Below are 55,316 nucleotides of genomic sequence, written 5' to 3' on the forward strand. Positions count from 1 at the left end.
CAGGGCCGATGCGTTCTCGGCTGATGGGACGCTCGCGGCGCGTTGAGGCCGGGCGGTTGAGGGGGCACCCCGGGGTATAGATGGCAAACGCGACCCCTGATGATCGTTGGGTGTCTACGCCAGTCGATCAAGAACAGGGGCCGCGTTCGCGTGCCATCATCCCCGATCGACGTGCTCGCCCGCCACCTGGAGCACGTCACCATCGCCGACCCACCGGGCGACCTGCCCGATCTGCCGACCCTGGCCCAGGTCCTGGACGCCATCCCCGACCCGCGCAGCCGTCGCGGACGCCGCTACCGGCTCGGCCCACTGCTGGCGTTATCCCTGCTGGCCGTCCTCAGCGGAGCGACCTCCCTCGTCAAGATCACCCGGTTCATCGCCGGGTATGACCCCGCGCTACGCCAACGAGCCGGTCTGCCCGGCACCGTACGGCTGGCCGCCAGCACCCTGGGTCGCCTGCTCGCCCGCCTGGACGGCGACGACTTCGACACCGCCACCTGCGCCTACCTGGCCATGCTCGCCGCCGACGCATCACCCACCACCAGCCCGCCCTCAGCCCGGACTCCGCTCACCGGCCTGGCCGTGGACGGCAAGACCCTGCGCGGCAGCCGCACTGCCGGCGGCACCACGGTCCATCTGCTGGCGGCCACTCGCCATGACACCCAGACCGTCGTGGCCCAACGCCAGATCGACGCCAAGAGCAACGAGATTCCCGCCTTCACGCCCCTGCTGTCCGGGCTGGACCTCACCCACATGGTGATCACCGCCGACGCCCTGCACACCCAGCACGAACACGCCCGCCACATCATCGCCGCCGGCGGCCACTACCTGTTCATCGTCAAGGGCAACCAGCCCACCCTGCACCGCCGGCTCAAGGCCCTGCCCTGGCGGGAAGCCGTGTTGAACGACCGTACCGACGAGCAAGGCCATGGCCGCCGCGAGATCCGTCGCATGAAGATCTGCACCGTCCGCCCCAACCTGCCCTTCCCCCACGCCGCCCAGGCCATCCAGGTCAAACGCCGCCGCACCGACCACCGAACCGGCAAGACCACCATCGTGACGATCTACGCCATCACCAGCCTCCCACCCGGACGAGTCACCCACCCCCAGCTCGCCGCGCTGATCCGCGGGCACTGGAGCGTCGAGGTCCTGCACCACACCCGTGACGTCACCTACCGCGAAGACGCCTCCCGCGTCCGCACCGGCACTGCACCCCGGATCATGGCCAGCCTCCGCAACCTGGCCATCGGCCTGGCCCGCCTGATCGGCTGGACCAACATCGCCGCCGCCACCGACCACTACCGCAGCCACCCCGCCGACGGCCTTCAACTACTCGGTCTTACGACATGAGAACGCTTCGGCCCTGCCGTACGGGGAGGTTGGAGTCTTGGAAGAACGCGGACACGGCGGGGAAGAGCGTGGGACGAAGGGCCCGGATTTCTGTGAATTCCGGGTATTTCTCCGGCAGGCGGCCCAAGCGTACCAACACCGCTTCGGCATCGTTGCTGACTTCGTCGGTAATGGATCCCAGCCACTCCAGCAGTTCCTGACGTAAGGGATACCGCTGGCCATCCTCGCGACTTGGCACCAAGGTATCGGTCCGCGGATCGCTGAGGAACGCGGCGACGCAGAAGGCTGCCGGGCCTGTCGCGGAGTAGAGAGTATTTTGATGGTGCACCCGGCCGTTGAGGTGACGGACGGCTTCGGCCTGGGCCTCTGGAGTGCCAAGGAGGAGGTCGGCCAGCGCGGCAGGGGTGTCCTCGGCCGTACCCCCAGCGTGTTCGAGCGAAGCCCAGTCGGTCTGCCAGATCAGCGCAAGTGGATCTGACGGAGACTCCGTCACATTATTGATCGCCATGTTGCAGTATGGCTCGTTGCGTGCACGGAGATTGCGTACAGCAGTCGATACAGCAATACCGCCTTACAGGATCACCCTCCACCGATCCGCGACCACCATCTGAGCAGGGCGAGATCCCGCTGACGAGGTAGCCACCCTTCCCTTGTAAACAGAAGGTCAGGGGTTCGATTCCCCTCGTCGGCTCTGCAACAGGAAGCCTCTGAACAGGCGATACGCCGTCAGGGGCCTTTCCGATATTCAACCGGTGTCTTCGGTGTCTTCGGTGTCTTCGGGAGGCACCTTGGGAGCCACCGGGGGCTGTTCCCCAGGAGAGCGGTGGAGATGGCCCCAGTTGCCGTCACTCCAGTGCATCTCTCATGCCCTGGGCACCCTGCTCCACGTCGTGTCCGAGGTCCTCGGCCATGCCAGCATCGCCATCACCAAGGACGTCTACGGTCACCTACTCGAAGGCGACCGGCGCGCGAAGCTCGTGCGGGTGCCAGTGGCCAAGACGGCGGCGACGCGCCGCCGCGCGGGCCGAGCTTGCGCGCGCTGTTCGTGCGGCTTGGGGGCCGTTCTCGCGCGCGGCCCGTCGCTCCGGCCGCGTTCGAACTGTTCCATGGCAGACTCGTCCCCTACGCTCAGCCCATGGAGAAGCACCCCTTAATCAGAGTCTTCATGGCCTTAGGAGTTACGGTTCTTGCCGTGGCGGCCTATCAAGCTGTTGCCTACTCGGGAAACTGGGTTTGGTACCCCGGACGCCCGATCACCTTGGCCCTGGTCGGCATGGGGTTCATCTTTGCCGCCGGAGTGCTGGTCCTGAACGAACGCAAAGATCGCTAATAGCTCCCATCCAGCTTCCAACATTGAACAAGCCTTCGGCGGGGGCACTCCGGCTCCGGGATGACCGCCGAGGTACGCGCGGAGCCGTAGGTGGCTGAGGTGGAAGCCTGATCATCCCGCTCGCCATCGACCCGGGACAAGCCGCTTCCCCTTCGGGCGGGTCGACGGCAGACGGGATCAGGCAGGCGATGTGCGCGCGTCGCGCAAGAAACACCAGGTCGCGGGCTGATCACCGGGCCATTGCCGGGCCATTAAGGGAGTAACGGAGGGGTCAACAACGGTCACTCAGGGCTGAGCTTCCGCCCAGCTCAGCGCCCCAGCGGGTCGTGATCGATGTAGTTCCATGCTGACAGCGCGGGTTCGATTCCCGTTACCCGCACTCATTATGAAACGCCAGGTCAGGGATGGGTTCCCGACCTGGCTTCGATCGTTTTCGGGGCTGTTTTCGATCTTCCGTGCCCGTTATGTGCCTTCACCCTGGCTCACCGGGCAGCGTGATAAACCATGGGTCGTCTCCGGGGCTGCTCAATGGGACATCTTTGGGATACACCTGCTGGGGTTGTTTCCTTGGGATAGGAGGATGGCTGTACCAGTCGTATCCGTTGGCCCACCCATCAAACCACTCGGCCAAGGACGGCGCCGTGATCACGATCCCAACCTCGGGCGACTGCTCTTCGGGAAAGTCCCACGCGTCGCCATCCCAAAGGCAGACGGGGTTACCGGGCTGAGTGAGCGACACGTACCAGTACATGGAGCACCCGGCACCTACGAGAGGGAACCCCAGCACCTTGCTGAGATCGGGATCTTCTTCGAAGAGTGTCAGCGCGTCTTGATGCTCCCGGGGAACAGAATGTTCCTTGGACGGTAAGTGAAGAAGATCGTAGGCGGGGCCGAAACCGCCGTTGCTCACCTCGGTGTAGACCCTTCGGAGAAGCTCCGGCAGTTTGTGGCCGATGCGTTCTTCGCAGGCAAGAAGGTCCGCATGAGAGATCGGGGGGCATGGGGGCTCATGCGGGGTGTTGCTGAAGTACTTGACGGCTTCGGAGGCACCGGATTCCAAGGCGGCGTCCATGAGATGGTCTTGAGGTTCTGACCCCCAGTACAGCCCGGTCATGCTGTCGCCTTCATCGGACAACTGGCGCATCCGATAGCTACTGATGCGGCTTGTGACGCTCTCCCCGTATTCGCTTTTGAGCCAGTCCAGGGGGACGAAAACCTCGTCGTGTCGGCGGGCAGGGTCCCAGGCCCGCCGTCGAATACGCTCGATCAGATCATCGTGTGACATGGACGACAGAATGCCAGCGCAGGTCCATTTAATGTCCTGCCGTGTGCGGTAACGAGCGGGTGGAACTGGCGCAGGTCGGACGCCTTCGCCGGCGCCGCTGCGACAGTCCTCAGGCGACGCTCAAGGTTGTCGACGCGGTCGTTCAGGCTGCGCAGCACCTCGGCCACATGCCGCAGTTCGGCGGACGTCATCCGCGACCTCGACAGTCTCTGCACGGCAGGGCGCCGCGCGAGGCGGTCAAGCTGACACAAGGCGGGACGTCGGCCGGGGCCCGGTGGTTTCGGCCAGGAATGCCTCTTCGCCATTGAGCTATCCCCGACGGGCCGGCGGTCGCTCTCGAGGGCAGGGCCCTCGGCTCGCCGGACGCGCTCGTGGGGCGGATCCTGCTGGTGGACTCAGGGGTGAGCGGCCTGCCCGCACCGGCCCTCACAGGTGGACGGGTGGGTCGTCGGGGCCGCGGCTGGGCGGTTGTGGCGCGTACGCGAGTGACGGAGGCACAGAGGTAGACCTGGCTCACAGCTGCGGCGGCGGTTCTGGCCTGGAGTGTGGGTCCGTACCCGGGTGGCGCCGGGTACGGACCCACGAGGCTAGTTGATGGTGAACTGGGTGCCGGGCTGGCGGACGATGTCGCCGTCGGCCGAGTTGGTGATTGTCACGTTCGTCAGCGTCGCGCTGCCTCTGGCTCCGCTCATTGCCAGGATGCCGGCGCCGTTGTTGGACTTGTCGATGCGGACGTTGGTGATCTGGACGCCCGGTACGTTGCCGCCGCCCGTCTTGAACTGGATCCCGTCGTAGGTCGAGTCATGGATCTCGGTGTCGCGGATGACGACGCCGGGGATGTCCCGCCCCTGCGCGAAGATCGTGATGGCGCCGAACTCCTGCTGCTCGCCCCAGAACACGCCGCCGGTGCGGTGGAGCGCGTTGTTGGCGATGAGGGTCTGGCCGGAGAACGGCAGCGGGTCGTGGTCGGTCGCCAGCATGATGCCGGGGTAGTTCATGGTGTCGTAGATCAGGTTGTTCTCGATGCTGTTGCCGTAGCCGCCGTAGATCGCGATGCCGTTGGCCCGCCAGGGCAGTTGGATGGTGTTGTTGATGAAACGGTTGTCGTGGCCGATGTCCACCGAGGTGTCCTTGACGTACTGGTTGGCCCAGACCGCCAGGGAGTCGTCGCCGGTGTTGCGGAAGGAGGAGTTGAACACCCGCGAGTTCCGCGTGCCGTTGGTGAAATTGATTCCATCGGCGTAGGTGTTGCGGATGCGCATGCCGGTGAACTCCAGCCCGTCACCCGGATTCCACAGCTCGGGGATGTTGCTGTAGTCGCGGCCGACCCAGACACCGACGTTGGCGTGTTCGATCCAGACGTTGCTGATCCGGGTGTTCTTGCCGAAGCGACCGTTGAGCCCGACGCCGCCCTCGGCGCCGCCTGCGCCGCCGCGGATCCGGCCGGAACCGAAGATCGCGATGTCAGAAATTTGCACGTTTTCGTCGATGTCAAAACCGAAGTTGCCCTCATGCGGGTGGTTGATGCCGCCCTGCACCAGGTGTGGCTCGGTCAGCGTGTACAGCTGGGAGTGCCACATGCCCGCGCCGCGAATGGTGACGTTGCGGATGCCCACCTGGTTGTGGCTGCCCCGGTTGAGCGGGTCGTCGGTGAGGATCTTCTGCTCCTGGCGCCACTGGCCCGCCGGGATCCAGACGCAGCCGATCACGCCGTTCTGGTCGTCGGTCACCGCGCGCTGGATCGCGGCGGTGTCGTCGACACCGTCATTGGGCACCGCGCCGTACTGGGTGATCGACACGCAGCCGGAGGGCTGACTGGCGGGCGGCGCCACCTGCTCCAGGTCGATCAGGTCGATGATGTAGAAGGAGGCGGTGTCGCCCGCGTCGCGCTGCAGCCTGAACTTGGTGCCGGGCGGGTAACTCTGCGCCAGCAGCGCGTGCGACTCGTCGAACAGCCGGCGCGCGTTGGCCTGCGGCGTCTGCGTCAGCCCCTCGGGATCGTCGGTCGTGCCGTACAGCCAACTGTGCTTGCTGGTCAGGTTGAGCTTCTGGGCGAATGCGCCGTTGATGTAGAGGCTGATCGTGGTGTCGATGCCGCCGCCGCCCGGGGCGTCGGGGATCGAGTTGCGTACCACGATCGAGTTGGCCTGGTTGGCCGAGGTGAACTCGACGTACTGGCCGGTGCTGTTGAGCCGCACCGACTTGCGTCCCGACGACTCGGTGGCGAAGTTGGTGTGCCCGAAGGTCCGCTTGGCGTCGGTCTCCAGCAGGGTGCCGTTGTGGCTGGCCGTCTCCGCCTCGTAGGAGGTGTACGGCACCGCCGCGCCGCGCCCGACGACGATCGACTGGGTACGGGTGTTGTTGCCCTCATTGGTCTCGGCCACGACGTTCGTGGCATCCGCTGTGGCCAGGATGGTGGCGCCGCCGCTGGTGGCGGTCCAGGTGCCGGTGATGGCGACGTTGGCGGTGGCGCCCGCGGCGATCGTGGCGGTGTTGCCGTTCAGCGTGGTGCCGCCCACGCTCACGCGGGTCACGGAGGCCGCCGCCGCGCTGGTGCCGCGGTTGTTGACCGCGACGGTGAAGCTGACCGGGGCGCCGACCGCAGGGTTGGCCGGACTGGTGGTGATGCCGGTGACCTGCAGGTCGGGTCCGGGCGCCTGGCTGACCGTCAGGGTGGCGCTCGCGGCGTTGTTGCTCTCGCTCTGCTCGATGAGCGTGTTGTCGGGGTCGGCGGTCGCGGTCACCTGGTGGGTGCCTTGGCCGCGAGTGCCGATGCTCTGCGTGACCGTGGTGGAAGCACCGGCGGCCAGCGCGGGTACGGCGACCGTGCCGGCGGGCGTGCCGCCGACCGAGAAGGTCAGGTTGTCGGCCGGGGCCGCGGCGCTGCCCGCGTTCCTGACCGTCGCCGACAAGGTGATCGCCTGGGTCTCGCTGGGCGTGGCCGGGGACCACGCCACCTCGGTGACCGTCAAGTCGGGATTGGGCGCCATCGTGCCGAACACCTGGAACTCCGCGACCTGCCCGCCGGGCGCGCCGGTGTTGGAGGTGAACCTGAGCTGCACGTCGGCGACGGTTCCCGAGACCGGGATCGTCACGCTGTTGCCGCTGGCGGGGGCGAAGCTGTAGTTGGTGGCCGAGGTCAGGTTGCTGTAGCCGGTGGCGCTCTGCTCGCGGCCCAGGACCTGGATGTTCTGGGTACGGGGGCCCCAACTCGGATCGGGGTTGAGCTTGACGACGACCGACGTGACGTTGGCGTTGGCGCCCAGCTTGACGGTCAGCGTGTTCGGGAAGGCGCCGGAGTTGGCCTCCCAGTAGGTGGCGAGGTTGTTGTCGTTGGCGTTGGCGGCGACGAAGGAGTGTACGTGGCCTGACTCGACCATCTCCTTGCCGATTGCCAGGTTCGTACCGGGATCGCCGGTGCCCTGCCTGGTCACCGAGTTGCTGTTGGGCGACTCGTTGCCCGCCGCGTCCCTGGCACGTACGAAGTAGGTGACGGTGGCGTTGGTGGGCTGGGTGTCGGTGTAGGTCAGCACGTTGCCGGCGACGCCGGCTTTGAACTGGTTGTTGGCGTAGATGTCGTAGCCGGTTACGCCGACGTTGTCGGTGGAGGCCGACCAGGTCAGCCGGATCTGCCCGGCGGCCGGCTGGGTGTAGGCCAGGTTGCCGGGTGCGGTCGGGTCCTGGGTGTCGCCTCCGGTGGCGGTGCCGTAGATCTCGAACTCGGAGATCTGGCCGGCCGGCCAGCCGGTGTTGGCGGTGATGAGGGCCCGCCAGTAGCGGTGGGTCGCGGCGGGGAAGTCGATCGTCACCGTGTTCCCCGAGGCCGGGTTGAAGGTGTAGCCCGCCGCAGCCTTGACGGTGCTGAAGGTCGTGCCGTTACCGCCCTGGATGGTGATCGTCTGGGTGCGGGTCTGCCACGCCGCCGGGGCGGGCACCTTCAGCACGATCTGGTCGACGCTGGTCGGGGTGCCGAGGTCGACCTGGGCCCACTGCGGGAAGCTGTTGTTCGCGCTCTCCCAGTAGGTGGCCTGGTTGCCGTCGTTCATGTTCGACACCGGGTATTCGGGCTGCGAGGTGCTGGCTTGGGTCGCCTTGCCGGGCGACAGGTTGGGCCCGGCCGCGGCCTGGGCCGGTAAGGCCCAGGCGAGCAGGAGCAGGACGGTGGAGAGGGCGATCGCGGCCGATCGTAACGGCTTGCTCATGCGCTTTCTTCTCTCGTCGAGTGCCTTGGGAGGTGGTCGGCAGGTGCACCGGTTGAGAATTGCGAGAAATTGCCATTGAACTAGCGCGGGGCTGTTAGATTCTTGCGTAACGTTGGCCGAATGTTACATAGGGGCTACGGGCGCGTCAACGGTTCGAAAAGTCTGCTTGTCAGGGCTGCGGGGCGGACCGGTGAGGCTGCGACAACCCGGTGCGGTCCCTGAGCCGGTGCCGAAGACCGCCGCCGCGTTCGCTGGAGGCACGCCCCCGCTCGTCACATGCCGAAGCCGTCGTCGGCGAGTCCATGCGGCGGAGCAGCGCACTTGATCCAGGGCCGGCCTTTTCCAGGAGCGGTTCGGGTGCATGGCGTACCGCGCCGCCTTAACGTCAGCCGCCTGCCCCTGGTCGCGCCGCCGACCCATGCAGCACGACGATCGCCACGGGGTGGCCGAGGCCTGACGTGGCCAAGGGCGATCGAAGATTCAGCGTTCGTTCCTCACCCTGGCTCACCGGGGAACGTGGCTAATCACCGCACGGGCTGACAAGGTCACGAAAGTCTCTCCACGCCCATGGTGCAGCTCACAGAAAAGGGAACCCCCATGGCAGTCCTTCGCGCGAGTGCCCTCGATAGCCTGCGCATCTACTGCAGCTCCTGCTTTCTCATCACAGAGGTGAAGGACGGTGTGCCCATGGGCAGCCCCTCGCCAGGTGATGGCACGAGGCATACGCTTCCCAGGATCGGGGCAGGTCCCAACGGGGTCAGCATCACCAGTGCAGTTACCCCTGGGGCAAGAGACTCCCGAGGTGGCCCGATCTACGTCCGCTATGAACTCTGGGATGCCGAGCCCGCTCCGCTCCCCTCCTGGGATCGCATGTGGGAAGGCCAACTGCACCTGCGCACCGGCCTGATCGGCATCGTGGAAGACTCCGGGGACCCGTACATACCTGACGAGTACCTCGAATTCGACACGGGCAAGCGGGGCGGTATCTGGTCGGCTCGGGTACTGACCAGACTCCTGTCCAACACCGAGGAACCCGACTTCCCTGTCGGCATCGTCGAGGTCGATCTCTACCGGATGCAGCTCTGGCCGCCCCAGCCGGCATAGCGCCGCCTGCCTTCGGCGGGCTCTCCACTTTTGGCCCCTGACTTGGCACGCGCCCCGAAGGGTGTTTGCTAACGGGCTACTGCGAGCGACTCCGGTGTCAGGCGACGTCAGCCAGGGCGGCCAGGAGATCGACGGCTTCGCGGATGTAGCGCCAGGCCGTGGTGGTGCCGATGGCGAAGCCGCCGGCCAGACGCGCGTAGGTGTCGCCATTACGCAGGTGGGCCAGGACCAGCAGGGCTTGCCGGGCCGGGTCTAACCTCCGCCACCGGGAGCGGCGTTCGGCGCGCCGGGTGCGGATGAGTTCGGCCAGGCGGGTCAGGGTGCGGTTGGACAGCGGAATGGAGGCACGGTAAGACAGCAACGAGGCTCCCGGTTGGGGCATCGGATCTTGGTCGACTGCTGTCTTATCGGGAGCCTCCTCTCATCCGCCACCGCTCCCCGCAAACCCATCCTGACCAGTGCCGTCACGATGAAAAGAGCTCAGTGCTCTAGGTTGGCTCGGGTGCAGGATGGGCGGCGGAGCTATCGGTACGTTGGACCGGCCGACGTGAAGGCGGCGATCCGCCCTGGTGGCGAAGGTTGTCCGATTCGTTCGAGGGTTGACTTCGACCGCTGGGTCGTGGAGCGATCTGGGGCGGAACTGGTCGAACCGTTCACCTTCGTCATCGACACGGACGGCGGCTTGCGGCTGGCACCCCGGCGCAGCGAACATGTCGCATGTGCTGGCGGCCGGCCGGTCCTGAGCGCAGGTGAGATCGGGTTCGGCCGTGAGGAAGGCCGGTGGGTGGTCGCCGAGGTCAGCAACCACTCGACCGGATACTGCCCGGACACCAGCTCATGGCCGACGGTCGCCGAAGCTCTGCGTCGGGCCGGTCTGGGGCATCCGCCCGGATTCACCGATGAGGTGGTGTTCCGGCGATGCCCTACCTGCCAGGAGCACAACATCGTGCGAGAGGACGACTTCATCTGCGTCTTCTGCGGGAGTGCCCTGCCTGCGCTGTGGAACGTGGACCCCTTCGGCCAATGCCCGTGAACAAGCTGGTCGTCAGGCGCTTCGCCAGGCGTCGGTGACGCAGGACTCCTCGAAGTGCCACCAGCCGTCTGCTTGGCCTCGCGTCAGCAGCGCCTTGATCTGCCTGAGGTCCGCGTCAGCCGGTACGGTGAAGGCGACCAGCGGAAGCTTCGCGCTGAAGGATTCCCCGCCCAGGCCGAACCGGGCAAATTGCTCGTGTGCGGCCTGCGCGCTTGGCCCCAACGGTCCACCGGGCACCGGCAGGCCCCTGACCGTGCAATTGCCCGAGGCTTCCGCCCGCTCACAGGCCCAGTGAAGACCCTCGTCATCGGTGACGGCATATCTACGCCCTCCGTCCGCTGACGCAGGCGGTGGTCATCACGCTGAACGCCGATCTTCTCCTGGCGGACCTCGCCGACGATCTTGCGGCAGCCCGGTATCCGTTAGTTGCCGGCTGATGAAGCGCGACTCCTCCTGACGTGAACCCGGGGCGGACGCGCTGAAGCGAGTTGGCATCTGATCTTGTCTCACCCGTCTGCGAGGATCTTGCACTCCATGCACCTGAAGTGACGGAGTTACATGACATGGGCGATGAGCGGCCTGAGGGCTCAGAGGTGTATCGCTACTACCAGCGGTTGCTTAAGGGGAACTGGCTGGAGACCGGGATTTGCTGGACCGTTGTCGTTCCGGATGACGGGAAGCCGCTCACGCTCGCCGAGGTCGGCGAACGGGTGAGTGGCGGCGTGAGTCACGAAGTTCACGAGGTGGCGCGCTTCGAGGAGGACTACTCCGACGGGGGCGGCTGGGCAGTGTTGGTGGGTCGGTCCGGTTCGGTGACCGAATTGTTCGAGTACAACGGGTTCCACAGTGTCCATTCCCCGGTGCTTCCGCGGCTCAGTGCCGGTGCCCGCGCTTACAGCGTCTACTGGAACGTGAACGCCAACAACCGCATCGGCTTCGCCGCCGACGGGGAGATGCTTCTCATGGTCGATGCCATGTACCCGGAGAGGTGGGTACATGAGCCGAATCTCGGGCTCTGGCCAGAGCTGATGACCATGGCGCCGCACTTCAGGTGGAGGAGAGGCAAGAGCTGGCGAGCGGCTGCGCTGGCGACGATCGAGTTGACCACGGGAGCTCGGTTGAGCCTGGAGTGGCTTGAGCAGGAGCGTCCGTATCTCACGTGTCAGGACCCCGTGGTGGGCTGAGGCTGTGGAACCTGGTGTCGGCTGACACTCTTTCACTATTCGAATAGTGAAAGGGCGTTTTGGTTGATCGAGTTCAGCCTGGACCGCGGTTCGGGGGTCTCGACGTACCTGCAGCTTGTGCACCAGGTCAGGCAGGCGTTGCGGCTTGGTACGTTGCGGCCCGGTGATCAGTTGCCGACCGCTCGGGAGGTGGTCGAGAGCCTGGCCATCAATCCCAACACCGTGCTCAAGGCGTACCGGGAGTTGGAGCGGGACGGGCTGGTCGAGGGGCGGCCGGGCATGGGGACGTTCGTTCGGCAGGGGGTCGCGGGGGCGACGCTCGCCGAGCACACGCGGCTGCGGCGCGGTCTGGAGGCGTGGGTGCGCGAGGCCCGCGCGGCCGGGCTTGGTCAGGAGGATCTGCGGGCGCTGTTCACCGTGGTGCTGGCCGACACCGGCAAGGAGGGCGTGGCATGAGGCCCGCGGTGGAGGCGACCGGGCTGGGGGTCCGGTATCGCCGTACGTGGGCGTTGCGGGACTGTTCGCTGGCCGTGCCCGCAGGACGTGTGGCGGCGCTCGTCGGGTGGCTGTACTCGTTCGCGCTCGGCACCGCGGCCGGCACCCTGTTCCGTCGGACGTTGTACTACCACCCGCCGTCCCGGTTCTGGGGCTTCCAGTGGACCGAGGCGGGGATTCTGGGGCTCGCGTCGTTGGTCCTCGGCGGTCTGGCCGTGCGCCGTGTTCTCCGCAGCCCCGGCTGACAGGGCGATGAGTTCGGGGTCGGGGGCAGGTCTATGTACGTGCCCGGCGCGGAGCCGGAACGCCAAGGAGGACACCGTGGGCATGATTCACATCGACCTGTTCGCGACGCTCGACCTGGTCGGCCAGGCGCCGGGTGATCCGGAGGAGGACCCGGACGGCTTCGAGTTCGGGGGATGGCAGGCGCCCCTGTTCGACGAGACGGTCGGGCAGCATGTCGGTGCCGGGATGGAGGGCATGGACGCCCTGCTGCTGGGGCGCAGGACGTACGACATCTTCGCCGCGTTCTGGCCGAACCAGGTCGACGGCGTGGACGGCGGGATCGCCACGCTGTTCAACGGCATCCCGAAGTACGTCGCCTCGCGCGGCAACCCGGACCTCGGCTGGGCGGGCTCGACGCGGCTGGGACCCGACCTGGCGAGCGCCGTGCGCGAGGTGCGTGACAAACATGAGCACGTCCACGTGATCGGCAGCCTGAACCTGGTGCAGACCCTCCTACGCGAGCGCCTCTTCGACCGGCTGAACCTGTGGATCTTCCCCATCGTGCTCGGCGTCGGCAAGAAGGTGTTCGACGGTGGCGCCGTGCCCGCCAACCTGGAACTCCTCGAACCGGCCGTCACCTCGGCCAAGGGCGCCGTGCTCCTGCGTTACGGCCTGGGCGCGGGGACTCCCGGCACCGGGGACATGCGACGCGAAGACCGCGGCGTTGGTTCGAGGTGAGTTGCACGGACGCCAGCGCGCGCAGGACGGCCTCGGTGCGTAGGTGAGGTCGACGGGCATGCCGTTCAGCGTTCTTACGCCGGCGTGTCGCCGCGTACGCGCCGTACGAGGTCGGCGGCGGCCTCCGGCCACCGGGGATGGGCGAAGGCGAAGCCTGCTTCGAGCAGGCGGCCGGGGACGACCCTGCGGCTTTTCAGCAGGAGTTCGGTGTCGGAGCGCAGCACGAACGCGCCGGCCTCGGCCATCCACTTCGTCGCGGGCAGTCCCACCGGAGCACCCCACGCGGCACGCAGCACGCGCATGAAGGAGCGCTGGGGGAGGGGGTCGGGGGCGGCGAGGTTCACCGGGCCGGTGAGGTCGTCCCGATCGGCCAGGAACTCGACGGCGGCGACGAGATCGTGGTCGTGGATCCAGGACATGTACTGGGCGCCGCCCGCGACCGGGCCGCCGAGGCCGAGCCGCACCATGCGCAGCAGGGCGTCGAAGACGCCGCCGCGATCGGGGCTCATCACCATGGCGGTGCGCAGGCTGACCTTGCGCGTGTGCGGGGTGTCGGCTTCCTCCTGGGTTCGCTCCCACGCCCTGGCGATGTCGATGCTGTAGGCCCAGTAGCCAGGAACGCCGGGTTCGGTGCCGCCGAGCACGCCGGTCGCCTCGTCGTTGGGCGCGTCGAAGCGGTGGGAGTAGATGGTGGCGGTGCTCATCTGCAGCCAGGCCCGGGGCGGCCGCGCGGCGGCGGCGATCGCCTCACCCACGACCCGGGTGGAGCGCACCCGGGAATCCATCATGGCCCGCAGATTGGCCGGGGTGTAACGGCAGTTGACGCTGCGCCCGGCCAGGTTGACCACGACGTCGCTGCCGTCGATCTCCTCCGCCCACGGCCCCAGGGTCTCGCCGTCCCAGCGGACCTCCCGGTCGCGCGTCGGCCTCCTGGTCAGGATCACGACCTCATGGCCCGCGGTGGTCAGAGCCTGCCTGAGGATCGTCCCCACCTGCCCGGTGCCCCCGGGTATCACTATCTTCATCAGGTCCCCCAGGTCTCGGGACCAGCCTACCCGCCGTGTTGAACACGTTCAAAGGAATCACCCAGCGAGGGCGCCTGCCAGGATGGGCAGGTTGAAGATGGCGTGCGCGCCGGCGCACAGCAGCAGGTCGCGGAACATCCAGTAGAGGCCGACCAGCAGCAGCGATCCCACGGCGACCATGGTCAGCGTGGTGGCCCAGCCCGAGCCGGGCACGTGCCCGCCGACGAACAGCACGTACGACACGAGCGCCGCCGCCCAGGGCCGCCCGGTGAGGTCGATGATCCGCTCCATGAGCAGGCCGCGGTAGAAGAGCTCCTCGACGACGGCCGCGTTGGCGATCAGGTGGAGGCTCCCGGCGATCGACAGGCCCGCCATGATCTGCCCCGACTGGGAGCCCTGGTCCGGGCCCGCGCCCACGACGAACCCGTACAGGACGACACCGACCACCAGCGCCAGGACGGACAGTCCGACGGTGACCAGGACGTCCCGTACGCGAGGGATGCGCACGCCCACCGACGACAGCGGCCGCCGTTCCACGGTCAGGACGAAGGCCAGCAGCAGCGCGGCGGCGAACCAGCGTGCCGGCAGGACGACGTCGAAGTTCAGCCCGCGATCGCCCGGCAGCCTCGCCAGGCGTTCCACGAGCGTGGGCACGTACCACAGCAGCACGCCCACGGCCAGCGTCACGAGAGGCGGTACGCGGACGGCGGTCTTCATCGCGCCCTCACGACCTTGGTCTCGGTCAGGCGGTCGAGCACCCGCCGCCGGTCGCCCCACACCACGGGCGCCCAGTCCAGCCAGGCGAACGGCCCCACGAGCAGGCTGAGCCGCCGTACGACACCGGTGACCGGATGGATGCGCAGCCCGGCCTCGGTCACGACGTGGAGTTTCATCAGGCGCTTGCCCGGGGTCGCGCCGGTCGCCGCCTCCAGCAGCCCCAGCCCGACGATCGACCACAGGAGGGCGAGCGGAACGCCCAGGCTGTAGAGCGGTCCGGCGTCGTCGTAGGGGGCGTTGTCGCACTGCCAGGGCACGAGGGACACGCACCCGTCGCCGATCTCGACGTACACGTGGGGCGGGAAGGCCAGCCCGAAGCCGGTCCCCAGCTCCGCGATCCGCAGGATGCCCTGGACGAGCAGCGCGAGCGTGACGCCGACGAGCGGCAGGTTGTCGATCACGACCGCGGCGAACCGCGCGTCCATAGGAGCGGGCGGCGCGGTCCGCAGCTCGGCGAACGTGGCCGCCGCCTCCTCCGGGGAGCCGAGGCGGCTCAGGGCGTGGGATAACTCGCCCGCCTCCGCCGCGTCCGACAGGTGCTCGCCGAGCTCCGCCTTGGCCCTGGCCCGGGACGGGCCCGTCAGGTGGCGCCCGACCCTTTCCGTGTAGTCGTCGATGATCTGCTGGTCATTGCTCATTCCTGCACCTCACCAAGCGTGTCGAGCAGCTGTCGCATCCCGTCGACCAGGCCGCTCCACTCCGTGCGCAGCATGGCGAGGTAGGTGCGACCGTCCGGCGTGATGACGTAGTACTTGCGCGGCCTGGAGCGTCCTTCCGCCTCCCAGGTCGCGAGGATGTGGCCGGAGTCCTCCAGCCGGTGCAGCAGCGGATAGAGCGTGCCCTCCTTGACCTCCAGGACCCCCTCGCCCGCCTGCCGCAGGACTTTCAGCAGCTCGTAGCCGTATCGGCGGCGAACGCTGAGGACCGACAGCACGGCCAGCTCGGTCGTGCCGCGGGCGAGCTCACGACGCAGACGTGCGATGGTCGCCGACCCCGGTGCCGCCTCGGTGTGCTCAGCCATGAGAGCACAGTACGACCCGATACCTTATGTGACAAGGTATCGGGTCGTACGAGGACGTACCGGTGTAATGTACGTTGCGAGGTGTGCCGAAGCGGATCCCCAGACAGGCGGCCAGGGTCGCGGTGCTGGATCCCGCCGGAGCGGTCTTCATGTTCCGGTACGACAACGAGGAGGTCGGCGTCCACTGGGCGATGCCCGGCGGCGGGATGGAGCCGGGCGAGAGCCCGCTGGCGGCCGTCGAGCGCGAGGTCCGCGAGGAGACCGGCTGGACCGACGTCGAGATCGGCGCCCTGCTATGCCTGTGGGAGCACGACTTCACGAGGAAGGGCGTCCCCGTCCGGCAGCACGAGCGCATCTACCTGGCGCGGGCCCCTCGCCGCGAACCGGTCGGCGAGCTCGCCGCCGCCCACGCCGAGGACAAGATCCAGAGCTGGCGATGGTGGACACCGGACGAGCTGTCCGGTGACACCGAGCCGCTGTGGCCGCCGCAGCTGCCGGAGTTGCTGGCCGGCGTGCGGCGGGACGGTCCTCCCTGGCGGCCGATCGACCTCGGGTTCGTCCCGAACGGCGGTGTCGTTTCTGTACAAGACCCGTAGAGTTGCGCCCGCCTAATCTGCCACTCGCAGTCAGTAATCACCGACGACATCGAGGAGCAGGGCAACATGGGCAAGATCGTTTCTAACTTCTTCATCTCGCTGGACGGCGTGGTGGAGTCCCCGGACCAGTGGCACTTCCCGTACTGGAACGACGAGATGGGCGCCGTGGTCGAGGAGGGCCTGCAGAGCGCGGCGGCGATGCTGATGGGCCGCACGCTGTACGACGAGTGGTCCTCGTACTGGACGAGCACGGACACCGACCCGGAGGTGGCCAAGTCGCTCAACGACGCCCGCAAGTACGTCGTGTCGAGCACCCTTGAGCGGGCGGACTGGAGCAACACCACCGTCATCCGCGGTGACGTCGCGGCCGAGCTGCGCGAGCTCAAGCGGCAGCTCGATGGCGACATCCAGATGTCGGGCTCCGCGACGACCGTGCGCTGGCTGCTCGCCAACGGGCTGCTGGACGAGTTGAAGCTGCTCGTCCACCCGATCGCGGTCGGCCATGGCAAGCGGCTGTTCGAGGACACCCCGACCCACCCGCTCAAGCTGGTCAAGTCCGAGACGTTCGAGACCGGCGTGCTCAACCTGACCTACGTCCCGGCCGCCGAGTGACCGAAGCCGGCGGGCGATGCCGGCCTTTCCCGGGAATAGCGGCTCGCCGCCTGCGCCCGACCCCCACGGCGCTGCCCGCCATGGTGATCGGAGAGCTGCTCGGCATCCCCGAGAGCGACTGGCGGGGGTCAGGCCCGCGCGGCGAGTGGGCGCGAAGGACGGCCCCGTACGGCGCACAGCAGGCGGTCGTCACCGCGCTGCCACAGCGTGCCGATCTCGGTGAAGCCCGCCTCCCGCAGCGCCTCGACGTGCTCTGACATGAGGCGCGACTCGGACCCGTGGTGGGCGGCCCCGGCGGTGGTGCGCTCCTCGCTCGCCTCGGCGAAGGCGGGGTCCGCCGTGATCGCCTCCCACCAGCTCCGCCAGTCCTCCGGCGGGTTCGCCCCGAACGCCCGCTCTGTCTGGCGCTCGTGCACGGCACGCTCCAGCCGGGAGAGCGTGGGCGTGACGTCGTCGGTGGCCATGTGGTCCGCGTTGAGCAGCACTCCGCCGGGACGCAGCACGGAGGCCAGCTCCGTGAACACCGCCTTCAGCTCGGGCCCGGAGATCCAGTGCAGCGCCGTCGTGCTGACCGCCGCGTCCACCGGCCGGTCCAGCCCGAGCAGTTTCGTCCAGCCACTCGTACGCAGGTCGGCCGGAACGAACGTGAGCTCCGGATAGGCCGCCCGGCCCAGCATGATCAGCAACGGGTCGGCGTCCACCGAGATCACCGTGGCCGCGGGCAGCCGCCGCAGCAGCCGGGCGGACAACGAGCCGGGACCGCACCCGAGATCGATGACCAGCGGGTCGGGGCGTCCCAGTGCCTCCACGGCGTCGATCAGGGCGGTGAACCGCTCCTCGCGCTCCGGTATGTACCCCTCCTGCTGGCGGTCCCAGCGCGCGATCCACTCCGTTGCGGCATCGTGTGTGAGCACGGACATCTCCTTGTAACTGTCTTTTAGACTTTGGACAGTCACAACATAGAACGCGAATGGGTAACTGGTCAATTGGACTTCAACAGTCACACGGATGGGGTCGTCAGGGTCGCGGTGGCACTGGTCAACGCGTTGACCCCGGGCGAGGAGCGGGGACGTCCCTTTCCCGGGCCCGTTTCCGCGGGTGAGGCCGCCACCCGGGCCCTGCGTACGGTCTATCCGTCCTACGCCGGGACCACCGAGCCGGACGGCGCCGCGCTGGCCGAGGTCGCCGCCCGCCTGCGTACGGTCTTCGCCGCCGTCGCCGCGGGCGACATCGACACCGCGGCCACGCAGGTGAACACGCTGCTGGTGGAGAGCGACGCCAGGCCGATGCTCGAAAGGCACGACGGCGAGCCGTGGCACCTGCACTTCCACGGCAGCGGCGGGACCGTGGCCGGGGACTGGGCGGCGAGCTGCGCCACCGGGCTGGCGATCGTGCTGGGCGGCGAGTTCCACGACCGCCTCGGAGTATGTACGGCGCCGCACTGCGACCGCGTCTACGTGGACGTGTCCCGCAACGGCACCCGCCGGTTCTGCTCCACGGCCTGCCAGAACCGCGTCAAGACGGCGGCCTTCCGCGCCAGGAACAGGTGAGGGACGCTTACGTCAGCAGGCGGATGGGGGCCTGGTCCAGGAACGCGTCGATGTCCTGCACGGCCTCGCGGAAATAGGTCCCGTAGTTGAGCTCGCTCACGTATCCCAGGTGCGGCGTGGCCAGCACGTTCGGCAGCGTACGGAACGGGTGGCCGGCGGGCAGCGGCTCGATGTCGAACACGTCCAGCCCGGCCCCCGCGATCCGCCCCGCCGCCAGGGCCGACACCAGCGCGTCCTGATCCACGATCGCCGCCCGCGCCGTGTTGACCAGGTAGGCGGTGGGCCGCATCAACGCCAGCTCGCGCTCCCCGATCAGCCCTCGCGTCCGCTCGCTCAGCACGAGATGCACGGACACGATGTCGGACTCGGACAGCAGCGCCTCCTTCGTGGGGGCCGGCCGCGCGCCCACGGCCGCGGTGCGCTCCTCGGTGAGGTGACGGCTCCAGGCCACCACGTCCATGCCGAACGCCCGCCCGACCTCCGCCACCCGGGAGCCGATCTTGCCCAGTCCGAGCAGCCCGAGCGTGCGGCCGTGCAGGTCGGTGCCGAGCGTGCTCTGCCACGGCCCGCCGGAGCGCAGCGCGCCGGCCTCGGTGAGCAGGTGACGGGTCAGGCCGAGGATCAGCGCCCAGGTCAACTCGACCGGCGGGGTGGAACTGCTGGCCGTGCCGCACACCGTGACCCCGTGGGCCCGGGCGGCGGCCAGGTCGACGGCGGCGTTGCGCATCCCCGAGGTGATCAGCAGCCGCAGGTTGGGCAGCCGCGCGAACACCTCGGCGGGGAACGGCGTGCGCTCCCGCATGATGACCACGACCTCGTAGTCGAGCAGGGCGGCCACCAGCGCGTCCTGGTCGGCGAAACGCTCGCGGAAGCTGGTGGCCCGCACCCTGGACCAGTCGGCCAGGCCGAGAGCGACCCCCTGATAGTCATCCAGAACGGCACATCGCAGCATGATCAGGCATCTTACGCCGCACCAACGGCCCTCTTGCCGGGCCGGTGGCCACGATCAGGCCGGCCCCCCTGCTCCAGCTCCCCGGTACGGCCGGGGAGCTGGAGCCCGTTCATTCGGCTGCCAGCCGTTCCGCCTCTTCGTGCAGTGCCAGGATCAGCGCCAGTTCGAGCCGGAGCTCGTCGAGACCGAGCACAGCGAGACCGTCTAGGGCGTGCATGGTAGGCCTCCCTGACCATGAGACGCCCCAGCAGCATCAGAGGTTTACTACGTCTCACTCCTGAAACGTTCCCAGGCCGATTGTCGTGTCATGCCGAGCGCTCCGCCGATGCGCTCCCAGCTCACGTCCCGGGTGCGCAGGGCGCCGACCCAGTCGCGCAGGTTGTCGTCGACCTGTGCCTGCACGGCGGCGATTTTCGGAAGATGGTCGAGAATCTGCTGATCCGTCATGCTCTCCCACGTCGGTAGCCGTGGATCGGTGGTGGCGGCGCGCCGTTCTTGTTCCAGGATTTCGTTGCACAGCCCGATGCACTCATCGCAAATGTGTACGCCGGGACCGGCAATCAGCTTGTTCACCTCGCCGCTCTTCTTGTGACAAAAGGAGCAATGGAGGTTTTCCTTCCAGTCAGGCATGGCCTGACGGTATCGCGTCAGGCGGCGCCTGACAACCCCGATCGGCGGCCCAGCTCGACCTGTGCCCGCAGGATGGCCCGCCGCTCGTCGGTGATCCTGTCGCAGAGCGTCGCGTAGGCGACGAGGATCTTGTGGTAGGCCGCCCGCGCCTGTTCGAGCTGATCGCGTACGTGCAGGACACGCTCCACGTCGCCGTCCCGCTCGGCCTCGGCCAGCAGCGCGTGGGCCTCGTCCACGATCTCCCCCGCCCGCGCCCTGGTCCGGCTGAGCAGGGCGGAGCATTCGTACAACTCTCCCAGCCGGGCCGAGGAGACGATGAACTCGGCCGTGTGCACGGCCGACTCGTCCGCCGTCCGCCCACGGAGATCCGATCCCATTTCGCGCCACCTCCCCTTCAAGGTTGCCTAACTGTAGACGCGCGACCCCGCCGTGGGGATCACCGGGAACCTCGCGGTGGAACCTAGCGATCCCGGCGCGGAGGTTTCTATGCCCGGGAGGAAAATCCTTTTCCCCGAGGCCCATTTGGTGCGAGCCAAATATGGTATTTGGCGGCCTTGTTGAGAGTGTCGGTGAAATGCCATGAATCGCCGTGGTCAGCAAAAGCCGGGGACGAAGACGTCCGATCGGCCCCCATGAGGACGCGTGCTCGTCACATACTGAAACGGAATGACAGCGCAACGTGACCTTGAGGCGGCGGTGGTGGCGATCTCAACGACGGGAGACGGTGACGACGCGGTGGACGTCAGCGTCGTCGTCCCCGCGCACAACTGCCGGGCCTATCTGGACCGATGCCTGACCTCGGCACTGGTGCAGCGGGTGAAGAAGCAGATCGTGGTCGTCGACGACGGCTCCACGGACGGCAGCGGCGAGCTGCTCGACCTCTACGCCGCCTACCACCCGGCCGTCGTCAAGGTCGTCCACATCGGGGCCAGCGGCGGCGCGGGCCGGCCGCGCAACGTCGGCATCGAGCACGCCACCGGCCGCTACGTCTTCTTCTGCGACGCCGACGACTACCTCGGCCCCGAGGCACTGGAGCGCATGGTCGCGATGGCCGACAGGAACGGCTCCGACATCGTGCTGGGCAAGGTCGTGGGGCACGGCAGGCGGGCCCCGGCGTCGATGTTCCAGCACGGCGCCGACCGGGCCGAGCTCGGTGACAGCACCGTCTACAACAGCCTGAGCTGCTTCAAGCTCTTCCGCAGGGAGCTGCTCGAACGCCACCGCATCAGGTTCGGCGAGGGACTGCTGGTCGGCGAGGACATCCTGTTCACCGTGCACGCCTACTGCCACGCCGAGGCGATCTCCGTGGTGGCCGACTACGACTGCTACCACCTGGTGTCCAGGCCCGACGGCACCAGCATCATGCAGCAGCCCGGCAGCCGGGACCCGCTCGCCTGGCTGGCCATGATCCGGGGGCCGATCCGGCTCATGGCCGCGCACGTCGAGCCCGGCCCGCTCCGCGACCACCTGCTGCGCAGGCATTTCAGGCTGGACATCTTCGCCCAGCTCGGGACCGTGTTCCTGGAGAGCGGCGATGTGCGGCGCAAGGACATCGCGCGGGAGGTGGCGGCGCTGTGCGACGAGTGGTACACACCCGGCGTGCACGAGCGGCTCAACAGCATCGACCGGCAGCGGGCGACCGCGCTGGACGACATCGACCGGCTCATGCGCCTGGCCCGCATCGAGAACGCCGCCGTGCGGCGCCGCCTGACCGCGCTGCGCTGGGAGGGCGACCACCTGGTGGTGGCGGGCGCCGCCCGGCTCGACGGCATCAGCAGGGACGACGGCCTCGCCGTGGTGCTGCGCTCCCGGTACGACCCGGCCGCCGAGGTGGTGGTCGCGGCCGAGCGGTCGGGCGGCGAGTTCACCGCCCGGGTCGACGTGGCCGCGCTCGGCCCCGGGATCTGGGACCTGCGGGTGGCGGTCGAGATCGAGGGGGTGGTACGGCTGGGCAGGCTCGGCGCGGATCGCGACAGCGGCGTCACCCGCCCGCCACCCCGGCTGATCGGCGGCGTCGTGACCCTGCCGTACTTCACCCGGGACAACGGCAACCTGAGCATCGACGTCGGCGGGCACGTGGTGGCGGTGCCCGGCTCGGCCAGGCTCGTCAGGACCCGGTGGGGGCTCGGGCAACGGCTGCTCATCGACGGGGAGATCGAGGTCGCCGGCACCACTCCGGCGAGTTCGGCGCTCAGGCGGGTGGTCTGGCGTGAGCGGCACACCGGCCGCGAGCGGCCGGAGGGGGTGCTGGCGCTGCCGGAGGGCGGGTTCTCGGCCGGGTCGGCCGTGGGCCGGTTCCCGCCCGGCACCTGGGACGCCTACCTGGAGCTGGACCTGGGCGGGCCGCCCGCGCGGTTCAGGATCGAGACCGACGCGAAGACGGTGGCGGGGCCGCACAAGTGGTGGTGGGTCGCCCTGCTGCGGACCGTGCGGCCGTACGCGACGTCGGGGAAGGGGCGGCTGAGCGCGGTGGTCCGGCGGCTCACGGCCAGGACGATCGTGAGAAGAATCATGCAGTAATTGCCAACTATGTGCAGGTGCAAGCCGATGTCCTAAAGTAGGAGCGTTTGACGTCGTTCCCCCCCTGCGGAGGCAGTGTCGTGCACGTACCCGATGGCTTCTTCAACGCGGTCACATCCATCTCGGCGGGAGCAGTCGCGGCCGCCGGGGTGGCGGTCTGCCTGCGTGGCGCGCGGCGTGAGCTGGACGACCGGACCGCGCCGATGGCCGGGCTGGTCGCGGCCTTCATCTTCGCCGTCCAGATGCTGAACTTCCCCGTGGCCGCGGGGACCAGTGGCCACCTGCTGGGAGGCGCGCTGGCGGCCATACTCGTCGGGCCCTATACAGGCGTGTTGTGCATGGCCGTGGTGCTGCTGGTGCAGGCCGTGTTCTTTGCCGACGGCGGGCTGACCGCGCTGGGCGTCAACATCTCCATCATGGGCATCGTCACCGTGCTGGTCGGCTGGGGGATCTTCCGCCTGGTCACCAGGGTGACCAGGAGCCGGGGCGGGATCACGGCGGCGGCGTTCCTGGCCGCGCTGGTGTCCGTGCCGGCCTCCGCGCTGGTGTTCTCCGTGCTGTTCGCGATCGGCGGGACCGCGCCGATCGACCCCATGGCGGTGGCGGCCGCGATGGGCGGCGTGCACGTGCTGATCGGCGTCGGCGAGGGCGCGATCACGGCGGTGACCGTGGGTTCGGTGCTCGCCGTCCGCCCTGACCTCGTGTACGGCGCCCGTGGCCTGGCCCGGCCGCTGATCCTGCGTGGCGCCGAGGGCGAGAGCACGACCGTCGGCGTGCCCGAGCCGGTCGTGGCCACCCGCCGGCTCAAGCCGTTCCTGCTCGGCGGCGTGGGCGTGACGCTGGTGCTGGCCGGGCTCGTGTCCTTCTTCGCCTCCTCCTCCCCCGACGGGCTGGAGGCGGTGGCCGAGAACAAGGGCTTCCTCGGCCAGGCGTCCGACCACCATTTCGGCGCGTGGGCGCTGGCCGACTACGGTGAGGTCGGCGGAATCCCCGTGGGCGTGGCCGGGATCATCGGCGTCGGGCTCGTGCTGCTCATCGCCGGGGCGGTGGCCTACGCCGCGCGGGGTCGGAACAAGATCAAGGTGTGATTCGTGGGCGCTGGGCATCATCACCGGCTCTACCTGCCGGGCGACTCGGTCGTGCACCGGCTGCCGCCGCAGTGCAAGCTGCTGGCCGTGCTCGCCTTCGCCGTCGTGGTGGTGGCCACGCCGCGCGAGCGCTTCTGGGCGTTCGCCGGCTACGCCGTCCTGCTTCTGGCGGTGGCGGTGGTCGCGCGGGTGCCTCCGGGATACGTCGCGCGGCGGATGGCGATCGAGCTTCCCTTCGTGGTGTTCGCGTTCCTCATCCCGATCATCGGGATGGGGGAGCGGACCACGGTGCTGGGCCTCTCGCTGAGCGTGCCGGGGCTCTGGGCGGCCTGGAACATCCTGGCCAAGGCCACGCTCGGGGTGATCGCCTCGGTGCTGCTGGCGGCCACCACGGAGCCGCGGGTGATCCTCATCGGGGCGCAGCGGCTCAGGCTGCCGAGCCTGCTGGTGCAGATCGCCATGTTCATGCTGCGCTACCTCGACGTGATCGTGGACGAGATGCGGCGGATGCGGGTGGCCAGGGAGTCGCGCGGGTTCGCGGCGCGCGACTTCCGGCAGATCCCGGTGATCGCCAGGTCCGCCGGGGCGCTGTTCATCCGCTCGTACGAGCGGGGGGAGCGGGTGCACCTGGCCATGCTGAGCCGGGGATACTCAGGTCAGATGCCGATAATTCAGGATATTTCGGCATCTGCTAGACAGTGGAGCGCCGCGCTCGCCCTGCCCGCCGTCGCCCTCGCAGTGTTGGGACTCGCCCTGTGACCTCTGTGCACTCCCTGGAAGTCAAGCAGCTCGCCTATGCCTATCCCGACGGCACGCAGGCGCTGTTCGGCGTGGACCTGTCGATCGCCCGCGGCGAGCGGGTGGCCCTGCTCGGCCCGAACGGCGCCGGCAAGACCACGCTCGTCATGCACCTCAACGGCATTCTCACCGCAGGGCACGGCAGTGTGGCCGTGGCGGGCACCCCGGTGCGCAAGGACACGCTCAAGGAGATCAGGCAGCGCGTCGGCCTGGTGTTCCAGGATCCCGACGACCAGCTCTTCATGCCCACGGTCCGGGACGACGTGGCCTTCGGCCCGGCCAACGCGGGGCTGCGGGGCGAGGAGCTGGACCGGGTGGTCAAGGACGCGCTGGACCGGGTCGGCATGCTGGAGGCCGCCGACCGGCCGCCGCACCACCTGTCGTTCGGGCAGCGGCGCCGGGTGGCGGTGGCCACGGTGCTCGCGATGGCGCCCGAGATCCTGGTGCTCGACGAGCCCTCCTCCAACCTGGACCCGGCCGCCCGCCGGGAGCTGGCGGAGATCCTGCGCTCCCTGGAGGTGACGGTGCTCATGGTGACGCACGATCTTCCGTACGCGCTGGAGTTGTGCGAGCGCTCGCTCATCCTCTCCGGTGGCGTGATCGCCGCGGACGGCCCCACCCGTGAGCTGCTCGCGGACACCGAGCTGCTGGCCGCGCACCGCCTGGAGCTCCCGTACGGCTTCGCCATTCCCGCGGTTTGAGGGCCAATTGCGCCTGATCTATCAGCTTGTTCATAGTTTGTCCGTGCCCGCTATCCGGGGATGTCGAAGTACAGTGGCTCATCGAGGAGGGGCCAAATGAAGCTGCGGCTTGCGCGACACGCCCTGGGCGATGCCGTGGTGGTGGCCGTTGAGGGAGAGCTTGACCTGTTCACCGCACCGTTCCTGCGCGACGAGGTGCGTGATGCCATCAAGCAGGACGGCGCCAGGCTCGTGCTCGATCTGCAGCAGCTGTCGTTCATGGATTCCAGCGGCCTGTCGGTGCTGATCGAGGCCTGGCGGCTGGCGACGGGAGAGGGCGGCGGCGTGTCCCTGGCGGCGCCCCAGGCGCCGGTGGCGCGCATTCTCCGCACGACCGGGCTGGACCGGCGGATCAAGGTGTACTCCGACGTGGACAGCGCCGTGGGGGAGATTTAACCGCCCCCGAGTAGAACTTCATTCGGTAGGCGGGTTAGGGTCCGGGATATGGACGTGAACGGATCTGCAGCAATCATCTCCGGCGGCGCCAGCGGGCTCGGCGAGGCGACGGCCCGCGAGCTGGCCCGCGCGGGCGCCACCGTGGTCGTGGCGGACCTCAACGAGGAGCGTGGCAAGGCCGTCGCCGACGAGATCGGCGGGGTCTTCGTCAAGACGGACGTGTCGGACGACGAGCAGGTGCAGGCGGCGGTGGAGGCCGCGGTGGCCACCGGCAAGCCGCTGCGCGTGGTCGTCAACAGCGCCGGCATCGGTTGGGCCGAGCGCACGGTCAACCGGGAGGGCAAGCCGCACAGCCCGGCCTCCTACCGCAAGGTCATCGAGGTCAACCTGATCGGCACGTTCAACCTCATGCGCATCGCCGCGGCGGCCATCGCCAAGACCGAGCCGGCCGACGAGGACGGGCAGCGCGGCGTGGTGATCAACACCGCGTCCGTGGCCGCGCTGGAGGGGCAGACAGGGCAACTGGCCTACTCGGCCTCCAAGGGCGGCATCGTGGGCATGACGGTGCCCGCGGCGCGCGACCTGGCCGCGATCGGCGTGCGGGTGAACACGATCTGCCCCGGCATCATCGACACCCCGATCTACGGCTTCTCGGCCAACGCCGAGGAGTTCAAGGCCAAGCTGGTGGCGCCGGTGGTCTTCCCCAAGCGCATGGGACGGGCCGGAGAGTTCGCCCACCTGGTGCGCTCGCTGATCGAGAACGACTACATGAACGCCGAGGTCGTCCGCTTCGACGGCGGCATCCGCTTCCAGCCCAAGTGAGGTCTCGTGTCTGACGAAGTGCTCATCGAGGAGTCCGGGAACGTCGCGATCATCACGATCAACCGGCCCAGGGCACGCAACGCCGTGAACGGGGCGGTGGCGCGGGGGATCGCCGGCGCACTGGACACGCTGGACGGCCGACCCGACATTTCCGCGTACGTCCTGACGGGTGCCGAGGGCACCTTCTCCGCGGGGATGGACCTGAAGGGGTTCCTCAGCGGTGACTTCCCCGTGGTCGAGGGGCGCGGCTTCGGCGGGCTGACCGAGGCGCCGCCGAAGAAGCCGCTGGTGGCCGCCGTGGAGGGCTACGCGCTGGCGGGCGGGTTCGAGATGGCCCTGGCCTGCGACCTCATCGTCGCGTCGTCGGCCGCCACGTTCGGGCTGCCGGAGCCCAAGCGCGGGCTGGTGGCGGGCGCGGGCGGCATCATGCGGCTGCCGCGCCGGATCCCGTACCACGTGGCCATGGAGATCGCGCTGACCGGCGAGCACTACCCGGCCTCCCGCCTGTACGAGCTCGGCCTGGTCAACCGGATCACCGAGCCGGGCCAGGCGCTGGAGGGGGCGCTCGAACTGGCGCGCAAGATCGCCGCCAACGCCCCGCTGGCGCTGGCCGCGACCAAGCGGGTGGTCATGGAGTCGCAGGACTGGTCGCGCGAGGAGATGTTCAAGAAGCAGAGCGCGATCATCGGCCCGGTCTTCGGCTCGAAGGACGCCATGGAGGGCGCCGCCGCCTTCGCCGAGAAGCGCGCGCCCCAGTGGAAGGGCGAGTGACAGGTCCCTCCCGGCTCCGCGCGGAGCGGGAGGGGCACTTTTAGCGCGCGCATAGCGCTTTCCTGCGTACGGTAAAAAGAGGTGACGACGTACCGGGAGAGCGCATGAGCGACTATTCGGGTTCCAGGTTCGACTCGGCCAAGCGCGGCGCCGGCGCCCTTCTCTCCGGTGCGTTGAGCGCGCTCATCATCGTGGTCGCCATGCTCGCCGTGATGTGGGCGGTCGAGGGCGTCGACTTCTTCCTCAACGGCGCGCTCGACCGGGAGTTCGGCATCGTCGGGTGGGAGCCGGACGGGCTGGTCGGCATCCTGTTCGCGCCGTTCCTGCACGGTGGCTTCGGCCATCTCATGGCCAACTCGCTGCCGCTGCTGGTCCTGGGCTTCCTGGCCGGGCTGCGTGACGTGCGCAAGTTCCTCTGGGCCAGCGTGCTGATCATCTTCATCGGCGGCCTCGGCACCTGGCTGACCAGCCCGGGCGTCTACACGGTGGGCGCGAGCGGCCTGGTCTTCGGCTATTTCGGCTATATCCTGGCGCGCGGCGTGTTCGACCGTCGCCTGCTCGACCTGGCCATCGCGGTCGGCGTGGGAATCGCCTACTACGGGATCCTGGCCGGCCTGCTGCCCAACCAGCAGGGCATCTCCTGGCAGGGGCACCTGTTCGGGCTCATCGGCGGCCTGGTCGCCGGCTGGGTGCTGCGCCGCAAGCGGGCCCTCCCGCCCGCCAGGGCGTACTGACGGCGGCGGAGGAGGGCGCTCGCCCTCCTCCGCGGCGAGCCGGATTAGAGGCGCTCGACCACGTGGTCGATGCAGACCGTCAGCGCCTCGACGTCGGCCGGGTCGATGGCCGGGAACATCGCGATGCGCAGTTGGTTGCGGCCCAGCTTGCGGTAGGGCTCGGTGTCGACGATGCCGTTGGCGCGCAGCACCTTGGCCACCGCGGCGGCGTCGACGTCGTCGGAGAAGTCGATCGTGCCGACCACCTGCGAGCGGAACTCGGGGGCGGCGAACGGCGTGGCGTAGGACGACTTGTCGGCCCACGTGTAGAGGCGCTGGCTGGAGTCGGCCGTGCGGGCGGTGGTCCAGGCCAGGCCGCCGCCGGCGTTCATCCAGTCGAGCTGGTCGGCCAGCAGGAACAGCGTCGCCACGGCCGGCGTGTTGTAGGTCTGGTCCTTGGCGGAGTTGTCGATCGCGACCGGCAGGCTGAAGAACTCCGGCACGTAGCGGTCGGTCGCGGCGATCTCCTCGACCCTGGCCAGGGCGCGCGGCGACATGATCGCGATCCACAGGCCGCCGTCGGAGGCGAAGCTCTTCTGCGGGGCGAAGTAGTAGACGTCGGTCTCGGCGAGGTCGACGGGCAGGCCGCCGGCGCCGGAGGTGGCGTCCACGAGCACCAGCGAGTCGCCGCCGCCCACGCGCTTGATCGGCATGGCCACGCCGGTCGAGGTCTCGTTGTGGGTGAGCGCGTAGGCGTCCACGCCGTCCTCGGCGACGGCCGCCGGGTGGGTGCCCACCTCGGACTTGATGACGCTCGGGTCGGCCAGCCAGGGCGCCTTCTTGGCCACCGCGGCGAACTTCGAGGAGAACTCACCGAAGGACAGGTGCTGCGACTTGTCGCGGATGAGCCCGAAGGCCGCGATGTCCCAGAACGCGGTGGTGCCGCCGTTGCCCAGCACGACCTGGTAGCCCTCGGGCAGCGAGAACAGGTCGGCGAGCCCGGAGCGGACGCGGCCGACCAGGTCCTTGACCGGCTTCTGGCGGTGGGACGTGCCCATGAGGCTCGCGCCGGAGGCGGCGAGCGCGGCCAGTTGCTCGGTGCGAACCTTCGAGGGCCCACAGCCGAATCGGCCGTCGGCGGGCTTGATGTCAGCGGGAATCACGATGTCAGCCACGTAGTGGAGCCTACCGAGCGCTGTGCGATGACCCGAACGCGGTCCGGGTTCTGAGACGGTGAAAGTTTCACCCATCAACGCCAGGTCAGGACGGCGCCGGAGCTTGACGAGCCGGGGTTCCTGCCAAGACACATGAGGCGAGATGGCCATGGACGGCGCTGAGGTCCTCACCGCACCGTCCCGGGCGGGTGGGCTACCGCGCGGTACGCGCCGCGCGGTAGCCGTGGGGGATCTTGTGGGGGATCCCGTGGGGATCAGAGCCGGCCGACCACCGCGTCGGCGCCGGGCACGTCGCCCAGCGGTCGCGAGGAGGGGCCGGTGTAGGTGGCGCTGGGGCGGACCAGCCGGCCCGTGCGCTTCTGCTCCAGGATGTGCGCGGCCCAGCCGGCCGTGCGGGCGCAGGTGAACATCGAGGTGAACATGTGCGAGGGCACCTCGGCGAAGTCGAGCACCACGGCCGCCCAGTATTCGACGTTCGTGGCGAGCACCCGGTCGGGCTTGCGGGCGTGCAGCTCCTCCAGAGCGGCCTGCTCCAGCGCCGCGGCGACCTCGTAACGCGGGGCGCCGAGCTCCTTGGCGGTACGGCGCAGCACCCGGGCGCGCGGGTCCTCGGCGCGGTAGACGCGGTGGCCGAAGCCCATGAGCCGGTTGCCCTTGTCGAGCTCGCTCGTGACGTACTTCTTGGCGTCGCCGGTCTGCTCGACGCCTTCGATCATGTGCAGCACCCGGGCGGGGGCGCCGCCGTGCAGCGGACCGGACATGGCGCCCACGGCGCCGGAGAGCGAGGCGGCCACGTCGGCCCCGGTGGAGGCGATGACACGGGCGGTGAACGTGGAGGCGTTCATGCCGTGCTCGGCAGCGGAGGTCCAGTAGGCGTCGATGGCCCTGACGTGCCTGGGGTCGGGCTCACCGCGCCAGCGGATCATGAAGCGTTCGACGATGGTCTTGGCCTCGTCGACCCGGCTCTGCGGCACCATCGGCAGGCCGAGGCCGCGCGCGGACTGAGCCACGAACGAGAGGGCCATCACGGAGGAGCGGGCGAGCTGGTCGCGGGCCTCCTCGTCACTGATGTCGTGCAGAGGCTTGAAGCCGTAGGCGGGGGCCAGCATGGCCAGCGCACTCTGCACGTCGACGCGGATGTCACCGGAGTGGACGGGGATGGGGTACGGCTCCGCCGGGGGTAGACCCGGCTGGAACGCGTTGTCGACCAGCAAGCCCCAGACGGCCCCGAACGGGACGTGACCGACCAGCTCTTCGATGTCGACGCCCCGGTATCGCAGGGCGCCCCCTTCTTTGTCCGGTTCCGCGATCTCGGTCTCGAAAGCTACGACGCCTTCGAGCCCGGGTTTGAAGTCGGACATACTCGGCCGCCTCCCTTTCTTGCCATGTTTCGGCAACGCGATGCCTTGATGTCGAGATACCGGCGGGTCAATTTAACCCCCTCCCAGGTCATGGTCGGTCTCTGGACCCGCCGTAACGACAAACCCGCTGGTGAGGGGGGTGAATGGGATCCGGAACGCGAGCGCGCAAGAATACCGTCTCGTGGATGCCACCCCGCGCCCGCCCACGCTGGCGGGGCTTCGCCGTACGTACGAGGGCGAGCCGCTGCTCGAATCCGACCTCGCGTCCGACCCGATCGAGCAGTTCACGGCCTGGTTCCAGGACGCGCTCGCGGCCGGACTGCCCGAACCCAACGCCATGGTGCTGGCCACCGCCTCGGCTGGCGGCCGGCCCAGCGCCCGTACCGTCCTGCTGAAGGGCTACGACGAACGCGGATTCGTCTTCTACACCAACTATGAGTCCCGCAAGGGCCGCGACCTGACCGAGAACCCCCGCGCGTCGCTGCTGTTCCCCTGGCACCCCATCCGCCGCCAGATCCGGGTCGAGGGAACTGTGACGAGGATCTCCCACGAGGAGTCCGCCGAGTATTTCGAGTCCCGCCCGTACGGGTCCCGGATCGGGGCCTGGGCCTCGCGGCAGTCGGCGGTCGTGCGGTCCAGGGAGGAGCTGGATCACCGCTATGAGGAACTGGCGGCGCGCTGGCCGGAGAACCCGCCGGTGCCCGACTTCTGGGGAGGTTTCCGGGTGACGCCGATCGAGATGGAGTTCTGGCAGGGACAACTCGACAGGATGCATGACAGGCTGCGGTATCGGCGGGTCCGACCCGGATGGGCGCTAGAAAGGCTTGCCCCTTAATGTTCCTCAAGTGGCATTCGGGGAGCTGATACGGCGACATCTGATAGATACCAGGCCGCTCGGCGTTCCCGAGTACCGTCGGATCTGGTTGGGCCAGGCCGTGTCACAGCTGGGCGTCGGCGTCACCGTGGTCGCCGTCGGCCAGCAGGTCTTCGAGATCACCCGCTCGTCGTTCTGGGTGGGGCTGCTCGGCATGGCCAACCTGATCCCGCTGATCGTCTTCGGCCTGTGGGGCGGGGCGATCGCGGACGCGGTCGACCGGCGCAAGCTGCTGATCATCGGCTCGGTCATCGCCTGGGCCGCCACCCTGTTCATCCTGGTGCAGGCGCTGTTCGGGCTGGGCAACGTCTACCTGATCTTCGCGGCGGTGGCGGTGAACTCCACCGGCGCCGCCATCACCGGCCCGACCAGGGGCGCGATCATCCCGCGCATCATGCGGCCGGAGCTGGTGCCGGCGGCCAACGCGCTCAACTCGCTGGTCTACAGCATCGGCGCGGTGACGGGGCCGATGATCGGCGCGGTGCTGATGGCCGTCAGCGGCTTCGCGGGCGCGTACGCGGTGGACGCCCTGCTGTTCACCGCCAGCCTCTACGCGGCCCTCAGACTGCCCTCACTGCCCCCGCTGGGCGAGGTGACACGTCCGGGTGCCCGCGCGGTCGCCGAGGGGCTGAGCTTCATCCTGAGCCACCCCGTCCTGCTGATGTCCTTCGTCGTGGACATCATCGCGATGGTCTTCGCCATGCCCCGGGCGCTCTTCCCGCAGCTCACCCACGAGCGGTTCGGCGACTCGCTGATCGCGCTCGGCTGGATGAACTCCTCCATGGCCATCGGCTCGGTCGTCGGAGCGCTGTTCTCCGGCTGGGTGGGCCGGGTCTCGCGGCAGGGGGTGGGGCTGGTCGTCGTCATCGCCATCTGGGGTCTCTCCGTGGCCGCCGCGGGGCTCGCGCACGACCTGTGGCTCCTGGTGGCGTTCATGGCCCTGGGCGGGGTGGCGGACGTGTTCTCGTCGGTGTGGCGGCAGTCGATCCTGCAGCTCTACGCGCCGGACGAGATGCGCGGCCGGCTGCAGGGGGCGTTCATGGTGGTGGTGGCGGGCGGGCCGCGCCTGGGCGAGCTGCGCGCCGGGGCCATGGCGACGACGCTGGGGCTGGGCGGCGCGTGGGTGGGCGGCGGCATCGCCTGCGCCGTCACGGTGATCGTCGTCGGGCTGTCGGTCAGTGGTTTCCGGAATTACCGCGCACGTTCGCTGCAGCCCTGAGGTCCGACAGGAAGCCGGCGTACGCGGCCTCCCTGTCGGGCGCGCGCAGCACGGCCGAGGGGTGGACGGTGGCCACCGCGAGCGCCTCGCCCAGCGGCACCGGCTCGCCCCTGTGATGCGTCACCCGGAACGCCCGCCCCAGCAGGGCCCGGCCGGCCGTGGCGCCGAGCACCACGATCACCTCGGGCCGGACCACGGCCAGTTCGGCGTTGAGCCACGGCAGGCAGGCGTCGACTTCGGCCGCCGTCGGTTTCTGATGGATCCGCCTCTTCCCCCGCAGAGTGAAAGAGAAGTGCTTAACCGCATTCGTGAGATATACGTCCTCGCGCCGGATTCCTGCCTCATTCAATCCTTTGTCCAATATGCGGCCCGCCGGGCCGACGAACGGGTGCCCCTGCCGGTCCTCCTGATCACCGGGTTCCTCGCCCACGAGCATGAACGCGGCCGCCCGCGGACCCTCGCCGAACACCGTCTGAGTGGCGTCGCGATAGAGGCCGCAACCCTGGCAGGAGGCCGCCGCCCGGCGCAGCGAGGCGAGATCGCGCTGGTCGGGAAGGAACCGGGCCGCCCCGTTGTTGCCGTCCTTAGTCATTGTCGGTCGTTCTCCCAATAGGGTTCTCGTGATTCCTGTGCCCGCCGCGGACGGGCTCAGTCCCCGCCACGACCGGCGTAACATTCAGTTGGGAGGAGCCTTGACCGCACACGGCCTGATCGACACCACGGAGATGTATCTCCGGACCATTTACGAGCTCGAAGAAGAGGGCATCGTCCCGCTTCGGGCCCGGATAGCAGAGCGCCTGGCGCAGAGCGGCCCCACCGTCAGCCAGACCGTCGCCCGCATGGAGCGTGACGGCCTCGTCCGCGTCGAAGGCGACCGGCACCTGTCGATGACCGACCTGGGCCGCACCCTCGCCACCCGGGTGATGCGCAAGCACCGCCTCGCCGAATGCCTGTTGATCCAGGTCATCGGGCTTCCGTGGGAGGAAGTGCACATCGAGGCGTGCCGCTGGGAGCACGTCATGTCGGATTCCGTCGAGGCGCGCCTGGTGACGCTGCTCGACAACCCCACCGAATGCCCGCACGGCAACCCCATCCCGGGGCTCGGCGAGCTGGGCGCGCGGGAGCCCGCGGAGGTGGCCGTCGACACCCTGATCTCGATGTGCGACGTGGCGGGACCGAGGGACGTGCCCGTCGTCGTGCTGCGAATCAGCGAACAAGTGCAAAGGGATCCCGCGGTGATGCTTAAACTCAAGCAAGTTGGGATACAACCCGGACGCGAGGTGACGCTCGCGGCGAGCGACGATGGTGTGCGGGTGACAGGTGACGGTGACGCGAACGACACTCCCGCGGAGCTTCCGCGCGATGTCGCGGCGCACGTTTTTGTCTCCAAGCGCTGACGCGCGCGCGGCTGCTTGGTTGAATCCCTCTTGGGAGGCCCTCCACTCTCCCCTGGCCAAGACTGTTGCAGGAGCGCCCGTGGTCCGCTTTGCAGACACGCCACCCCGAGGAGTGGTCGCCGGATGACGCGATGGGGGGATCTGTCCCAAGAGACGGCTGATCACCTTGCTGCCGGTTCCGTGCTCGACCATGCAGAGATGGCGGTGGTCGTCACCGACCGTTTCAGCAACCTCCTCTACTGGAACCCGTTCGCCGAGAAGCTCTTCGGGCGCCCGGGCAAGTCGCCGCTGCGCGACACGTCGGTCCTGTCCCTCGGGATCATGGAGAAGGATCACCCGCAGGCCATCGAGCTGGCCAAGCACGTGCTCAAGGGCGGCGTGTGGGAGGGGACGTTCGACGTCAGGCGCGGCGACGGCACCATCGTCTACGTGCGGGCCCAGGCCGTGCCGCTGCGCCACGACTCCGGCGCGGTGACGGGCATCGTCATCATGGCCAGGGAGGCGCTGCGGAGCAACGAGCGGGAGAAGGACCGGTTCGGGCTGCTTGAGCGCATCGGCGAACGGCTGGCCGGCTCTCTCTACGTCGAGGAGACGCTCAAGCGCGTCGCGGAGATGCTGGTCCCCCAGTTCGCCGACCACTGCTTCATCGAGTTGATGGAGGGTGACAGGCTCGTCCGCCGGGTCTCCCAGCACGTACAGGGATGGACGCCGCCGGCGGGCACCTGGAAGCCGGTGGGAGCCGAGATCCGCTACCCCACCGGCCACTATGCCGACACGGCTCTGCGCCGCCAGGAGACGATCCTGGTCGAGGACTTCACGACCAGCAAATTTCCCGTGCCGCACGAGGGCAGCGCGCGGTTGTGCGGCGAGGTCGGCATGACCTCGGCCATCGTCGCCCCGCTGCTGGTGCGCGGCGAGACGCTGGGGCTGATGTATCTCGGGCTGTCCAACCTCACCGACCGGCGCAGCCCCCACTACGACGCCTTCGACCGCGACTTCGTCGGCGCCATCGCCACCAGGGTCGCGCTGGCGATCGACAACGCGCTGCTGTTCGAGGAGGAGCGGCACACCGCCGAGTCGTTCCAGAAATACCTGCTGCCCAGGGCGCTGCCCCAGCTCGACGGCCTGCAGATCGCGGTGCGCTACTACCCGGCGGCCCCGCTCGCCTCCCACGGGCAGGGCATCCAGACCCAGGTCGGCGGCGACTGGTACGACGTGATCCCGCTCTCGGCCGGCCGCGTCGGCATCGTGATCGGCGACGTCGAGGGCCGGGGCGCCAAGGCGGCGGCCATCATGGGCCAGCTCAGAGCGGCGCTGCGGGCCTTCGCCCAGGACGACAAGTCGCCCGCCGACATCCTGGCCAGGCTCGACGAGTGGACCCGCATCATCGCCACCCCCGAGCAGGACGACAACGGCGCGGACGTCAGCATCCCGCCCATCGTGACCTGTCAATACCTCGTCTACGACGCCTGGTCCCGGCAGCTGTCCTTCGCCAACGCCGGGCACGCGCCGCCGCTGCTGCTGGCCGACGGCCAGTGCGTGGAGCTCGACATCGAGGAGGTGGGCCAGCCGCTCGGGGTGCGTGCCAAGGGCATGCACGCCGACCTGGTCTACAAGGAGGAGACCCGTACGCTGCCGCCGGGCGCGGCGCTGCTGCTCTACACCGACGGCCTGGTCGACCGCCGGCCCGGCCGCGACGGCAGGATGCCGAGCGACGAGGAGACGCTCGGCGTGCTCTGCGACAAGCTCTCCAAGGTGGCCGACGCCGAGGTCGAGCGGGTCGCCGAGGCCGCCACGGTGGCGGTGCCCGGCGAGATCGACGACGACATGGCGATCCTGGTCGTCCGCTCCAGCGACGTGAACCTCGACGTGGAGGAGCGCACGTTCCCGGCCCAGCCGATCATGGTGGGCGAGGCGCGCCGGATGGCCGCGGAGGCCTTCTCCGGGTGGAACGTGCCGGAGGAGCGGGCCGAGCTGGCCTGTCTGCTGGTCTCCGAGGTCGTGACCAACGTGGTGCTGCACGCCTCCACCGCCAACGTGCCGCGCAGGGAGCTGGTCGTGGAGGGGCCGCCGCTGCCGTTCGAGGAGTCCTGGGACGTGCCGGGCTTCGAGGACGAGGCGGTCGGCGACAAGGAGTTCACGCTGAGGTTGCGCAGAGGCGAGGAGTCGGTCTGGGTCGAGGTGTTCGACCAGGACCTGCGCCTGCCTCGGATCCGCAGCGCCGGCGAGAACGACGAGGGCGGGCGCGGCCTTTACCTGGTCGACCAGCTCGCCAGGCGATGGGGATCGCGTCCTACCAGGGAAGGCAAAGCCGTCTGGTTCGAGATTCCCACGCGCAGCAGGTGAGTGATTCACTGGCGGCATGGAGCTGGCCTACGAACGACGGGGCACCGGCGAGCCGCTGATCCTCATCCACGGCATCGGCCACCACTGGCAGGCGTGGCTGCCGGTGCTCGACCGGCTGGCCACCGCTCGCACGGTCGTCGCGATCGACCTGCCGGGCTTCGGGGTGTCGCCCGGCCTGCCCGCCAGGACTCCCTACACCGCCGAGGCGCTGGCCGACGCGGTCGAGTCGTTCTGCTCGCTGCTCGGCCTGCGCGACCCGCACGTGGCGGGCAACTCGCTGGGCGGCTACGTGGCGCTGGAGCTGGCCTCGCGCGGCGTCGTGAGCTCGGCCACCGCGCTGTCGCCGGTCGGCTTCTGGTCCCGCCCCGAGCTGCTCTACTGCCAGTCGGTGCTGCGGGCCATGCGTGCCTTGGCCCGGTCGCTGCCCGTCGAGCAGCACGCCAGGATGGCGGGCAACCGGCTCCTGCGGGCGCTGTCCGCCGGGCTCCTGGTGGCCCACCCGTCCCGGCTGGAGCCCGCCGCGCTGGTCGCCGCCACGCGGGCGCTGGGCGGGGCGGCCGGCTTCGACGAGACGCTGGAGTCGTTCGGCGGGCTGATGCCGCCGGCGCCGCCGAAGTCGCCCATCACGATCGCCTGGGGCGAGCACGACCGGCTGCTGCCGTGCCGCCAGGCGGTGCGCGCGGCGCGGTGGTCGGGGCAGCGGGTCAAACTGCTGAAGGGCTGCGGGCACGTGCCGATGAGCGACGATCCCGAGCTCGTGGCGCGCGTCATCCTGGAGGCCGGCCGCTAGCGCATCGTCTGGCCCCAGATGAGCAGCATGACGATGACGAAGACGACCATCACCCCCACATAGCCGACCGGCCCCAGGCGGATCGCCCGGCGCACGCGGTTGAGGCCCCAGGCGAACAGGAACGCCAGGAAAACCAGGAGGATCAGGCCGCCGTCCATGGTCTCCAGTATGCGGCGCGGACGGCCTCACCGTGCGGTCAGAAACCGAACGAGCGCCCGATGATCTCCTTCATGATCTCCGTGGTGCCGCCGTAGATCGTCTGCACCCGGCTGTCCAGCCAGGCGCGGGCCACCGGATACTCCATCATGTAGCCGTAGCCGCCGTGCAGCTGGAGACAGCGGTCGATGACCTTGGTCTGCAGTTCGGTGGTCCACCACTTGGCCTTGGCGGCGTCCACGGCGGTCAGCTCGCGGGCGTTGAGCGCGCGTACGCACTTGTCGACGTAGTGGCGGGCGATCTCGGTCTCCGTGGCCAGCTCCGCCAGGACGAACCGGGTGTTCTGGAAGGATCCGAGGTTCCGGCCGAACGCCTGGCGGGTCTTGCAGTATTCGATGGTCTGCTCCAGCACGGTCTCGGCCGCGGCCACCGCCGCCACGGCGATCGACAGGCGCTCCTGGGGCAGGTTGTTCATGAGCTGGGCGAAGCCCTCGCCGTCGCGGGGGCCGAGGCGGTTGGCGGTGGGCACGCGTACGTTCTCGAAGAACAGCTCGGCCGTGTCCTGGGCCTTCATGCCGACCTTCTCCAGGTTGCGCCCGCGGGAGAAGCCCTCCATGCCCCGCTCCACGACCAGCAGCGTCGTGCCCCTGGCACCTGCTGTGGGGTCGGTCTTGGCCACCACGACGACGAGGTCGGCGTTGACGCCGTTCGTGATGAACGTCTTCTGCCCGTTGACCAGGTAATGATCCCCCTTGGGGAGCGCCGTGGTCCTGATGCCCTGCAGGTCGCTGCCGGCGCCTGGCTCGCTCATCGCGATGGCCGTGATCAGCTCCCCGGCGGCGAAGCCGGGCAGCCACCGCTGCTTCTGCTCGTCGTCGGTCAGATCCACCAGGTACGGGGCCATGACGTCGTTGTGCAGCGAGAACCCGAGCCCGGTCGCCCCATGCCGCATGATCTCCTCGAGGATGACCGCGTTGTACCGGAAGTCGGTGATGCCCGCGCCGCCGTACTCCTCCGGCACCGAGAACCCGAACATGCCGAGTTCGCCGGCCTTCTTCCAGACCTCGCGCGGCACGATGCCGTCCTTCTCCCACTGGCCGTGGTGGGGCACGACCTCACGGGCCATGAACTCCCGTACGGTCTCGCGGAAGAGCAGGTGCTCCTCGTCGAAGAGGTCTCGCTGCATCGGTAAGCCTCCCGAATGGAATTCTGTTACTGGCAGGTATACCCCGATTTCCGGGCCGACGGGCACCCCTGGACACGGGTTCATCACAAGTGCCGGACGAGTCCAGGAATGCCATGTGTTGCAGGGGTTTTCGACCCTAAGATCTACCCTCGGTCCTTCCTTGGGTGATCGGAGTCTTCCGTGAGTCGATGGCGCAAGGCGTTAGTCGCTACTTCGGTTGGTGCGGCGGCGGCCGCGGCATTCGTCGTAACCTCCTCGATTCCCAGCCAGGCTCAGACGTCCCTGGTGGCCAACTACCGCTGCACCGGCGGGATCGCGGGCGCGGGGGTGGAGCTGGAAGCCCGGATGACCCCGCAGGTCGAAGGCGGGCTCATGAACGTCGGCTGGGCCATGTCCTACAAGGGCCAGCGGAGGTTCGGTTCGCCCGGCTACTTCTCCGAGGGCTCCTTGCTCAGCCTCGACGGCGTCGTGGACATCAGCGGCGCCTGGAACGGCCAACTCCGTCCCCAGGGCGACCAGGAACAGGGCGAACTGGTGCCGGGAGACTTCCTCGAACTTCCTGAGGGGCTGTCGGACCAGGGCTCCATCGACCGGTCGGGGACCATTCGCTTCAAGCCCGGCGCGCTGGCCGTCAGGTTCACGCCCGCCGAGGGCGAGGCCATGGTCAACGACAAGCCCGGCGTGGACTTCACCGCCGGCTGGGCGTGGGAGCACACCGAGGAGCAGTATGGCGACCACGTCAACGACGTGACCAAGACGAGCACGGCAGGCGAGATCGCCAAACTGCGGTTCACCGGCACGAAAGTGGAGTACATCGGCCGGCGCGCGCCAGACCTTGGACCGATCCGAGTGATCCTCGACGGCCAGCCGGTCACCGACCCGCCGGTCGAGCCGGGGAAGAACCGCGCGGGCCAGCCCATGATCGGCACGGAGACCCAGGAGGTTCTCTGGACGTCGCCGGAGCTGGAATACGGGCCGCACACCATCGAGATCGTCAACATCGAGGACAAGCCCGCCTACGTGGACGCCTTCCGCGTCACCACCAGCGGTATCACCGCGCCGCCGACCCATGACCAGGCCACGTGCCAGTTGGTGAACGACCCGGGCGTCATCGAGATCACCGTCTCGGGCCCCACCGACGACCCGACCGAGGATCCGACCGACGAACCGACGGAGGAACCGACGGACGAGGATCCGGGCAACGACGATCCGCCCAACGATGACCCCAACGACGACGACCCGCAGGACGACTCGCAGAACGGCGGCCCGGACCACGTGAGCGTGCTGGTGATGGGCTCGACGTCGGCCACGCCGAGGACCACCGGCCCGACCGCGACCAAGTACGCCAGGGCTCAGGTGGCCAGGACGCCCCAGGGCGGCGTGGACACCGGTGAGGCGCCGGATCCGGTCGGCCCGCCGTTCGGGCTCGTGGCCGGCGGGGCGGTGCTGCTGATGGGCAGTGTCGGCGGCGGCCTGATGCTGCGCCGGCGCGCGGGTGAGCACGTGGGAGGGAGGAAGTGATGGCCGAGCAGGACAAGGCGGAGCAGCCGGAACAGCCGGAGAAAGTGGAGAAGCCGGAGAAGCCGGAGCAGACGCCGATGCAGCGGGCGCTCCCCGGGCTGCTGGTCGCCGGCTCCCTGGGCGGTGTCGGCATCGTCATGGTGAGCCTGCTCTCGCTGGCACCCCAGGTGGACGACGGCTCGGAGTCGCTCGCGGCGGCCAAGACCGAGCCGACGAAGGTGGAGGTGGCGAACGCGGGCGCGTTCGTGCTCCCGGCGACCGTCGGCCCCGGCGGCGAGAACGTGCCCCTGACCGCCGCCCGCCTGGACGCACCCCCGCCGCTGGCGGCAGCGCCCTTCGTCTCCCCGTTCACCCCGCCCAAGACCAAGACCGCCAAGGCCAAGGCCAAGCCGATCCGCATCAAGATCCCCAAGATCAAGGTCAACGCCCCGATCGGCGCGGTGGGCATGACCAAGGGCGAGCTGGGTGTCCCGCCGCTGAGCAAGCCGGGCCTGACCGGCTGGTACAACGGCGCACCGCTGCCCGGCGAGATCGGCCCCGCGGTCATCAACGGCCACGTGAGCACCCGTAAGGGCCCCGCCGTCTTCGAGCGCCTGCGCGAGCTGTCCAAGGGCGACCAGATCTACGTGTACCGGTCGGACAAGAAGGTCGCCCGCTTCACGGTGAGCGGGATCGAGCAGGCCGGCAAAACCTCGTTCCCGACATCCCGCGTGTACGGGTCGACGAATGACTCTCAGCTGAGGCTCATCACCTGTGGTGGAGTCTTCAACTCCAAGGCGCACAGTTACACGGACAACATCATCGTGTACGCAACGTTGTCGAAGAAGAAGGGCTGAGGAAGGAAGTTGGGGCGGTTTTGGCCGTTTCCCGGAAGTTGACAGGGACAGTTCGTAGGATCTCAACCTAGCTGTGACCAAGGGCTGGAATTCTGGCACGACTGTTGCCACTGTTGCGAAACGGAGATGGACTCGTGCTTACGTCCCAGGCGTGGCGCCGCCTCGCCCTAAAGACCTCGGCTTTGGGATTGATGGGCACGCTCGTCGCCTTTGTCGGCTCCATCTTCATCCTCTCGACACCGACGGCGGCCTTGGCAGACGTGACCAAGCAGTTCAGCTACACGTGTCCCGGCACGATGCTCAACACGACCGCTCAAACGATCAACGTCGGGCTCAGGGCACCGAACTCAGTGACGGCAGGTTCGACCTTCGATCTCACTGTGAGCATCCCGCAGCTGACCCTTGCGTCTGCTCCCACGATGCAGACCACCTTGCAGGTCAACGCCACGCTGGTGCCCACGCCGGGCTCGATCCAGGACCCGGGAGTCAAGACCGGGGCAGCGGTCACGACCAGTGTCACGGTGCCCGCCAAGGAAGTGGTCTACAGGGTGACAGTGCCGGCGGGCACCACCAGCAAGGTGAGCGTGGACCCCGGCAACTTGGTGCTGAGCCTCGCCCAGCCGACCACCACCACAACCACGTGCACGACGACCTCCACCGAAGTCCTTGACGTGCCCATCGGGACGAATGGCGGTGGCAACGACGACGAGGATGTCGTCACCTACACCTGCAACCTCTCCCCGGACACCGCCAGCGACCCCGACAACCTCTACCCGGCCGACGTGGACGTCAGGGTCGAGATGACGATGCCGACCAGCGCCACCGCCAACGCCGACGCCTCCATCACCTGGAAGGGCACCGTCGAGAACACCGGCGACCCGTTGACGGTCCCCACCGGGTTCCCCACCACCGGCGCGAAGGTGTTCGCCACCCTGAAGGCGAGTGGCGCGGGATCTCCGTCCACCGCGACCGGGGAGGCCACCCTCACCAGCGTGACGGTGGGCAACGACATCACGACCATTCCCCAGGTCACCGTCAAGGTGAAGCCCACCTCCACCGGCACGGTGACCATCACCCCTGGTGACCTGGTGTTCGGCGCGGCCACGACCGGCACCACGACGGCACCGGCGATCAGGTGTGTCGCGCCCACGTCCGACCTCAAGACCTACACGTTCCAGGTGGCCGCCGCCACGACGAGCCCGAGCCCCAGCCCCAGCCCCACCACCACCAGCCCCACGGCCACGAGGACCAGCACCGCGACGGTGACCGTCACGCCCACCAGCAGGCGGACCTCCCAGACTCCCAAGGCTGGGGCCGACACCGGTGCCGGTGGCATGATGGGTCCTGACGGGCGGATGTTCATCCTGACGGGCGTCGCTCTGATCGGCGCCGCCGCGGCGGGCGGGCTGATCTTGCGTCGTCGTTCCATCCGAGGTTGACGGACGTGGCAGGTCATTACTCGTACGGCGGCGACCAGATCCCGCCGTCGCAGGACAAGGCGGGCTCGGCGCTCAGGACCGTGCTGATCGTGGCAGCGATCGTCGGGGTCGTCACCGTCGTGGCCGGGCTGCTGATCGTGCTGAAGTCCCCTGACGAGTACGGCCTGGCCAGCAACAGGGACGCGCTGGACCTCCGGGTGCAGCCGGAGAAGAAGGTGTCGGGGGAGCCGCAGCAGGCGCTCTTCCAGGCGGACCCGGACGTGCCGCCGCCGTTGCCGCAGATCCACCCGGCCCCGCCGATGCTGCCGTCCACCCCCGTCCGGATCGTGATCAAGCGCTTGGGGATCAACGCGCCGATCGAGTCCGTCGGGCTGGAGAGGGACGGCACGATCGAGGTGCCGGCGGCCGACAACCCCAATCTGGTCGGCTGGTACCGGAACATGTCCACGCCGGGCGAGAAGGGCCCTGCGGTGCTGCTCGGGCACAAGGACACCAGGACGCGGGCCGCCGTGTTCAGCCGGCTCTACCAGATCAAGAACGGCGACACCATCGAGGTCAAGCGGCAGGACAAGACCACCGCCGTCTTCACGGTCGGCGGGGTCGAGCAGGCCAGCAAGAAGACGTTCCCGACGCAGCGCGTCTACGGAGCGCAGGAGAACGCCCAACTCCACCTCATCACCTGCGGCGGGATCTACAACCGCAGCATCGGGCACTACACCGACAACATCATCGTCTACGCGACGATGACGAGCTCCTATCGAAGCTGAGCGCGGAGGCTGGCATGGGCTGGATGGCGAAGCGGCGACTGCGTACTGGCCCGACGGCGGTCTTGCCGGCCAAACCCGATCCGGACGAGCTGTTGCGCATCCTGCAACTCGCGGATCCGAGCGCCAGGCGGGACGGCGACGACATCGTGGCCTCCGACGTACGGGTGTGCGCCCCGGTCGAGGCCCCGGCCGAGCTGACGGGCGGCGAGCTGGAGCAGGCGTGGGCGGTCAGGATGGCCGCCGAGGGCCCGCTGCCGCTGAACTTCTTCGACCGCTATCTCGCCGAGGGCCTGGCGTTCCGGCTCAACGGGCTGGCGGTGACCCGGGGCGAGGTGAGCGACCCGGCCGACGGCGAGGGGTACGGGCCCGCCGTCATCCTCCCGGCGCGCCCCACGGCCGAGGAACTGGCTCCGCTGCTGGAGCCGCAGGAGGACGACGAGTTCGCGTTCGTCGCGGGGGACATCAAGGCCGTCCTGGTCCCGGAGAAGGGCCAGCCGCCGGCCGCGCAGGAGTTCCTGCCCTTCGCCACCGAGCTCACCGCGATCGAGTTGCGCGGAGACGAGCCGGTCAAGCTGGGGACGCTGGCCCTGGAGCTGTCGGAGGCGCTGAACGGCCTGGCGGTGGACCGGTGGCGGTTCAGGATCGACGCGGCGGAGGACCTGGTGCCGCCCGCCTGACGCCCAGAACCCCGTTCTGTTGTAGTCTGCCTCTTGTAACCGAATAATGCTCGGTTTCCAGGAGGCACCGTGGCAGAGGCGTACATCGTCGGGGCGGTTCGCACCCCGGTCGGCAAGAAGAAGGGCGGTCTGTCCACCGTCCACCCCACTGACCTGGCTGCTCACACGCTGAGGGCGCTGATCGACCGCACCGGGGTCGACCCGGAGGCGGTCGAGGACGTGATCATGGGGTGCGTCATGCAGTTCGGCCCCCAGAGCATGGACATCGCGCGCAACGCCTGGCTGTCGGCCGGCCTGCCGGAGACCACCGCGGGCGTCACCATCGACCGGCAGTGCGGCTCCTCGCAGCAGTCGATCCACTTCGCCGCCCAGGGCATCATGTCGGGCACCCAGGACCTGGTGGTGGCGGCCGGCGTCGAGTCGATGAGCATCGTTCCCATGGGCTCGTCGATCTCGACCGCGCTGGAGAAGGGCATGCCGTTCCCGTTCGGCGAGAAGTGGGTCGAGCGGTACGGTAAGCAGGAGATCTCGCAGTTCCGCGGCGCGGAGCTCATGTGCGAGAAGTGGGGCTACGCGCGCGAGGTGCTGGAGCAGTACGCCTTCGAGTCCCACCAGCGGGCCGCCAAGGCCATCGCCAACGGCCACTTCAAGGACCAGATCGCGCCCGTCAACGGGGTCGAGGACGACGAGGGCCCGCGGGCCGACACGACGCTGGAGAAGATGGCCGGGCTGAAGACGCTCAAGGAGGACGGCCGGATCACCGCCGCCACCTCCTCGCAGATCTCCGACGGCGCCGGCGCGGTGCTGATCGCGTCGGAGCAGGCGGTCAGGGACCACGGGCTGACCCCGCGCGCCCGCATCCACCAGCTCGCGCTCATGGGCGACGACCCGGTCTACATGCTGACCGCGCCGATCCCCGCCACGCGGCGGGCGCTGAAGAAGTCCGGGATGTCGATCGGCGACATCGACGTCGTGGAGATCAACGAGGCGTTCGCGCCGGTGCCGCTGGCCTGGATGGAGGAGCTCGACGCCGACCCGGCCCGGGTCAACCCCAACGGCGGCGCCATCGCGCTCGGCCACCCGCTCGGCGCCACGGGCGCGATCCTCATGACGAAGCTGCTGCACGAGCTGGAGCGCTCGGGCGGCAGGTACGGGTTGCAGACGATGTGCGAGGGCGGCGGCCAGGCCAACGTCACGATCATCGAACGGCTCTGAGAAAAGGGGTGCGGGCGCCGCCTCCAGGCGTACGGGGGAGGCGACGCCCGCTCACTACCATCCCGGTAGTTGTCTAACGGCCCTTGGGCGGGATGCGCCGGGGCGGCGCGATCGGCCGCTGCGGCATCTTGGGCATAGGCCGCGTCAAGGGCAGGTGCGGAACGTTTTTCTTCCTGCCGGAACGAACTCGCATAGGGAAAGCTCCTTTACGTAACTCACGACGCCGGCTCGATGGAAAGGCCGGTCGGCAAGCCCGCGTCTCGATGGACTGGGACTGGGTGCGAATCACGGGTAAAGGCGCATGTCCATGACGGTAGAGGGTCGCCGCGACCCCGGGCAACCGAATTAACCGGCGATCACGGCAGGCGGCTCGGGGCGGCCTTCTGGACCTGCTGGAACACCACCGACGTACGGAACCCGACGATCTCCTTGCGCTTGCTCAGCCGGTCCAGCAGGAACGCGTGCAGGTGGTCCAGGTCCCGCACCGCCACGTGCAGCAGGAAGTCGTCCCCGCCCGCCAGCACGAACACGCTGAGCACCTCCGGCATCTCCGCGGCCGAGGTCTTGAAGGTGTTGATCACCTCCCGGCTGAGCGGGCGCACCTGGACCGAGACCATGGCCTGCACGCCGCGGTTGAGCGCGACCGGGTCGATGTCGGCGTGGTAGCCGCGGATGACGCCGCGGCGGGTGAGGGCCCGGACACGTTCCAGACACGTGGAGGGCGCGATCCCGAGCTGGCGGGCGAGCTCCCTGTTGGACTGCCGCGCATCCGTCTGGAGCAACCGCACGATCGCCGAATCAAGTTCGTCCATGGTGGCGAATTTTATGCCGTTCCAGTCATTTGTTCGGCGACCAATCCTCCTGACCGAATGTCTGGGCTACTTTCCTTGCCCATGGCGAAACGTGCGTATGGACACCTCGGCGTGGGGCAGGGCACCGCGCTGCTGGTCGGCGCGGTGCTGGGGCCGGGGATGCTGGTGCTGCCGCACCTGGCCGCCGCGGCGGCGGGACCGGCGTCCGTGCTGGCCTGGGCGGGACTGCTGGCGCTGAGCGTGCCGGTCGCGCTGACGTTCGCCGCGCTGGGCGGGCGCTATCCCGACGGCGGCGGGGTGGCGAGCTTCGTCGGGCTCGCGTTCGGGCGGCACGCCTCCGCGGTGACCGGGTGGTGGTTCTTCGGCGCCGTGCCCATCGGCACGGTCGCGGGCGCGCTGGTGGGCGGCCAGTACGTCGAGGCCTGCCTCGGCCTGGACGCCACCCTCGCCGCCTGCCTGATCCTGGCCGCCGCGTTCGCCGCCAACGCCGCGGGCCTGCGCACTTCCGGGCGGCTGCAACTCGGCCTCGTCGTCCTGCTCGTCGCGCTGCTGGCCGCCGCCGTGATCAGCGCCGCGCCGCACGCCGACCCGGCGAACTTCACCCCCTTCGCCCCGTACGGCTTCGCCGGCGTGGTCAGCGCGGCGGGCGTGCTCATGTTCGCCTTCGTGGGCTGGGAGGCGGCCAGCCACCTGTCCGCCGAGTTCGCCACCGGGAGCAGGGGCCTGCTCAGGGCCACGGTGGTGACCCTGATCGTGATCGCCGTCCTGTACGTCGGCGTCTCCGTCACCTCCGTGGCCGTGCTCGGGGCCGGCATGCCCGGCGTGCCGCTCATGGCGATGCTGGAGACCGGCATCGGCCCCGCCGCGCGGCCGGTCACCGGGGTCGCGGCGGTGCTGCTGACGTTCGGGGCGGTCAACACCTACCTCGCCGGGGCCGCCCGGCTGGGCGCGGCGCTGGCCAGGGACGGGGCGCTGCCCGGCTGGTTCGCCAGGGGCGGGGAGCCGGGCGGGACGCCGTACCGAAGTCTGGGGCTGCTGGCCGTGCTGAGCGTGCCCGTAGTGGTCCTGGCCGTGGACGTGGACCTGCTGATGCGGGCGACCTCGGCGTGCCTGGCCGCCGTCACGGTGGCGGGCGTGGCGGCGGCGGTGCGGATGCTGCCCGCGGGACGGCACCGGACGACGGCCGTGATCGGAACCGGAATGGCGGTCGTGGCGCTGGCGTTCTGCGGCGTTTATCTGGTGGTTCCCGCGGGATTGGCCCTGGTGGCGTGGGTGGTGATGAGGGCTCGCATGCGCCGTTAGCAACAAATCCGGCGGCAGGCGGCGCAGATCGCCGTCGAGCGGGCAGTACTCAGGGCACAGGACGGCGCATCGTCGGGAGGTGCCATGACCGAGCAGGCGAAGACCCAGTACGCCAAGTACGCGGAGTCCCGGGAGGTCGGCGAGCAGGCCCGCGAGAAGGAGTGGACGCGGCCCAGCTTCGCCAAGCAGCTCTATCTCGGTGACTTCCGGCTGGATCTGGTGCACCCGGTGCCGACGCTGCCCGGCGAGGCGACCAGGCGGGGCGAGGAGTTCGTCCGGGCCCTACGGCGCTACCTGGACGCCCACGTCGATCCCGGGCTCATCGAGCGGACCGCCCAGGTGCCCGACGAGGTGGTGAAGGGACTGGCCGGACTCGGGGCGTTCGGGATCACCATCGGCGAGGAGTACGGCGGCCTGGGCCTGCCCTACCTGTACTACTGCCGCGCTCTCATGCTCGTCGGCTCCTACTGCCCGGCGCTGGCGACGCTGCTGTCGGCCCACCAGTCGATCGGGGTGCCGCAGCCGCTCAAGCTGTTCGGCACCGAGGAGCAGAAGCGCGAGTTCCTGCCGAGGTGCGCCGCGGGCGAGATCTCGGCGTTCCTGCTGACCGAGCCCGACGTCGGCTCCGACCCCGCGCGCCTGTCCACGACCGCCGTCCGCGACGGCGACGACTACGTGCTCGACGGCGTCAAGTTGTGGACCACGAACGGCGTCGTCGCCGAGCTCCTCGTCGTCATGGCCAGGACCGGCAAGAAGATCAGTGCGTTCGTGGTCGAGGCCGACTCCCCGGGCATCACGGTCAAGCGGCGCAACGCCTTCATGGGGCTGCGCGGGATCGAGAACGGCGTCACCGAGTTCTCCAAGGTCAGGGTGCCGGCGAAGAACCTCATCGGGCGCGAGGGCGAGGGCCTGAAGATCGCGCTCACGACGCTGAACACCGGCCGCCTGTCCCTGCCGGCCACCTGCGCGGGCAACGCCAAGTGGGCGGTCAAGATCGCCCGCGAGTGGGGCGGCGAGCGCGTCCAGTGGGGGCGCAAGCTCGGCCGGCACGAGGCCGTGGCCACCAAGATCGCCTTCATCGCGGCCACCGCCTACGCGCTCGAAGCCGTCTGCGAGCTCACCAGCCGACTGGCCGACGACCGGCGCAACGACATCAGGATCGAGGCCGCCCTGGCCAAGCTCTACGCCTCCGAGCTGGGCTACCGGGTGCTGGACGAGCTGGTCCAGATCAGGGGCGGGCGCGGCTACGAGACCGCCGAGTCGCTGGCGGCCCGTGGCGAGCGCGGCGTGCCCGCCGAGCAGATGCTGCGCGACTCCCGCATCAACCGCATCTTCGAGGGCTCCTCGGAGATCATGCACCTGATGATCACCCGGGAGGCGGTGGACGCCCACCTGTCGGCCGCCGGCGAGCTGATCAATCCGGAGGCCTCCCGCCAGGAGCGCGCCCAGGCACTGCGCAGGGCCAGTCGCTTCTACGCCAGGTGGCTGCCGACCCTGGTGGCGGGCACCGGCAACCTGCCCACCTCGTACGCGGAGTTCGGGCCGCTGGCAGGGCACCTGCGTTTCGTGGAGCGGACCAGCAGGAAGCTGGCCAGGTCCACCTTCTACGGCATGTCCCGCTGGCAGGGCAGGCTGGAGCACAAGCAGTCCTTCCTCAGCCGGATCGTGGACATCGGGGCCGAGCTGTTCGCCATGACGGCCGCCTGCGTCAAGGCGGAGGAGGACGGCAGGGACCTGGGGCGCCGGCCGTACGAGCTGGCGGACACGTTCTGCCACCAGGCGCGCCGCCGCGTGGAGTCGCTCTTCGAGCGGCTCTGGGACAACAGCGACGCCCAGGACGTGCGGCTGGCCACCTACGTGCTGGACGGCCGCTACGACTTCCTGGAGGAGGGCATCCTCGACCCGTCCGTCGACGGGCCGTGGATCGGCACGCCCCAGGGAGGGGAGAGCGTCCGCCGTAAGATCATCTGACATCCGGTCTAGACCGGGCGTGAGCACTATCCCGCCTGAGTGTTGTCAAACCGAGACGAGCCGGTATAGACCGCCTCATGAACCCGGGCTTACGCTGGCGCAAACGTGTCGAGCCATGGCTCACACACCCCATTCCCCTGGGCGGGGTCCGTTGGCTGGTACGGACCAGCGTCGCCCGTCCGACGAGAAGGCGGTATCTCCAGTGAACATGAAGCTTGCAGGCGGCGCCGCGCTCGGCCTTGCCACGTTGCTGGTCCTGGCCGGTTGCGGCTCCGGCGGCTCGGGTGGCGGGGGGAACGACCAGGCGTCCGGCGGCGGCCAGGTCACGCTGAAGATGGTCGCCGCCGACTACGGCGACGGCCCGGGCAAGCCGAACTCGGGCGAGACGTTCTGGAAGGGCGTCGTGGACGAGTTCCAGGCCGCCAACCCCAACATCAAGGTCGACGTCACCGTCATCAACTGGAACGACATCGACAAGCAGGTCGCCACCATGGTCCAGAACGGCCAGGTGCCCGACATCCTGCAGACCGGCGACTACTCCGGCTTCGTCGGGGACGGCCTGCTCTACAAGGTGGACGAGGTCCTGTCCCCGAACGTCTCCGGCGACATGCTGCAGAAGTTCGCCGAGTTCGGCAAGGTCGACGGCACCGCGTACGGCATCCCGTTCGTCTCCTCGGCCCGCGCCCTGTTCTACAACAAGGACCTGTTCAGCAAGGCCGGCATCGCCGAGCCGCCGAAGACCTGGGACGAGCTCAAGGCCGCCGCGGAGAAGCTCAAGGCGGCCGGCGTGACGCAGCCGTTCGGTCTGCCGCTGGGCCAGGAGGAGGCCCAGGCCGAGTCGTTCCTGTGGATGCTGGGCAACGGCGGCGCCTACAAGGACGCCTCCGGCAAGTGGGCGATCAACTCGCCGCAGAACGTCGAGACGTTCACGTACCTGAAGGGTCTCGTGGACGCCGGCCTGACCACCCCCAACCCGGGCACCAAGGACCGCAAGACCGTCTGGGAGGACTTCGGCGCCGGCAAGGTCGGCATGGTCAACGGCGGCCCCATGTCCATCCCGATCTTCGACGCGGCCGGCATGAAGAACTACGGCATCGTGCCGATCCCCGGCAAGAGCGGCCCGCTCGACACCACGCTCGGCGTGATGGACTGGATCATGGCCTTCAACAAGAACGGCCACGCCGCCGAGATCAAGAAGTTCTTCGACTTCTTCTACACCGGCAGCGCCGCGCAGAAGATCTCCGACCTCTACAAGCTGCTGCCCGTCACCAACGGCGGCCTGCAGAAGCTGGCCGGCGACGAGAAGCTCAAGCCGTTCCTCGACGCGCTGCCGAACGCCAGCTTCTACCCGTTCCAGGACCACCAGTGGCCCGCGGTGAGCGCGGCGATCAAGCAGACCATCGGCGGGGCCGTCGCGGACGACCCGGCCAAGGTCCTCGGCGACCTGCAGAAGACCGCCGAAGCGGCCGGCTGATCCGAGCGGGGAGGCGCACGGCCGGCACCCCCGCCGGCCGTGCCGTCGTGGAAGGTAATACATGAGAAGGTTGCGCGCCCTGGAGCCCCTCGCCTGGGTCGGGCCCGCCGTGGTGCTGATCGCGCTGGTCGTGCTCTGGCCCGTGATCGAGATGATCAGGTCGTCGTTCCTCAAGATCAGCCGGTTCGGCATCGTGCAGGGGGCCAACGGGACGGCCAACTACGAGAAGCTGTTCGGCGAGAAGGACTTCGCCGACATCATGGTGCGCAGCGTGATCTGGGTGGTCGCGGTCGTCGTGCTCACCGTGCTGATCTCGCTGGCCCTGGCCCAGCTGTTCAACCAGCGGTTCCCGCTGCGCAAGGTGGCCCGCTGGGCGCTGATCGCGCCGTGGGCCGCCTCGGTGCTGATGACGGCGATCATCTTCAAGTGGATGCTCGACCCCGAGGTCGGGGTGATCAACCAGATCCGGGTGAAACTGGGGCTGATCGACGCGATGGGCGGGGCCGCGGCCGACCAGCTCGGTGACGCCGGCAGCGCCATGCCGTGGCTGGTGTTCGTGGCGATCTTCGTGTCGGTGCCGTTCACCACGTACGCGCTGCTGGCCGGGCTGGCGACGATCCCCGGCGACGTCTACGAGGCGGCCAAGATGGACGGGGCCGGGCGGCTGCGCACCTACTGGTCGATCACGCTGCCGCTGCTGCGCCCCGCGCTCACGGTGGCGGCCCTGATCAACATCATGAACGTCTTCAACAACTTCCCGATCATCTGGGCGATGACCCATGGTCAGCCGGGTTACTCGACGGCCACCTCGACCATCTTCATGTTCATCCTCAAGGGCTCGGACATCGGAGAATCGGCCGCCATGTCCGTGGTCAACTTCGCCATGGTGATCGTACTGACCTTGATCTTCCTCAGGGTGTCGCGCTGGAACAAGGAGGTGGCGTGATGGCCGTCGGGACGGCTCCTGCGCGGGCCACCCAGCCGCGCCCGCACGTACGGCCGGCCGCGCCGCGCCGGATGCCCCGGCTCAAGACGGTGCTCGTCGCGGCCTCCGCCTACCTGGTCTCGTTCGTCTTCCTCTTCCCGTACCTGGTGATGCTGCTCACCTCGCTGCGCTCCCAGGAATCGCTGCGGGAGGTGACGTTCTGGCCGCGGGAGTGGGTCTGGTCCAACCTCGCCGAGTTCTGGACCAGCGGCCTGGCCGGGAACCTGTGGGTGACGCTCAAGGTCGCCGGGGGCTCCACGGTGCTGGTGCTGCTGGTGGCGTTGCCGGCGGCGTACTACTCGGCCCGGCACAACTTCCGAGGGCGCACGGCGTTCCTGATCCTGGTGCTGATCACCCAGATGTTCCAGCCCACGGCCATGCTGGTCGGCATCTACCGGGAGTTCTACCAGTTCGGGCTGGTGGACTCGATCTGGTCGCTGATCCTGGTCAACGGGGGGTTCAACCTGGCGTTCGCGGTGTGGATCCTGAACGCGTACTTCGCCTCGATCCCGCGGGAGCTGGAGGAGGCGGCGTTCATCGACGGGAACGGGCGCTTCGGGGCGTTGTTCCGGATCACGCTGCCGCTGGCCCTGCCGGGCGTGATCACGGCACTGATCTTCACGTTCATCGCCGCGTGGAACGAGTTCGTGGTCGCGCTGACCCTGACCACGACGCCGGCGAACCAGCCGCTGACCGTGGCCTTGAACTCCTTCATCGGCCAGTACCAGGTGGACTGGCAGAACCTGTTCGCCGGCTCGGTGATCGCCACCATCCCGGTGATCATCCTGTTCGCCCTGATCGAGCGGAAGGTGGTCGGCGGGCTGACCGCCGGCTCGATCAAGTGAGCTCCTGGCCGCCTCCGCGTGTCGCGGTGGCGGCCTTCGCGGCTACTGCTGGGGCACGCGGGCCACGCAGAACACCGTCTGGCCGAACGGCGGGCGGATGAAGCGCTCGATCAGGCGGGTCAGCGGGACCACCGTGCGGTCGTAGACCTTGACCAGGCGCGGGTCGGGGTAGCCGACGCCGCCCCGGCGCACGGCCGCCCACCAGGCGATGCCGCCCAGGAAGTTGATCGGCTTGAGCACCTCGACGTCGAGCCCGGCCTTGGCGACCGTCCGGCCCAGCGTCTTGGGCGTGTAGCGCTGGACGTGGCCCACCTTGCGGTCGAAGTCGCCGTAGAGCTGCGGGTAGCCGGGCACCCAGATGATGATCCGCCCACCCGGCTGCGTGACGCGCGCCAGCGAGCGCAGGGCCTCGTCGTCCTCCTCGATGTGCTCCAGGACGTTCATCAGGACGACGGTGTCGACCTTGTCGGCCAGCGGGATGTCGGTGGGCAGGCCGAACTGCAGGACGCCGATGTCGTCGCGGCCGGCGAAACGCTTCTCCAACTGCTCGACGCAGTAGGGGTCGAAGTCGCTCACCACCAGCCGGTCGAGCCGGGGCAGGAACTGCTCGGCGAAGTGGCCGAGCCCCGAGCCGATCTCCAGCATCGAGCGGCCGACATGCGGCGCGACCATGTCGAACTCGTACTGCCGGTAGTTCTTGGCCTCGTCCCCACCCAGGTGGTTCTCCAGGGCCTCATCACCGGCCGCCGGTTGCACTACACGGTCATACCCAGAAGACATAATCCCGTTCCTTCAAGGGGCTCATGGATTGCCTGAGTCTAATGCCCCCGACATGTCCCAGGGTTGCACGATGTGCGAAAGACACTTCCCGGCGTGGCCTGTGATGCGATGGAATCTGACTCGCGATGAACGACGACGAGGCGATCACCCGCGCCCTCGACGGTGACCTCGCGGCCTACGAGACGCTGGTCGCGCGCTACAGCGTGCTCGCCCACCGCACCGCCGCCATGCTGGGCGCGGGCGACGAGGCCGAGGACGTGGTGCAGGAGGCGTTCGTCAAGGCGTTCCGGCACCTGGCGTCGTTCCGCCGGGACGCGCCCTTCCGGCCGTGGCTGCTGCGCATCGTGGCCAACGAGACGCACAACCTGACCCGGTCGCGCGGGCGACGCTCCGAGCTCACGCTACGGCTCGGCGCCACGGCCGAGGTCGTGGCCCCCGATGATCCCGAGGGCTCGGCGGTGGCCACCGACCGGCGGGCGCGCCTGCTGGCGGCCGTACGGGGGTTGCCCGAGCGGGAACGTCAGGCCGTTGTCTGCCGGTACTTCTTACAACTGACGGAAGCGGAGACGGCACAGGTGCTCGACTGGCCCGTCGGCACCGTCAAGTCCAGCACCCATCGCGGGCTGGCCCGGCTGAGGGAGGAGGTGGGCAATGAACTCGCCTGAGCCTTTCGACGACCTGGAGGCCGAACTGCTGGCCCTGGGCGACCTCCTCGACGTCCCGAGCCCACCTCCGGCCGACGTGGCCGCCGCAGTCCGCGCCCGCCTCGAATCCGCGCCCGGCGAATCCGCGCCCGGCGCCGCGAGCCCTGCGGAGGACGTCGAGGGGCCGGAGTCGGCGCGCAGGTCGCGTCCCAGGGCACCGGGGCGGCGCGACGACAGCCGGCGGCCGGTGGCGGGGCGTGGGCGGCGGGCGCGGTGGAAGGTCGTCACGGCCGTGGTGATCGCCGTCATCGCCGTCACCGCCGCCACCCCCCAGGGGCGGGCGGCCGTGGCGCACATCCTGCGCCTGGCCGGCATCGAGATCCAGATCGGCGACAGCCCGCCCGCGCCCGTCACCACCACGGCACCCCTGCCCGGCGAACGGGCCATCTCCGTGGAGGAGCTGCCGGGCGCGGTGAAGTTCGCGGTCAGGACGCCGGCCGAGCTCGGCGCCCCGCGGCGGGTCACGGTCGCCGACCGCGACCGGGTGGTGTCGATGTTCTGGCCGGGCGGCATCCGGCTCGACCAGTTCCAGGAGATGGAGCCCTACTTCTTCAAGAAGCTCGGCCCGCCCATGCCCGCGTACACCATGGTCGGCCCGTACCAGGCCTGGTGGGTGCCGGGGGAGCACCCCCTGGGCTACATCAGGCGCCAGGACGGCACCGAGGTGCCGCTGCGCCAGGCCGCCCCCACCCTCATCTGGCAGCAGGAGTCCGTCAGCTACCGGCTGGAAGGCGTGCGGACCATGGAGGAAGCCGTGCGCATCGCCCGGTCACTCCGGTAGCGGGTCCGAGGAGAGCCATTCGTCCACGCCCTTGAGCAGCTCGTTGCGCAGCGGCTCAGGGGCCGCCGACGCGCGTAGGGACTGGCGTGCCAGCTCGGCCACCTCGGCGTCGCTGAAGCCGTAGACGTCGCGGGCCAACTCGTACTGGCGCAACAGCCGCGTACCGAACAGCAGCGGGTCGTCGGCCCCCAGCGCGATAGGCACCCCCGCGTCGAACATCCGCCGCACCGGCACGTCGGCGGCCCGCTCGGCCACCCCCAGGCCCACGTTGGAGGTCGGGCAGACCTCGCACGGGACCTGCCGGTCGGCCAGCCGCCCCAGCAGCCACTCGTCCTCCGCCGCCCGCACCCCGTGGCCCACCCGGTCGGCGCCCAGGTCGTCCACGCACTGCGCCACGCTGCGCGGGCCCATCAGCTCGCCCCCGTGCGGCACGGACAGCAGCCCGCCCCGCTTGGCGATCCTGAACGCCCGCTCGAACTCGCGTGCCTCGCCCCGCCGCTCGTCGTTGGACAGCCCGAACCCCACCACGCCCTGGCCGGTGTACTGGACGGCGAGGCGGGCCAGCGTGTTCGCGTCGAGCGGATGCCGGGTCCGGTTGGCCGCCACGATCACCGCCATCCCGATCCCCGTGTGCTGGGCCGCCTGGCGTACCGCGTCCAGCATCAGCTCCAGCGTGGCCGTCAGCCCGCCGAACCGCTGGGCGTAGCCCGAGGGGTCCACCTGGATCTCCAGCCACCGCGACCCGG

At 69.1% G+C, this 55,316-nt stretch carries 57 protein-coding genes and 2 pseudogenes (1 of these 59 running past the window's edge); 37 read left to right on the top strand and 22 right to left on the bottom strand.

The genetic code is table 11. The features are described 5' to 3' along the window. The first annotated feature begins 150 nt into the window (after positions 1–150). Positions 151–1,350, top strand: coding sequence for an ISAs1 family transposase (locus BLS95_RS50845; protein WP_218135763.1), 1,200 nt, complete (start codon positions 151–153; stop codon positions 1,348–1,350). On the opposite strand, the gene BLS95_RS50850 is transcribed toward BLS95_RS50845, so the two are convergent. Continuing rightward, positions 1,340–1,858 carry a hypothetical protein gene (locus tag BLS95_RS50850; RefSeq protein ID WP_090946849.1) on the bottom strand — a complete coding sequence of 173 codons (519 nt, stop codon included), beginning with the start codon at positions 1,856–1,858 and terminating at the stop codon, positions 1,340–1,342. The genes BLS95_RS50845 and BLS95_RS50850 overlap by 11 nt on opposite strands. Before the next feature lie 627 nt (positions 1,859–2,485). Between BLS95_RS50850 and BLS95_RS55160 the strand changes: the two genes are divergently transcribed. Beyond that, complete coding sequence (locus tag BLS95_RS55160) at positions 2,486–2,680, top strand: hypothetical protein (protein ID WP_143044262.1); 195 nt, start codon at positions 2,486–2,488, stop codon at positions 2,678–2,680. Positions 2,681–3,152: 472 nt separating this feature from the next. Here the strand turns inward: BLS95_RS55160 and BLS95_RS50855 are convergent, their stop codons facing one another. The 3 genes from BLS95_RS50855 to BLS95_RS50860 all read right to left on the bottom strand — a co-directional run bounded on the left by BLS95_RS50855 (position 3,153) and on the right by BLS95_RS50860 (position 8,167). Then, entirely contained in the window at positions 3,153–3,965 is an 813-nt protein-coding gene (locus BLS95_RS50855) for an SMI1/KNR4 family protein (protein ID WP_090946850.1), read from the bottom strand. Further along, positions 3,947–4,156 carry a hypothetical protein gene (locus BLS95_RS56525; protein WP_176993858.1) on the bottom strand — a complete coding sequence of 70 codons (210 nt, stop codon included), beginning with the start codon at positions 4,154–4,156 and terminating at the stop codon, positions 3,947–3,949. Before BLS95_RS56525 ends, BLS95_RS50855 begins: the two co-directional genes overlap by 19 nt. Positions 4,157–4,552: 396 nt before the next feature. Continuing rightward, entirely contained in the window at positions 4,553–8,167 is a 3,615-nt protein-coding gene (locus BLS95_RS50860; protein WP_090946851.1) for a CARDB domain-containing protein, read from the bottom strand. A gap of 870 nt (positions 8,168–9,037) precedes the next feature. Here BLS95_RS50860 and BLS95_RS50865 point away from each other — a divergent pair. Further along, a complete protein-coding gene (locus tag BLS95_RS50865) occupies positions 9,038–9,271 on the top strand; it encodes a hypothetical protein (RefSeq protein ID WP_090946852.1) in 234 nt (77 codons plus the stop codon). Positions 9,272–9,377: 106 nt separating this feature from the next. Here the strand turns inward: BLS95_RS50865 and BLS95_RS50870 are convergent. After that, positions 9,378–9,632, bottom strand: a pseudogene (locus tag BLS95_RS50870) (helix-turn-helix domain-containing protein); the annotation flags it as partial. A 186-nt stretch (positions 9,633–9,818) separates the two neighbouring features. Here BLS95_RS50870 and BLS95_RS50875 point away from each other — a divergent pair. Continuing rightward, complete coding sequence (locus BLS95_RS50875) at positions 9,819–10,304, top strand: hypothetical protein (protein ID WP_245765778.1); 486 nt, start codon at positions 9,819–9,821, stop codon at positions 10,302–10,304. A 12-nt stretch (positions 10,305–10,316) separates the two neighbouring features. Here BLS95_RS50875 and BLS95_RS50880 read toward each other — a convergent pair. Next, positions 10,317–10,601, bottom strand: a pseudogene (locus BLS95_RS50880) (DUF4265 domain-containing protein); the annotation flags it as partial. A 266-nt stretch (positions 10,602–10,867) separates the two neighbouring features. Here BLS95_RS50880 and BLS95_RS50885 point away from each other — a divergent pair. The 4 genes from BLS95_RS50885 (at position 10,868) to BLS95_RS50900 (ending at position 12,946) form a co-directional block, all read left to right on the top strand. After that, positions 10,868–11,488 (top strand): DUF6461 domain-containing protein, encoded by a 621-nt coding sequence (locus tag BLS95_RS50885; protein ID WP_143044263.1) that lies wholly within the window; start codon positions 10,868–10,870, stop codon positions 11,486–11,488. Positions 11,489–11,551: 63 nt separating this feature from the next. Further along, entirely contained in the window at positions 11,552–11,944 is a 393-nt protein-coding gene (locus BLS95_RS50890; RefSeq protein WP_090946855.1) for a GntR family transcriptional regulator, read from the top strand. Then, the gene (locus BLS95_RS58725; protein WP_090946856.1) at positions 11,941–12,228 is read left to right on the top strand and encodes a hypothetical protein; all 288 of its coding nucleotides are present in this window, start codon (positions 11,941–11,943) and stop codon (positions 12,226–12,228) included. The genes BLS95_RS50890 and BLS95_RS58725 overlap by 4 nt, the downstream gene beginning before the upstream one ends. A gap of 82 nt (positions 12,229–12,310) precedes the next feature. Then, the gene (locus BLS95_RS50900) at positions 12,311–12,946 is read left to right on the top strand and encodes a dihydrofolate reductase family protein (protein WP_245765782.1); all 636 of its coding nucleotides are present in this window, start codon (positions 12,311–12,313) and stop codon (positions 12,944–12,946) included. 74 nt (positions 12,947–13,020) lie between these two features. Here BLS95_RS50900 and BLS95_RS50905 read toward each other — a convergent pair whose 3' ends face one another. Genes BLS95_RS50905 through BLS95_RS50920 form a run of 4 tightly spaced genes read right to left on the bottom strand, consistent with a single transcriptional unit; the run spans position 13,021 to position 15,769 of the window. Continuing rightward, complete coding sequence (locus tag BLS95_RS50905) at positions 13,021–13,971, bottom strand: TIGR01777 family oxidoreductase (RefSeq protein ID WP_090946858.1); 951 nt, start codon at positions 13,969–13,971, stop codon at positions 13,021–13,023. A 57-nt stretch (positions 13,972–14,028) separates the two neighbouring features. Continuing rightward, positions 14,029–14,688, bottom strand: a complete 660-nt coding sequence (locus BLS95_RS50910; protein ID WP_090946859.1) for a CPBP family intramembrane glutamic endopeptidase — start codon at positions 14,686–14,688, stop codon at positions 14,029–14,031. Next, positions 14,685–15,386 carry an RDD family protein gene (locus tag BLS95_RS50915; RefSeq protein WP_090946860.1) on the bottom strand — a complete coding sequence of 234 codons (702 nt, stop codon included), beginning with the start codon at positions 15,384–15,386 and terminating at the stop codon, positions 14,685–14,687. Before BLS95_RS50915 ends, BLS95_RS50910 begins: the two co-directional genes overlap by 4 nt. Continuing rightward, complete coding sequence (locus BLS95_RS50920; RefSeq protein ID WP_090946861.1) at positions 15,383–15,769, bottom strand: PadR family transcriptional regulator; 387 nt, start codon at positions 15,767–15,769, stop codon at positions 15,383–15,385. Before BLS95_RS50920 ends, BLS95_RS50915 begins: the two co-directional genes overlap by 4 nt. Positions 15,770–15,852: 83 nt before the next feature. Here BLS95_RS50920 and BLS95_RS50925 point away from each other — a divergent pair, with 83 nt between their 5' ends. Beyond that, positions 15,853–16,365: an NUDIX hydrolase gene (locus BLS95_RS50925; RefSeq protein WP_176993859.1), complete on the top strand. Its 513-nt coding sequence runs from the start codon at positions 15,853–15,855 to the stop codon at positions 16,363–16,365. 66 nt (positions 16,366–16,431) lie between these two features. Next, complete coding sequence (locus tag BLS95_RS50930) at positions 16,432–16,977, top strand: dihydrofolate reductase family protein (RefSeq protein ID WP_090946863.1); 546 nt, start codon at positions 16,432–16,434, stop codon at positions 16,975–16,977. 128 nt (positions 16,978–17,105) lie between these two features. Here the strand turns inward: BLS95_RS50930 and BLS95_RS50935 are convergent, their stop codons facing one another. Next, complete coding sequence (locus BLS95_RS50935; protein ID WP_090946864.1) at positions 17,106–17,891, bottom strand: class I SAM-dependent methyltransferase; 786 nt, start codon at positions 17,889–17,891, stop codon at positions 17,106–17,108. A 72-nt stretch (positions 17,892–17,963) separates the two neighbouring features. Between BLS95_RS50935 and BLS95_RS50940 the strand changes: the two genes are divergently transcribed. Further along, entirely contained in the window at positions 17,964–18,527 is a 564-nt protein-coding gene (locus BLS95_RS50940; RefSeq protein ID WP_090946865.1) for a CGNR zinc finger domain-containing protein, read from the top strand. Positions 18,528–18,534: 7 nt separating this feature from the next. On the opposite strand, the gene BLS95_RS50945 is transcribed toward BLS95_RS50940, so the two are convergent. The 3 genes from BLS95_RS50945 to BLS95_RS50955 form a co-directional block, all read right to left on the bottom strand. Further along, positions 18,535–19,479 carry a D-2-hydroxyacid dehydrogenase family protein gene (locus BLS95_RS50945; RefSeq protein WP_245765779.1) on the bottom strand — a complete coding sequence of 315 codons (945 nt, stop codon included), beginning with the start codon at positions 19,477–19,479 and terminating at the stop codon, positions 18,535–18,537. Between the two features lie 264 nt (positions 19,480–19,743). Beyond that, positions 19,744–20,109: a ClpX C4-type zinc finger protein gene (locus BLS95_RS60120; RefSeq protein ID WP_090946867.1), complete on the bottom strand. Its 366-nt coding sequence runs from the start codon at positions 20,107–20,109 to the stop codon at positions 19,744–19,746. 17 nt (positions 20,110–20,126) lie between these two features. Further along, positions 20,127–20,486, bottom strand: coding sequence for a hypothetical protein (locus BLS95_RS50955; RefSeq protein WP_090946868.1), 360 nt, complete (start codon positions 20,484–20,486; stop codon positions 20,127–20,129). 289 nt (positions 20,487–20,775) lie between these two features. On the opposite strand from BLS95_RS50955, the gene BLS95_RS50960 reads away from it, so the two are divergent. From BLS95_RS50960 to BLS95_RS50995, 8 genes are all read left to right on the top strand, one after another. Continuing rightward, positions 20,776–22,629 carry a glycosyltransferase family 2 protein gene (locus BLS95_RS50960; protein ID WP_090946869.1) on the top strand — a complete coding sequence of 618 codons (1,854 nt, stop codon included), beginning with the start codon at positions 20,776–20,778 and terminating at the stop codon, positions 22,627–22,629. Positions 22,630–22,709: 80 nt separating this feature from the next. Beyond that, entirely contained in the window at positions 22,710–23,717 is a 1,008-nt protein-coding gene (locus BLS95_RS50965; RefSeq protein WP_090946870.1) for an energy-coupling factor ABC transporter permease, read from the top strand. Positions 23,718–23,720: 3 nt separating this feature from the next. Continuing rightward, positions 23,721–24,476 (top strand): cobalt ECF transporter T component CbiQ, encoded by a 756-nt coding sequence (gene cbiQ / locus BLS95_RS50970; RefSeq protein WP_090946871.1) that lies wholly within the window; start codon positions 23,721–23,723, stop codon positions 24,474–24,476. A gap of 5 nt (positions 24,477–24,481) precedes the next feature. Continuing rightward, entirely contained in the window at positions 24,482–25,216 is a 735-nt protein-coding gene (locus tag BLS95_RS50975; protein ID WP_090946872.1) for an energy-coupling factor ABC transporter ATP-binding protein, read from the top strand. A 96-nt stretch (positions 25,217–25,312) separates the two neighbouring features. After that, positions 25,313–25,651: an STAS domain-containing protein gene (locus BLS95_RS50980; protein WP_090946873.1), complete on the top strand. Its 339-nt coding sequence runs from the start codon at positions 25,313–25,315 to the stop codon at positions 25,649–25,651. 48 nt (positions 25,652–25,699) lie between these two features. Continuing rightward, a complete protein-coding gene (locus tag BLS95_RS50985) occupies positions 25,700–26,473 on the top strand; it encodes an SDR family NAD(P)-dependent oxidoreductase (protein ID WP_090946874.1) in 774 nt (257 codons plus the stop codon). A 6-nt stretch (positions 26,474–26,479) separates the two neighbouring features. Continuing rightward, a complete protein-coding gene (locus BLS95_RS50990; protein WP_090946875.1) occupies positions 26,480–27,244 on the top strand; it encodes a crotonase/enoyl-CoA hydratase family protein in 765 nt (254 codons plus the stop codon). A 104-nt stretch (positions 27,245–27,348) separates the two neighbouring features. Next, positions 27,349–27,978, top strand: a complete 630-nt coding sequence (locus tag BLS95_RS50995) for a rhomboid family intramembrane serine protease (protein ID WP_090946876.1) — start codon at positions 27,349–27,351, stop codon at positions 27,976–27,978. Positions 27,979–28,022: 44 nt separating this feature from the next. On the opposite strand, the gene serC is transcribed toward BLS95_RS50995, so the two are convergent. After that, the gene (gene serC / locus BLS95_RS51000; protein ID WP_090946877.1) at positions 28,023–29,132 is read right to left on the bottom strand and encodes a phosphoserine transaminase; all 1,110 of its coding nucleotides are present in this window, start codon (positions 29,130–29,132) and stop codon (positions 28,023–28,025) included. 254 nt (positions 29,133–29,386) lie between these two features. After that, positions 29,387–30,493 carry a citrate synthase 2 gene (locus tag BLS95_RS51005; RefSeq protein WP_090946878.1) on the bottom strand — a complete coding sequence of 369 codons (1,107 nt, stop codon included), beginning with the start codon at positions 30,491–30,493 and terminating at the stop codon, positions 29,387–29,389. Between the two features lie 181 nt (positions 30,494–30,674). On the opposite strand from BLS95_RS51005, the gene pdxH reads away from it, so the two are divergent. Both pdxH and BLS95_RS51015 read left to right on the top strand, forming a co-directional pair. Beyond that, entirely contained in the window at positions 30,675–31,328 is a 654-nt protein-coding gene (gene pdxH, locus BLS95_RS51010; RefSeq protein ID WP_090946879.1) for a pyridoxamine 5'-phosphate oxidase, read from the top strand. 10 nt (positions 31,329–31,338) lie between these two features. Then, entirely contained in the window at positions 31,339–32,586 is a 1,248-nt protein-coding gene (locus BLS95_RS51015; protein ID WP_281250143.1) for an MFS transporter, read from the top strand. Here BLS95_RS51015 and BLS95_RS51020 read toward each other — a convergent pair. Further along, complete coding sequence (locus BLS95_RS51020) at positions 32,543–33,178, bottom strand: UdgX family uracil-DNA binding protein (RefSeq protein ID WP_090946880.1); 636 nt, start codon at positions 33,176–33,178, stop codon at positions 32,543–32,545. The two genes, BLS95_RS51015 and BLS95_RS51020, sit on opposite strands and share 44 nt — an antisense overlap. A gap of 100 nt (positions 33,179–33,278) precedes the next feature. Here BLS95_RS51020 and BLS95_RS51025 point away from each other — a divergent pair, with 100 nt between their 5' ends. From BLS95_RS51025 to BLS95_RS51035, 3 genes are all read left to right on the top strand, one after another. Continuing rightward, entirely contained in the window at positions 33,279–33,983 is a 705-nt protein-coding gene (locus BLS95_RS51025; protein ID WP_090946881.1) for an iron-dependent transcriptional repressor DtxR, read from the top strand. 123 nt (positions 33,984–34,106) lie between these two features. Continuing rightward, positions 34,107–36,329 carry an ATP-binding SpoIIE family protein phosphatase gene (locus tag BLS95_RS51030; protein WP_090946882.1) on the top strand — a complete coding sequence of 741 codons (2,223 nt, stop codon included), beginning with the start codon at positions 34,107–34,109 and terminating at the stop codon, positions 36,327–36,329. 16 nt (positions 36,330–36,345) lie between these two features. Then, complete coding sequence (locus BLS95_RS51035) at positions 36,346–37,119, top strand: alpha/beta fold hydrolase (RefSeq protein ID WP_090946883.1); 774 nt, start codon at positions 36,346–36,348, stop codon at positions 37,117–37,119. Here the strand turns inward: BLS95_RS51035 and BLS95_RS56530 are convergent. Beyond that, positions 37,116–37,277 (bottom strand): hypothetical protein, encoded by a 162-nt coding sequence (locus BLS95_RS56530; protein WP_176993860.1) that lies wholly within the window; start codon positions 37,275–37,277, stop codon positions 37,116–37,118. The two genes, BLS95_RS51035 and BLS95_RS56530, sit on opposite strands and share 4 nt — an antisense overlap. Positions 37,278–37,315: 38 nt before the next feature. Continuing rightward, entirely contained in the window at positions 37,316–38,461 is a 1,146-nt protein-coding gene (locus BLS95_RS51040) for an acyl-CoA dehydrogenase family protein (RefSeq protein ID WP_090946884.1), read from the bottom strand. A gap of 285 nt (positions 38,462–38,746) precedes the next feature. Between BLS95_RS51040 and BLS95_RS51045 the strand changes: the two genes are divergently transcribed. From BLS95_RS51045 to BLS95_RS51070, 6 genes are all read left to right on the top strand, one after another. After that, positions 38,747–39,982, top strand: coding sequence for a hypothetical protein (locus BLS95_RS51045; RefSeq protein ID WP_090946885.1), 1,236 nt, complete (start codon positions 38,747–38,749; stop codon positions 39,980–39,982). After that, entirely contained in the window at positions 39,982–40,818 is an 837-nt protein-coding gene (locus BLS95_RS51050) for a class F sortase (RefSeq protein WP_090946886.1), read from the top strand. Before BLS95_RS51045 ends, BLS95_RS51050 begins: the two co-directional genes overlap by 1 nt. Positions 40,819–41,237: 419 nt before the next feature. Further along, positions 41,238–42,257, top strand: a complete 1,020-nt coding sequence (locus BLS95_RS51055; protein ID WP_143044264.1) for a hypothetical protein — start codon at positions 41,238–41,240, stop codon at positions 42,255–42,257. Positions 42,258–42,262: 5 nt separating this feature from the next. After that, a complete protein-coding gene (locus tag BLS95_RS51060; RefSeq protein ID WP_090946906.1) occupies positions 42,263–43,024 on the top strand; it encodes a class F sortase in 762 nt (253 codons plus the stop codon). Positions 43,025–43,047: 23 nt separating this feature from the next. Next, entirely contained in the window at positions 43,048–43,701 is a 654-nt protein-coding gene (locus BLS95_RS51065) for a hypothetical protein (RefSeq protein WP_143044265.1), read from the top strand. Between the two features lie 69 nt (positions 43,702–43,770). Then, complete coding sequence (locus BLS95_RS51070) at positions 43,771–44,916, top strand: acetyl-CoA C-acetyltransferase (RefSeq protein ID WP_090946889.1); 1,146 nt, start codon at positions 43,771–43,773, stop codon at positions 44,914–44,916. Between the two features lie 356 nt (positions 44,917–45,272). Here the strand turns inward: BLS95_RS51070 and BLS95_RS51075 are convergent, their stop codons facing one another. Beyond that, positions 45,273–45,728 carry an Lrp/AsnC family transcriptional regulator gene (locus tag BLS95_RS51075; protein ID WP_090946890.1) on the bottom strand — a complete coding sequence of 152 codons (456 nt, stop codon included), beginning with the start codon at positions 45,726–45,728 and terminating at the stop codon, positions 45,273–45,275. Positions 45,729–45,809: 81 nt separating this feature from the next. Here BLS95_RS51075 and BLS95_RS51080 point away from each other — a divergent pair, with 81 nt between their 5' ends. The 5 genes from BLS95_RS51080 (at position 45,810) to BLS95_RS51100 (ending at position 52,305) form a co-directional block, all read left to right on the top strand. Continuing rightward, on the top strand, positions 45,810–47,030 hold the full coding sequence (locus tag BLS95_RS51080) for an APC family permease (protein ID WP_090946891.1): 1,221 nt from the start codon (positions 45,810–45,812) through the stop codon (positions 47,028–47,030). Positions 47,031–47,114: 84 nt separating this feature from the next. Further along, on the top strand, positions 47,115–49,001 hold the full coding sequence (locus BLS95_RS51085; RefSeq protein ID WP_090946892.1) for an acyl-CoA dehydrogenase family protein: 1,887 nt from the start codon (positions 47,115–47,117) through the stop codon (positions 48,999–49,001). A gap of 208 nt (positions 49,002–49,209) precedes the next feature. Further along, complete coding sequence (locus tag BLS95_RS51090; protein WP_090946907.1) at positions 49,210–50,475, top strand: extracellular solute-binding protein; 1,266 nt, start codon at positions 49,210–49,212, stop codon at positions 50,473–50,475. A gap of 61 nt (positions 50,476–50,536) precedes the next feature. Continuing rightward, positions 50,537–51,421 carry a carbohydrate ABC transporter permease gene (locus BLS95_RS51095; protein ID WP_176993861.1) on the top strand — a complete coding sequence of 295 codons (885 nt, stop codon included), beginning with the start codon at positions 50,537–50,539 and terminating at the stop codon, positions 51,419–51,421. Continuing rightward, a complete protein-coding gene (locus BLS95_RS51100; protein ID WP_245765781.1) occupies positions 51,421–52,305 on the top strand; it encodes a carbohydrate ABC transporter permease in 885 nt (294 codons plus the stop codon). The genes BLS95_RS51095 and BLS95_RS51100 overlap by 1 nt, the downstream gene beginning before the upstream one ends. 42 nt (positions 52,306–52,347) lie before the next feature. Here the strand turns inward: BLS95_RS51100 and BLS95_RS51105 are convergent, their stop codons facing one another. Continuing rightward, positions 52,348–53,085 carry a class I SAM-dependent methyltransferase gene (locus BLS95_RS51105; protein ID WP_090946894.1) on the bottom strand — a complete coding sequence of 246 codons (738 nt, stop codon included), beginning with the start codon at positions 53,083–53,085 and terminating at the stop codon, positions 52,348–52,350. 125 nt (positions 53,086–53,210) lie between these two features. On the opposite strand from BLS95_RS51105, the gene BLS95_RS51110 reads away from it, so the two are divergent. Both BLS95_RS51110 and BLS95_RS51115 read left to right on the top strand, forming a co-directional pair. After that, on the top strand, positions 53,211–53,750 hold the full coding sequence (locus BLS95_RS51110; protein ID WP_090946895.1) for an RNA polymerase sigma factor: 540 nt from the start codon (positions 53,211–53,213) through the stop codon (positions 53,748–53,750). Further along, a complete protein-coding gene (locus BLS95_RS51115) occupies positions 53,737–54,570 on the top strand; it encodes a hypothetical protein (protein ID WP_090946896.1) in 834 nt (277 codons plus the stop codon). The genes BLS95_RS51110 and BLS95_RS51115 overlap by 14 nt, the downstream gene beginning before the upstream one ends. On the opposite strand, the gene BLS95_RS51120 is transcribed toward BLS95_RS51115, so the two are convergent. Next, positions 54,559–55,316, bottom strand: the 3' portion of a protein-coding gene (locus BLS95_RS51120; RefSeq protein ID WP_090946897.1) for an adenosine deaminase. It continues 271 nt past the right edge of the window; the window shows 758 of its 1,029 coding nt (coding positions 272–1,029); its start codon lies off the right edge, out of view; the stop codon is at positions 54,559–54,561. The genes BLS95_RS51115 and BLS95_RS51120 overlap by 12 nt on opposite strands.

Source organism: Nonomuraea jiangxiensis, assembly GCF_900099965.1.
Taxonomy (GTDB): domain Bacteria; phylum Actinomycetota; class Actinomycetes; order Streptosporangiales; family Streptosporangiaceae; genus Nonomuraea; species Nonomuraea jiangxiensis.

Excerpts from the sequence above, each read along its gene's own strand:
- BLS95_RS50850 (WP_090946849.1), bottom strand. The coding sequence starts at position 1,858 with ATGGCGATCAATAATGTGACGGAGTCTCCGTCAGATCCACTTGCGCTG.
- BLS95_RS55160 (WP_143044262.1), top strand. The coding sequence starts at position 2,486 with ATGGAGAAGCACCCCTTAATCAGAGTCTTCATGGCCTTAGGAGTTACG.
- BLS95_RS50855 (WP_090946850.1), bottom strand. The coding sequence starts at position 3,965 with ATGTCACACGATGATCTGATCGAGCGTATTCGACGGCGGGCCTGGGAC.
- BLS95_RS56525 (WP_176993858.1), bottom strand. The coding sequence starts at position 4,156 with ATGACGTCCGCCGAACTGCGGCATGTGGCCGAGGTGCTGCGCAGCCTG.
- BLS95_RS50860 (WP_090946851.1), bottom strand. The coding sequence starts at position 8,167 with ATGAGCAAGCCGTTACGATCGGCCGCGATCGCCCTCTCCACCGTCCTG.
- BLS95_RS50865 (WP_090946852.1), top strand. The coding sequence starts at position 9,038 with ATGTGGGAAGGCCAACTGCACCTGCGCACCGGCCTGATCGGCATCGTG.
- BLS95_RS50885 (WP_143044263.1), top strand. The coding sequence starts at position 10,868 with ATGGGCGATGAGCGGCCTGAGGGCTCAGAGGTGTATCGCTACTACCAG.
- BLS95_RS58725 (WP_090946856.1), top strand. The coding sequence starts at position 11,941 with ATGAGGCCCGCGGTGGAGGCGACCGGGCTGGGGGTCCGGTATCGCCGT.
- BLS95_RS50900 (WP_245765782.1), top strand. The coding sequence starts at position 12,311 with ATGATTCACATCGACCTGTTCGCGACGCTCGACCTGGTCGGCCAGGCG.
- BLS95_RS50905 (WP_090946858.1), bottom strand. The coding sequence starts at position 13,971 with ATGAAGATAGTGATACCCGGGGGCACCGGGCAGGTGGGGACGATCCTC.
- BLS95_RS50910 (WP_090946859.1), bottom strand. The coding sequence starts at position 14,688 with ATGAAGACCGCCGTCCGCGTACCGCCTCTCGTGACGCTGGCCGTGGGC.
- BLS95_RS50915 (WP_090946860.1), bottom strand. The coding sequence starts at position 15,386 with ATGAGCAATGACCAGCAGATCATCGACGACTACACGGAAAGGGTCGGG.
- BLS95_RS50920 (WP_090946861.1), bottom strand. The coding sequence starts at position 15,769 with ATGGCTGAGCACACCGAGGCGGCACCGGGGTCGGCGACCATCGCACGT.
- BLS95_RS50930 (WP_090946863.1), top strand. The coding sequence starts at position 16,432 with ATGGGCAAGATCGTTTCTAACTTCTTCATCTCGCTGGACGGCGTGGTG.
- BLS95_RS50945 (WP_245765779.1), bottom strand. The coding sequence starts at position 19,479 with ATGCTGCGATGTGCCGTTCTGGATGACTATCAGGGGGTCGCTCTCGGC.
- BLS95_RS60120 (WP_090946867.1), bottom strand. The coding sequence starts at position 20,109 with ATGCCTGACTGGAAGGAAAACCTCCATTGCTCCTTTTGTCACAAGAAG.
- BLS95_RS50955 (WP_090946868.1), bottom strand. The coding sequence starts at position 20,486 with ATGGGATCGGATCTCCGTGGGCGGACGGCGGACGAGTCGGCCGTGCAC.
- BLS95_RS50960 (WP_090946869.1), top strand. The coding sequence starts at position 20,776 with ATGACAGCGCAACGTGACCTTGAGGCGGCGGTGGTGGCGATCTCAACG.
- BLS95_RS50980 (WP_090946873.1), top strand. The coding sequence starts at position 25,313 with ATGAAGCTGCGGCTTGCGCGACACGCCCTGGGCGATGCCGTGGTGGTG.
- BLS95_RS50985 (WP_090946874.1), top strand. The coding sequence starts at position 25,700 with ATGGACGTGAACGGATCTGCAGCAATCATCTCCGGCGGCGCCAGCGGG.
- BLS95_RS50995 (WP_090946876.1), top strand. The coding sequence starts at position 27,349 with ATGAGCGACTATTCGGGTTCCAGGTTCGACTCGGCCAAGCGCGGCGCC.
- BLS95_RS51005 (WP_090946878.1), bottom strand. The coding sequence starts at position 30,493 with ATGTCCGACTTCAAACCCGGGCTCGAAGGCGTCGTAGCTTTCGAGACC.
- BLS95_RS51020 (WP_090946880.1), bottom strand. The coding sequence starts at position 33,178 with ATGACTAAGGACGGCAACAACGGGGCGGCCCGGTTCCTTCCCGACCAG.
- BLS95_RS51030 (WP_090946882.1), top strand. The coding sequence starts at position 34,107 with ATGACGCGATGGGGGGATCTGTCCCAAGAGACGGCTGATCACCTTGCT.
- BLS95_RS51035 (WP_090946883.1), top strand. The coding sequence starts at position 36,346 with ATGGAGCTGGCCTACGAACGACGGGGCACCGGCGAGCCGCTGATCCTC.
- BLS95_RS56530 (WP_176993860.1), bottom strand. The coding sequence starts at position 37,277 with ATGGACGGCGGCCTGATCCTCCTGGTTTTCCTGGCGTTCCTGTTCGCC.
- BLS95_RS51040 (WP_090946884.1), bottom strand. The coding sequence starts at position 38,461 with ATGCAGCGAGACCTCTTCGACGAGGAGCACCTGCTCTTCCGCGAGACC.
- BLS95_RS51050 (WP_090946886.1), top strand. The coding sequence starts at position 39,982 with ATGGCCGAGCAGGACAAGGCGGAGCAGCCGGAACAGCCGGAGAAAGTG.
- BLS95_RS51055 (WP_143044264.1), top strand. The coding sequence starts at position 41,238 with ATGCAGACCACCTTGCAGGTCAACGCCACGCTGGTGCCCACGCCGGGC.
- BLS95_RS51065 (WP_143044265.1), top strand. The coding sequence starts at position 43,048 with ATGGCGAAGCGGCGACTGCGTACTGGCCCGACGGCGGTCTTGCCGGCC.
- BLS95_RS51075 (WP_090946890.1), bottom strand. The coding sequence starts at position 45,728 with ATGGACGAACTTGATTCGGCGATCGTGCGGTTGCTCCAGACGGATGCG.
- BLS95_RS51080 (WP_090946891.1), top strand. The coding sequence starts at position 45,810 with ATGGCGAAACGTGCGTATGGACACCTCGGCGTGGGGCAGGGCACCGCG.
- BLS95_RS51085 (WP_090946892.1), top strand. The coding sequence starts at position 47,115 with ATGACCGAGCAGGCGAAGACCCAGTACGCCAAGTACGCGGAGTCCCGG.
- BLS95_RS51090 (WP_090946907.1), top strand. The coding sequence starts at position 49,210 with ATGAAGCTTGCAGGCGGCGCCGCGCTCGGCCTTGCCACGTTGCTGGTC.
- BLS95_RS51095 (WP_176993861.1), top strand. The coding sequence starts at position 50,537 with ATGAGAAGGTTGCGCGCCCTGGAGCCCCTCGCCTGGGTCGGGCCCGCC.
- BLS95_RS51100 (WP_245765781.1), top strand. The coding sequence starts at position 51,421 with ATGGCCGTCGGGACGGCTCCTGCGCGGGCCACCCAGCCGCGCCCGCAC.
- BLS95_RS51105 (WP_090946894.1), bottom strand. The coding sequence starts at position 53,085 with ATGTCTTCTGGGTATGACCGTGTAGTGCAACCGGCGGCCGGTGATGAG.
- BLS95_RS51110 (WP_090946895.1), top strand. The coding sequence starts at position 53,211 with ATGAACGACGACGAGGCGATCACCCGCGCCCTCGACGGTGACCTCGCG.
- BLS95_RS51115 (WP_090946896.1), top strand. The coding sequence starts at position 53,737 with ATGAACTCGCCTGAGCCTTTCGACGACCTGGAGGCCGAACTGCTGGCC.